We start from the raw sequence: 56,819 nt of genomic DNA, 5'->3' as shown, positions 1-56,819 counted from the left end.
GCCCAGGTTCGGGTCGTCGAGCCCGGAGAGGGGTTTGAAGCCGTCCTCGCCGTCGTCGTACTCCTGCTCGGAGACGCGGCGGAAGTCGTCCGCCTCGTCCACCTTGGGGCGGACGCCGTCATAGGAGTCGGAGGCGTCGTTGGCGGGCTCCTCGTCCGGGTAGGCGTAGGGGTCGTCCTCGTCCTGGGCCAGGGCGGGGGCGGACAGGGCGAGGCTGCCCAGGGCGCAACGCAAGAGCCACGTCTTCACGGAAGCAGTCCTCATGCTCACAGGTCCAGGCGGGGGCAGGTGGTGCCACCCGCGGTGCTGGGCGGGCACATGTTGGGGTCGTTGCCGACGAGCTGCTCACGCGGAATCTGGAGGTGGTCCATCAGCTCGTTGCAGACGGCCTCCTTCAAGCGCAGGTCGGTGATGTGGGTGATGATGGCGCTGGCGGCCACGGCCAGGGTGAAGCGGGACTGGTCCGCCAGCGTGGCGCGCGCCAGCTGGTAGAGGCCGGGCGTCGTCGTGCTCTCGTCGTTGTACGAGGCGACGATGGCGCGCAGCAGCACGTCGCGCTGACCGGTGGCCTCGCCGGCCTGGTAGAGCGCGCTGGCGAGCAGCGTGCCCACCCGGTACTCGTTGCCGCTGAACGCGCTCAGGTTCTGGTTGTACAGCTGGTTCAGCAGGGACGCGTCCATGCAGCGGTCCACGCGGGCCAGGTCCCGGTCCTCGGTGACTTGCCCGTACAGGTTGCCGTGGAAGGACGTGGAGAAGAAGCGCGTGTCACAGCCCTTGCCGCCCTGGGTCGTCTGGCAGGTGGCGCCGTACGCGTGGTAGTCCGCGAGCCCCTCGTCGAAGGACTTGAGGATGTTGGCGCCCGGGCTGGCGCCGGCTTGCTGCCACAGCGTGAGCGCCTCCGGGAACTGCTGGCCGTTGTAGGCCTTCAGGTTGAAGACGCGGTGCGCGTATTCGTGGGCGATGACGCCGGCGTTGATGGCCAGCGGGGCGCGCTGGAGCTTGTCGAAGGGCAGCACCAGGAACGACTCCAGCACGGAGAAGTACATGGCGTTGTCGCTCATCGGGTCCTTGTCCACGTCCGCGAGCACGAACTCCGGGAAGTAGTACGTGGTGACGGGGTCCTTGAAGTCCGCAGCGGGGATGTTGCCCACGACGCGGAAGTAATCGTAGGCGCGCTCCATGCTGTAGTACGCCGTCACCATGTTCCAGGTGTGGAAGTCCGCCGGCCAGAGGACGCCGCCCTGGGAGATGTAGTTGGCGCTGACGTCACGGCCGGCGTTCTTGAGCAGCGCGTTGGCGTAGCCTTCCGGCGTGGTGGCGTTGTTCAGGTCCGGGTCCTGGGAGTCGATGACGATGCGTGCGCCTCCCTGGAGGTCGGCCACCGTGCCCTTGAGGCCGACGATGTCGGAGATGGTCTTCAGCTCCACCTCCTGGGGGACGTACTGGCCATTGCTGGAGAGCACCAGGGCGCTGACCTTGACGGGCGCGGTCGAATCGGGCGCACAGCCGGCGGCCAGTCCGAGCGCGGCGGTCGAGGCGATGACTGTTCGGAGCATGCCGCCGTTTTACTCCGGACCGCCCGGAACGTGTATTCCCCCCGGCCGTCACATTCGCGAGCACGGCGGCCGGCCAGCCGGTGCGCCTGGGGCCCCGCGGGCGGCCTTGGAACCCGGAATCCGCACTGATTCCGACGGTTTGAGACGTACCCGGGGCGCTCGGACTCCTTGACGCGTCGTTTCCGCGATCCGTATGGTGCTTCGCCTTCTCCCCCCCTTCGAATCCAGCAGGCGGTGCCATGGCAGTCCCGTTCATCTCCGAGGTCAAGCGTACCCACACTTGCGGTCAGCTCACCGCGACCAACGTCGGCGAGGAAGTCGTCCTCTTCGGCTGGGTGCACAACCGCCGGGACCACGGCGGCGCGGTGTTCATCGACCTGCGAGATCGGGATGGCCTCACGCAGGTGGTGTTCGAGCCGGACCACGCGGAGGCGCACGCGCTCGCCGGCAGCCTCCGGCTGGAGTACTGCGTGGGCGTGCGCGGCAAGGTCGTCTCGCGCGGGAAGAACGTGAACCCGAAGATGAAGACGGGTGAAATCGAGGTCCGGGCCAGCGACCTCACCATCTTCAACCGTTCGGAGCCGACGCCGTTCCCCGTCGAGGACAGCATCGACACGTCCGAGGAGAAGCGCCTGGCCCACCGCTTCCTGGACCTGCGCCGCGCGCCGCTCCAGCACTCGCTGATGACGCGCTCGAAGATGAACGCGCTGACGCGCTCGTACATGGTGGACAACGGGTTCCTGGAGCTGGAGACGCCCTTCATGGGCAAGTACACGCCGGGCGGCGCGCGCAACTTCCTGGTCCCCAGCCGCCTCAACGCGGGCAAGTTCTACGCGCTGGCGGAGAGCCCGCAGCTCTACAAGCAGCTGTTCATGGTGGCGGGCTTCGACCGGTACTTCCAGATCGTCAAGTGCTTCCGCGACGAGGACCTGCGCGTGGACCGGCAGCCGGAGTTCACGCAGATCGACGTGGAGATGAGCTTCGTCACCCAGGACGACATCTTCACGATGATTGAGGGCCTGCTGAAGAAGCTGTGGGGCGAGGTGCTGGGCATCGACATCCCCACGCCCTTCATGCGGATGGACTTCTATGAGTCCATGGCGAAGTACGGCAACGACAAGCCGGACCTGCGCTTCGGGCTGGAGCACGTGGTGCTCACCGACCTGATTCGCGAGCACGGCGAGGGCGGCGGCGTCCCGATGATTTGGGAGGCGGTGCAGAACAAGGGCATCGTCAAGGCCATGGTCGTCCCCGCGGAGAAGGCGATGAGCCGCGCGGAGAGCGACAAGCTGGAGGAGTTCGCCAAGCAGGCGGGCGCCAAGGGCCTGGCCCGCGCGAAGGTGGCGGAGGGGGGCGAGTGGACGCAGTCCCCGCTGTCCAAGACGATCAGCCCCGCGCTGCGGCAGGCCATCAACCAGGCCGTGGGCGCGAAGACGGGCGACCTCCTCCTGTTCCAGTTCGGCAAGGAGGCGCTGGTCCACACGGTGATGGCCAACCTGCGCGTGCACGTGGCCAAGAAGCTGGGCCTGATTCCGGAGTACGGCAGCGGCGGCCAGTGGAAGTTCCTGTGGGTCGTGAACCCGCCGCTGTTCGAGTACGACGACGAGACGAACACCTGGGCGGCGGCGCACCACGCCTTCACGCGTCCGCACGACGAGGACGTGGCCTACCTGCTCACGGACCCGGGCCGGGTGAAGTGCCACCGCTATGACGTGGTGCTCAACGGCTTCGAGATTGGCGGCGGCTCCATCCGTCTGCATGACCCGAAGGTGCAGGCGGAGGTGTTCAAGGCGCTGGGCATCGGCGACGAGGACGCGCGCGCCAAGTTCGGCTTCCTGCTGGACGCGCTGAAGTTCGGCGCTCCGCCGCACGGCGGCATCGCGCTGGGCATGGACCGGCTGGCCATGCTGCTCACGGGCGCCGAGTCCCTGCGTGACGTGATTCCGTTCCCAAAGTCGAAGACGGGCACCGACCTGATGACGGGCGCCCCTGGCGACGTGGATGACCGGCAGCTGCGTGAGATTCACGTGCGGCCGGTGCCCGTGGCGCCCAAGGCCTAGTCCGTCAGACGCGAGCCCTCGCTCGCGCGGTCCCGCCACCCCTATTGACGCGGGGTGGCGGCGGGCCCGCCGTGCCCTGAACATGGCCACGGAGTGGAGTGCCGGTGCGCAACCGCGTAAACAGGGAGGGCCAAGGGAGGGGTAGGGCCAGATGAAGACGTTCCTCGTGGTCAATCCGCGCAGCGCCAACGGGCAGACGGGAAAGCGCTGGGCGGAGATTTCCGCGCAGGTCGGCAGGGCGCTGGGCGACTTCGGCCACGGCTTCACCCAGGGTGGCATGGACGCGGCGCGCATCACCCGCCAGGCGCTCCTGGACGGGTACGAGTGCATCGTCGCGGTGGGCGGGGACGGCACGCTCAACGAAGTCACCAACGGCTTCTTCGAGGACGGGAAGGCGCTGAATCCGAACGCGGCGCTGGGGCTGATTCCTCGGGGCACGGGTGGCGACTTCCGGCGCACCTTCGGGTGGGACCTGGAGCTGGCCTCGTCGTTGGAGCGGCTGCGCTCCGGGACGACAGAGCCGTTCGACGTGGGTCAGCTGGAGTTCATCGACCACGCGGGCCAGCCCGCCACGCGCTACTTCGCCAACATCGCCTCGTTCGGAGTGAGCGCGGTGGTGGCCCAGGAGGTCAACCAGAGCAGCAAGGCCCTGGGCGGCCACCTGAGCTTCATGTGGGGCACGCTGAAGGGGCTGGTGAAGTACTCGGAGCGGCAGGTGCGGCTGTCGGTGGACGGGGGCCCGGAAGAGGTGGTGAGTGTCACCGCGGTGGCCGTGGCCAACGGCCGCTACTTCGGCAGCGGCATGTTCGTCGCGCCGGACGCCGTCACCCACGACGGCCTCTTCGACGTCACCATCTGGTCCAACTACAGCCTGAGCGACTTCATCCTCAAGTCGAAGGGCGTCTACAACGGCTCGCACGTGAACTGGAAGGGCACCCGGCGCCTGCGCTGCCGCACCCTGCGCGCCGAGCCCGTGGACGGCGGCGACGTGTTCCTGGACGTGGACGGCGAGACGCCGGGCCGCCTCCCGTGCACCATGACGCTGCTGCCCGGGGCCATCCGCCTCAAGGTGCTGTAGCGCTCACGCGCCCCGATTCGTCGCCCGGTCGCCTGTCGAGCGACATGGCACTTGGGACGTGGGGCTGGACTGAGGCAACCTCCTGCATCCAGTGACGTCCGGCGTTAGGTGCGCTGGACGCTCGGCACCGTGCCCGCGGTGCCTGCTGTATTGGCCCAGGAGACGCGCCATGCCTCAAGAGCGAGGACCCGCACAGCTCGACCTCTTCACCGGCGCCGCCGTGGAGCCGCCCGCCAAGGGCCGCAAGGGCGCGCAGCCCGTGGAGCCCGCGGCCGTGCCGGCGTCGCTGGCCACGCTGGGGCGGGAGCTGCCGCAGGGCGTGTTCCTCGGGACGTCCTCGTGGACGTTCCCGGGGTGGTCCGGCATCGTCTATGACCATGAGGCCTCCGCCTCGCAGCTCGCGCGGGAGGGCCGGCCGCCTACGCGCACCATCCGGTGCTGCGCACGGTGGGCATCGACCGGACCTTCTACGGCCCCATCGCCTCCAGCGCCTTCGCCGAGTACGCCGCCCAGGTGCCGGACACCTTCCGCTTCCTGGTGAAGGCCCATGAGGTCTGCACCCTGGCGCGCTTCCCGCTGCACGAGCGCTACGGCGCGCAGCGGGGACAAGCCAACGAGCGCTTCCTCCATGCCGCCTACGCCACGGAGGCCGTCGTCATGCCCTTCGTGGAGGGGCTGGGAGAGAAGGCGGGGCCGCTCGTCTTCCAGTTCCCGCCGCAGGACCCGCAGGCGCTCGGCGGGCCCGCGCGCTTCGTGGAGCGGCTGCATGCCTTCTTCGCCGCGCTGCCGAAGGGGCCGCTGTACGCGGTGGAGCTGCGCAACGAGGAGCTGCTCACGGAGGGGCTGGCCCAGGCGCTGGCGGACGTGGGCGTCAGTCCGGTGCTGGCGGTGTGGGCGCACATGCCGCCCGTGGGCCGGCAGGCGAAGCTCACTCGCGCCTTCGAAGCCCGCGCGCTGGTGGTGCGGTGGATGCTCCCGCCGGACCTCGGCTACGAGGAGGCGCGCGCGCGTTACGCGCCATTCAACCAGTTGGTGGACGAGGACGTCCCCACGCGTGATGTCCTGGCCCGGGTGTGCCTGGCGGCGCTGCGCCGGGACAAGCCCACCTTCATCACCATCAACAACAAGGCCGAGGGCAGCGCGCCACTGTCCGCTATCAAACTGGCCGAGCGCGTCGTCCTGGGCAGGCGAGAAGAGGCCGAGCGTCAGGCCGCCCCCCGTTGAGTGTCACTTGCCACTGAGCACGCATCTTGCTTACCTGTGGGGCCATGACAGTCATGACGGTTGCGGCACTGGTGGTCCAGCTGATGTCCGCAGGGGGCGCAGGCGCCCAGGGCGAGCAGGCAGCCGGCCACCAGCAAGGCGACCCGGGCAGCATCTCCACGAACCTCTCCGCGCTGAAGGGCGAAGTCTCATCACTGTCCGAGCGCTTCAAGGCCGCCCGCGAGCGGCGCCGCTTGCAGGCGGAGAAGGAGAAGCAGGAGTGGGAGCGTGAGCCGAAGGCGCCTGCCGGTCCTCGACGCGAATGAGCCGCCGCTCCCGCCCGAAGGGCCGGAGCCGCCGCCTCCCGAGGACGAAGCTGTAGAAATTCCCATCGATGGGAACCTGGACCTGCACCTCTTCCACCCGCGCGACGTGAAGGACCTGGTGGTGGAGTACCTCTGGGCGTGCCGGCAGAAGGGCGTCCTGGATGTGCGCATCATCCACGGCAAGGGCACCGGTGCGCTGAGGCGCACCGTGCAGTCGCTGCTCCCCAGACTGCCAGAGGTGGAGTCGTTCCGTTCCGCGCGCGAAGGGGACGGAGGTTGGGGCGCGACGTGGGTGCGCCTGCGCCCAGCGGACTACGACAGCCAGAAGTAGGCGGAGGCGATGAGGGCGCGCTTCTCCGTCACCTTCGCCTTGTTGGCCAGATCCGCCAACTGCCGGTCCTTGGAGGCGTACCGCTTCTCCTCCTCGTTGCGGAGCGAGGACAACTTGCGGCGGTACTCGCGCTCCATCCGGTCGGAGTTCGCGCGGGCCTTGGCCTTGTCGGCGATGTCCTCGGCCAGCCCGACCTGCTTGCGCGCTTCAATCCACGTCTGCCGCGCGGCTTCCACGGCCTCACGCGACTCCATGAGGCAGTCCTCGACGTAGCGGTCCGCGCGCTCCTTGGCCTTGTCCAGCTCCAGGGCGTTGCGCCGCTCCGCGGCCCGGACGATTTCGTCCTTCGCCGCCATCAGCGCCTGCTCCTGCATCAGTTGCACGGACACCGGCGCGGGCTGACGCCGCCGCTCCGGCTTCGCCGCCAGCTTCACGAAGTGCGCGCCGTCCGCCATGGGCAGGGCGCGGAAGCCGTCCCTGTCGCGCACGAGCACCAGGTGGGCCAGCTTCTCCTCGGGCTTGAGGCCGGTCGTCTCGAACTTGTACGCGAACCACCAGCCCTCGCTGCCCGCGAGCCGCGCCAGCCGTGACGGCAGTCCCGCCGCGTCCAGTTGCAGGTAGCTCACCGCGTCCTGGGTGCGCTCCTTGACGGCATAGGCGGCCTTGGCCACCTCCAGCCGCCCCGAGTTGCGGCTGCCCAGCACGGACGCGGTGAGGGCACGGGCCTCCTGCTGACGCTTGGCCAGGGCCTCCTTCGTCTGCTCGTTCTGTCCGCGCAGCCGGCGCCGCACGTCGCCGTCGAAGCGCTCCAGCACCACCGAGCGCATCTCCGTCATGCGCTTGCTGATGCGGCCTTCCAACTCCTCACGGAGCTTGTCGAAGGCGATGTTGATGTCCTCGGGCTTCCGGCAGGACTGGTAGATGTCCAGGACGCGCCGCTCGAAGTCGACGCCGCTCTCCAGCGCACCCAGGATTTCGTCGGACGCGCCGAACACGCCGTCGAAGAGGTTCAGCTTCTTCTCCAGCAGCTCGAAGAGGCGGGCGTCCGCCGCGTTCATCCGGTTGAGGAAGTTGATGACCAGCACGTCCCGCTGCTGGCCGTACCGGTGGCAGCGGCCGATGCGCTGCTCCACGCGCTGCGGGTTCCAGGGCAGGTCGTAGTTCACCACCAGGTTGCAGAACTGGAGGTTGAGGCCCTCGGCGCCCGCCTCGGTGCAGATGAGGATCTGCGTGCGGTGGCGGAACTCCTCCACCAGCGCGCGCCGGTCCTCGGGCGTGCCCGCGTCTCCGGACAGCAGGGAGATCTTCCCCTGGTAGCCGCTCTCCGACAGGAGGTTGAAGAGGTACTGCTGCGTGCGCTTGGACTCGGTGAAGATGAGCGCCTTCTCCGGCCAGCCGTGCGACTTCATCACGGCGAAGGTCCGGTCCAGGCCGCGCTTGAGCGCCTCGCCCTTGGCGTTGACCTTGATGGAGTCCGCCAGGTCCGCGTACTGGCGCAGCTCCCAGACCTCCTGCTCCAGCGCGCGGACGTTGGGCGCCTTGGCGGGGTCGTCCGACCACTCTTCGCCCTCCTCGACGAACTGCTTGGCCTCCTCGGGCTCGAACATCGCCAGGGCCTGCTGGCCCAGCTTCGCCGCCTGGAGCCGCTTCTCCAGGTTGTCCGACAGCCGGCGGAGCGTGGGGGCGATGGCGTAGGTGGAGGACGCCAGCAGCTTGCGGTAGCAGAGCGTCAGCAGCGTCTTCTTGCCGGGCTCAATCGCCGCGGCCTCGGAGCGCTGGAGGTACTCGCTGACCTTCTCGTAGAGGTCGTGCTCCTCCGGGGAGGGGGTGAAGTCCTCCACGATGGAGCGGCGGTTGGTGTAGCGGACGTATTCGCGCACCTGCCGGCGCAGGGTGCGCTGCACCACGGGGGCCAGCCGCTCCTTCAGCTCGATGGCGGCGGCCTCCGGCATGCCACCGGCCTCGTCCGTCCGGTAACGGCTGCGGAAGGCGTGCTCGGGCCCGAGGATCTGCTCGTCCAGCAGGGACATCAGCCCGAACAGCTCCATCAAGTCATTCTGGAGCGGGGTGGCGGTGAGCAGCAGCTTGGGCTTGCCGGCCAGGGACGCCTTCAGGGCCTGGCCCATCTTGTTGTTGGCCCGGTGCGCGTTGCGCAGGCGGTGGGCCTCGTCGATGACCACCAGGTCCCACGGAATCTCTGCCGTCAGGTGCGCCTTGTTCGCCGCGAAGGGGTGTGAGCAGATGACGGGGAAGGGCTGGTCGAAGCAGTTCCCGGTGGCGCGCACGGTGCGGCCGTCCACCAGGACGCTGTCCAGGTCGAACTTCTCCCGCAATTCGCTGTTCCACTGCGCGCGCAGCGTGGCGGGCGCCAGGATGAGGATGCGCGACTTCCCCTCGGCCATCAGCTGGGCGATGACGAGCCCTGCTTCAATGGTCTTCCCCAGGCCCACCTCGTCGCCCAGCATGCAGCCGCCGCGCGACAGCGAGTCGAGCGCGAACATGGCGCCTTCGACCTGGTGCGGGTTGAGGTCCACCTTCGCTTCCGACAGCGCTCCCGCCAGCCGTTGCTGCGTGTCACCGCTGCGGGCCAGCAGTTCCTCTGCCAGCAGCCGCTCATGGAAGGGCGTCAACGCCGTGGGGGCCGCCGCCGACTCGGACTCCATCCGTGCCGCCACCGCCGCCGCCGCCGCGTCCGCCTCAACCTCCACCCTGAATCCCCTCGCGACCTCCGCCAAGACCGTCTCCATCCGTGGTGTTTTCGAGGTCGCCCACCGTCACGGCGGGCGAGGACCGGCCATTTTGTTGACGCGCGCCTATCTGTAAAGGGGGTCGTGTCCGAGGCCGAAAAATCGGCCTCCGCGCGATTGGCATGCTTCTTTGCGAGCGGCGTCGATACACGTTGACTGCACACTGCGTACAAAACTTTCGCTGGACTTGACGCAGAGGCCTAGAGCAGTCCGCGCGCCTTCACGTCCAGGTAGGCGTTGAGCGTGGCCGCGCCGAAGCCGCGCGCGGGGCTCGGATCACCAGCGCGCCCGCGTCCCGCAGGGTGGTGGCCGTCCGCCGGTACTCCGTCTCCAGCCGTGCCGCGGCCTGGCGCGCGTAGGCATCCTGCGTCTGTGTGGGCACACCGTGGGCCGCCGCCTGGACGTCCTCGTCCAACAGTGAGGCGACGACGGGCAGGTGCCGGGGGCGCAGCGCCAGCGTGCGCGTGAGGAGGCTGGCGGAGGCGTCCGGGTCCACCAGGTCCGTGAACAGCACCACCAGGGCGCGCCGCGTCTGGCGTGCAAAGGCGAAGTCGAAGGCGCGGCCGTAGTCGCTCTCCTCGAGCGCGGCCTCGGTGCGGTAGAGCGATTCGGTGATGAGCCGCAGGTGCTCGCGGCCCTTGCGTGGCGGCAGGTAGGCCCGCACGCCGCTGGCGAACGCCAGCACGCCGACCACGTCACCGGCCTCCAGGCCCACGCGCGCCAGCCGCAGCGCCGCGTCCACCGCATGGTCCAGCTTGCGCCGCTCCTGGATGCGGCCCGCCATGTGCCGGCCGCAGTCGAGCAGCAGGAGCACCGGCTGGTGCTGCTCCGGTTGCCACGTGCGCACCAGGGTGTGGGCGTGGCGCGCGGACGCCTTCCAGTCGATGTGGCGGTAGTCGTCGCCGGGGCGGTACTCGCGCAGCGACTCGAACTCCCGGCCCTCCGAGGCGCGCCGCCGCTGCGTGCGCGCGGAAGGGGCGTCCGAGGCGTGGGCCAGCGCCAGTGCTTCGCGGGTGAGCGCGGTGAGGTCCGGGTACACCTTGACGTCCATCGTCGCGGGGACGCGGACCTGTCGCGCGCACAGGCCCAGAGGGCCTCGCAGCCGCAGGTGCACGTCCCCGAAGCGGGCGTCACCCCGCGAAGGCGGCGTGACGAAGTAGGTGAGCTCTTGGGGCGTGGTCCGTGCCGCGGGCAGGGTGAGGGATTGCCGGTGCCCGCTGCTGGCCATGTCCTCGGGCGGCTCGTCGCGGACCTCCACGTGCAGCGGCGCGGTGCCGGCGTCCTGGCGCTCCAGCGCCACGTGCACGGCGTTGCGCGTGCCGGAGGAGAGGACGGGCTCCACGCGCCGCCAGACGCGGACGCTCTGGGCGCGCGGGGCCCGGAGGAAGTCCACGGCGCAGAGGGCCAGCACGGCCACGTCCGTCGCCAGCGCGAGCCAGCCGAACGCGGGGCTGGCCACCGCGAGCGCCGCCGGGAGGAGTCCCGCCGCCAGCAGGGCCACGGCGAGGCCGGTGGGGACGGGGCGCCCGGCGCTCACCGGGGCACTCGGACCCGCTCGAGCGTCTGCTTCAGCACGTCGTCCGCGGTGATGCCTTCCACCTCGGCCTCGGCCTTGAGGAGCAGCCGGTGGTTGAGGACGCTGAAGGTGACGGCCTTGACGTCATCCGGGGTGACGAAGTCCGTGCCCATCAGCGCGGCGCGGGCCTTGGAGGCCGCGAGCAGCGCCTGGGCCGAGCGGGGGCTGGCGCCCAGGCGCACGCGCGGGTTGGTGCGCGTCTCCCGGACGATGGCCACCACGTACTGGATGATGGAGTCGTCACACGACACGCGGGCGGCGTGCGACTGCAGCTCCAGCAGCGTGGGCGCATCCAGCACCTGGCGGGTGGTGGCCGGCTTGCCTTCGCGCTGGTGGAAGGCGCGGAGCATCGTCGTCTCCGCCGAGGCCTCCGGGTAGCCCACGCGCACGCGCATGAGGAAGCGGTCCAGCTGGGCCTCCGGCAGCGGGTAGGTGCCCTCCAGCTCCAGGGGGTTCTGCGTGGCCACCACGAAGAAGTGGGGCGGCAGCGCGTGGGACACGCCGTCGATGGTGACCTGCCGCTCCTCCATGGCCTCCAGGAGCGCGGCCTGCGTCTTGGGCGGGGTGCGGTTGATTTCGTCCGCGACCACCACCTCCGTGAAGATGGGGCCCTTCACGAGGCGGAAGGCGTGGTCCTGGGGCTGGAAGACGTTGGTGCCCAGGATGTCCGCCGGCATCAGGTCCGGGGTGAACTGGATGCGCGTGAAGAGCAGCCCCAGCGCGCCGGCCATGCTGCGCGCGGTGAGCGTCTTGGCCACGCCGGGCACGCCCTCCAGCAGCACGTGGCCGCGCGCGAGGAAGGCCGTCACCAGGTCCTCCAGCACGCGCTGCTGTCCGAAGACGGCCGCGTCGAGCGCGGCGGTGAGACGGGAGAGGGGAGAGGCGTCGGACATGGTGGCCGGTGACGCTAGCCCGCTGCCGCGGAGGGCGGCAGCGCTTTTTCATTCGAGGCGCGGAGGCTCAGTGCGAGGACTGGCCCTTGAGCCCCAGCAGCGTGCCGCCCAGCGTGGCGACCGCGCCCAGGACGGCCACGTAGACGCCGAAGCTGGGCGACGAGTTCATCATCTCCGAGTTGCCGATGGGCGTGGGCACCATCGTCGTGTCGGACGACACCTTGATGAACACGACGCACCAGATGAGGCACACGATGCTGATGATGAGCTGGCCCATCCACGGCACCACCGGGTTCACGTTCGGGAGCGAGCCCTTGACGCGCACCGTGACGGCCGTGAGCAGGAGGATGGACATGATGAAGGCGCCCGCGCCCAGGCTCATCAAGCCGAGCACGTCCCCATCCACCGCCGTCTCCTTCCACGGCATGAAGCAGGACATCAGCACCACCGCCGCGCCCCAGAACGCGACCTTGTCGCCACCCTGGAGCTGAGCGAACAGCTCCTTCGCGTCACGGATGAGCTCATCCGGGTCGGTGACGGCGCTGCCCCGGTCGTACGAGTCCGAGCGGTCCCACGGGTCCACCGAGGCCGCGGGCTCGGGAGCGGGCGCCTTGCGAGGCGCGGGCCGAGGCGCCGCTGCACGCGCCGCACGCTGCTGCGGCGCACTGCGGGCGACGTCCTCCATGCTCCGGATGTTGGTGGAGTCCGAGTCGGGCGGCGGCGCGGCGGCGGGCCTACTCCCCGACTTGCCTGAGGCCGGACGTGGGCGCCGCGGGGAGGCGGCCGGCGGCTCGGCGGGGGTCCTCCGCCGCGTCCGTGGACTCCTCAGACTCTTCGGCCGGCGGCTCCCCCGAGAGGAACGAGCCATCGATGATGTAATCGCAGACGGAACAGATGGACGTGTTGGCGGCTACCTTCGAGCCGCAGCCAGGGCAGTTCAGGACCAACGCTCCCGCGGAGAGAATCCACGTGTCATCTTCGGAGCGCCGGCCTTGCGTGTCAAACCCCTCGCGGCCTAACCCCTGGATTTTCGCGGGGAATTGACCTAGGCCCGCGCCATGCGCCGCTCGCACTCCGTCCGTACCCTGTCGACATGTGTCGTCGCTTTCTCGCTGCTGTCCGGATGCGTCCGTTCCGTGCCGCCGGTGAAGCCGCCTCCCGTGGACGCGCAGACGCTCGAGCGCATCCTGGCGTGGGAGGACGCGCGCTCGCTGGGAAATGGGGCCCTGGTGTCGCTGGCGGCCCGTGCACCGGATGCCCGGGTGCGTGCTCGGGCCCTGCGGGCGTTGGCGCGAATCCAGGACCCGGCCACCCTGGAGACCGTCATCGCGGGGCTGAAGGATGAGGACGCGGCGGTACGTGGCGAGGCGGTCTTCGCCGCGGGCGTGCTCGCCCTGTCCTGGGAGCCCCTGGTGGATGCCGAGCTTGCGGCGTTGGAGAAGGCGCTGCTCGAAGCCGGCGGACGGAGCGCGACGCGGACGTGCGGCGGGCGGTGGTGGAGGCCATGGGCCGGCTGGGGACGCCCAGGGCCGTGGCGTGGCTGTCCGAGCGGATGCGCGAAGCGGATGGGGCGGAGGCGGCCTGGGCCACGCAGGCGTTGGGCGTCCTCGCACGCACCCGCGGCGCGGCGGTGGTTGCCCAGGTGCCACTGGCGCCAGCGGAGGCGCTGCTCGCGGCCGAGCGGCCGGTGGAGGCGCGTCAGGCAGGGGCTCAATTCCTGGCCACCGTGAAGCGGCCCGAGGCCTTGCCCGCGCTGCGCCGCTGCCTGGGGGACGCGGACGCGGACGTGCGGGCCTCGTGCGCGAAGGGCTTCGGGGACGTGGGTGGTCCCGAGGATGCCGTGGTCCTCGGGCGGCTCTTGGAGGACACGGTTCCGCGTGTGGCGGCGGAGGCGGCGCGCTCGCTGGCGAAGCTGGCGGCGGCTTGCAGTGGACCGTGCACCGCGGTGGATGCGCTGGAGGCCTTGGCAGCGCGAGCCAGACGCGTGGCTCGGGGCATGGCGCCTCCGGCGGCGGCGGGGGCATCGGCGCCGGAGGGCGCGAAGGCGCCGGTGGAGACATTGGCGCGGTCGGCGGAGGGACACGCGCTGCTGGCGCTGGCGCAGCAGGGCCTGCCCGCCTTTGGGCGTCCCGTCCTGGAGTCGCTGCGGCTCGCGCTGGCGGACGCGGAGCGGGGCGCGGCCTCGGATGTCGCGCGAGCGGACCTGGCCTGGCTGGACTGCCGGCTGGCGGCGGCGGTGGACCGGCAGGAGGGCGCGCTGAAGGAAGTCCTGGGCTGTGGCTATGGGCGCGTGCCCGAGGCGCGCCGGTTGGCGCTGGGGCTGCGCGAGGTGGCTCAGGCGAAGGGGCAGGGAGGGGCGGGCTTCGCGGTGAAGTACCTGCGTCACCCCGAGGCGCGCGTGCGCCTGACGGCGCTGGAAGCCGTGTCCGCGCGGCCCGTGCCCGAGGCGGCGGCGCCGGTGCGTGAGCTCATCGAAGGCGAGGATGAAGTGGTGGCGGGCGCGGCGGCGGCGACCGCGGGTGTGCTCAAGGACGCGGCCGCGCTACCTGCCGTGGAGGCGCTGGCGGCACGTGTGCCGCAGACGCCGGGAGACCTGGCCGAGCCGGTGGCGGGCGCGCTGGTGGCGCTGCAGGGCCCGGCCGCCGAGCCCCGACTGCGTGAATGGCTGATGCACCCGCACGCCAACGTGCGGCGCGTGGCGGCGCAGGCCCTCACGCAGTTGACGGGGCAGCGGGTGCGCTCGGCGCGCGTGGAGCTGCCCGCGAACACCTTCCGGCCCGTGGCCGCTCCGGCGCGCGCGGGGCTCGTGCTGCGCACCGACAAGGGGGACATCACCGTGCGGCTGGACGTGGACGAGGCGCCCCTCACGTCGGGCAACCTCCACGCGCTGGCGCGCAAGGGCTATTTCAACGGCGTCACCTTCCACCGCGTGGTGCCGGACTTCGTCGCGCAGGGGGGAGACCCGCGCGGGGACGGTGAGGGCGGGCCGGGGTACTCCATTCGCTGCGAGATGACGCGTCGGCCCTACGGCCGGGGCACCCTGGGCATGGCCCTGGCCGGGAAGGACACCGGCGGCAGCCAGTTCTTCTTCACCCACGCCCCGCAGCCGCACCTGGATGGCCGCTACACGGCCTTTGGCGAGGTGGTGTCCGGCATGGACGTGGTCGACGCCCTCCTGGAAGGGGACGTCATCCGCGAAGTGCGCGCGGTGGAGCTGGCGCCCTGAAGCGTTGACTCAGGCGCCGCTGGCACGGGCCAGGGGCGCGGGAGGACCGAGCGGGTCGTTGTTCCAGCGCTCGTTCTCCGCCGCTTCCAAGGCCTCGACTTCCTGGCGGATGCGCTGCCACTCCGTCTCCGGAATGTTGAGGAAGGCCTCCGCCAGCGCCGGGTCGAACTGGGTGCCCGCGCAGCGGCGGATTTCATCCCGCGCCACGCTCATGGGCCGGCCCTTGCGGTAGGGCCGGTCGGACGTGATCGCGTCCACCGTGTCCGCGAGGCAGAAGATGCGCGCGCCCAGGACGATGTCCTCGCCCGCCAGGTTCTGCGGGTAGCCCTTGCCGTCCCAGCGCTCCTGGTGCTGGAGCACGATGAGCGCCGCTTCGTGCAGGTAGGGCATCTTCGCCAGCATCCGGTAGCCGAACTCCGGGTGCTTGCGCATCTCCACCCATTCCTCCGGCGTGAGCGGACCGGGCTTGAGCAGGATGGAGTCGCGCACGCCAATCTTCCCGATGTCGTGCAGCAGCGCGCCTTGCTCCACCACGTCCAGCGCTCCGCCCGTCATCCCCACCTCCTGGGCCAGCCGGCGGGAGTAGAGCGACACGCGGCGCGAGTGCCACTGCGTCTCCGTATCGCGGTAGTCCAGGGCGCTGATGAGCCCGTCGAGCAGCCCCGCGGTGCGCTCCACCACCCGCCGCTCCAGGTCGCGGTTGATGGCCACCAGCTCCGCGTTCTTCTCCGCGACCTCGCGCGACAGCCGCTCGTTGGCGTCCACCAGGCGGTAGTGCGCGAAGGCCTGCCGGACGCTGCTCGTCAGGTCGCTGAGTGACCAGGGCTTGCCCAGCAGCCGGAAGACCTCTCCGCGGTTGACCGCTTCGGAGGCGGTGCGGAAGTCCGCCGCCGCCGTCAGCATCAGCCGCACCGCCTTGGGGTTCTTCTCCCGAAGGGCGCCGAGCAGTTCGATGCCGTTGAGGTACGGCATCATGAAGTCCGTCAGCACGACCTGGAAGCCGACCTCCCGGGCGGCCGCCGCCGGGTTGCTGTGGGTGACGACGTCGTACCCCTCTGCCTGGAGGATGCGTGAGAGGGCGGCCAGGATGAGGACGTCGTCGTCCACGACGAGGATGCGATCCATGCCCGAGGTGCCTCCAGGACAGCGTGCTTGTACAGCTTTATACACGCCGCTACGCGCCCCCAAAAGGCCCCCCAGGCCGGTGATGGGCTTCTAAGCCATGGAAATCCTTGGAGGTTCTGCCATTCAGGAAGAGAGGCAGAACCACGTCACGCTTGCCTGGTCGCCAAGGTGTGATTTATGGTGCGCTGCAACGCTGGACTGTATCGCTAACCCCTTGGAATCGTGGAGCAATCTCCGATGGCAAAAGCCCCGGAAGGGCCCGTGCCGGTGGTGGTGATGGGGCTGGGGTTCATCGGTCAGGAAATTGCCCGGGCTGCGATGTCTTCACCTGAGGTGGAGCTCATCGGGGCCGTGGACGTGCAATCCGGCCTGGTGGGCCGCCCCTTGGGTGATGTCCTGGGAGGTCCCGCCCCTCGTGTGAAGGTCTCCGCCTCGCTGGCGCAGGCCGTGGGCAAGCGCAAGGGCGTGGTGGTGCTGCATGCCACCGGCTCGCGGCTGCCCAAGGTGTTCGACCAGGTGATGGAGGCGGTGAAGCTGGGACTGCCCGTGGCCAGCACCTGTGAGGAGCTGGCCTTCCCGTATCTGAAGTATCCGGAGCTGGCGGACGAACTGGACCAGGCGGCGCAGGAGGCGGGCGTTGCCGTGGTGGGGACCGGCGTCAATCCGGGCTTCGTGCTGGACCGGCTGGTGGCGGTTGCCGGTCAGGTGTGCGGTCCCGTCCGTCGTGCCACCGTCACCCGCGTGGTGGATGCGCGGACCCGCCGCCCGTCCTTGCAGCGGATTGTGGGCGCGGGGCTGACGGAGGAGGAGTTCTTCGAGCTGGTGGACAGTGAGCAACTGGGCCACGTTGGCCTTGTTGAGTCCGCGGCGCTCGCGGCCCTCGGCCTGGGGCTGGATTGCGACGACTTCGAAGAAGAAGTAGCCCCCGTGTTCGCCGAGGAGGACATCTCCGGCGGCGCGTTTCCCGTCAGGAAGGGAAGGGTGGCTGGCATGTTCCAGTCCGTGGTGGGGTTGGAGGACGGACAGGAGCGGGTGCGACTGGAGCTGACCATCGCGATGGGGGCGGATGACCCCAAGGACCGTATCGAAATCGACGCTGACCCGAAGCTGGTGTTGGAAATCCCGGGGGGAGTGGCGGGCGACCGGGCCACCGCGAATGCGCTGGTGAATGCCGCGCCACGCTTGACGGCCGCCGAAGCTGGGCTCCTCACGGTGCTCGAGCTTCCGGCCGGACGCTAGAGTCAGGAGAGGAAATGCTGGACAAGAACGCGATCGGCCGCGCCTCGCCGCCGACGCTGAACGAGGTCGAAAAGGGCGCCATCCGTCGGTTCGCGGAGGCCATCGGGGACTACAACCCCATCTACTACGATGAGGAGTACGCCCGGGCGTCGGGGTACCCCACCATCATCGCGCCCCCCACGTTCCCCGCGTCCTTCCACTCGGCGGCGGACCTGCGGGAGCTGCTGGGCGTGGGCATCAAGAGCCTGCTCCACGCGGAGCAGGGCTTCGACTACGAGCGGCCCATCTTCGCCGGGGACCGCATCTACGTCTCCACGCGCGTCTCCGACGTCTTCGAGCGGCCGGGCATGTCCGGGAAGATGGACATCGCGGTCATCGAGGATGAAGGCCGTGACGAGGAAGGCAACCTCGTGTTCCGCGCCCGCCGGACGCTGGTGGTCCGCGCCGCCAAGGAGACCCCGTGATGCCCGCGCGCAAGTTGTACTTCGAAGCCATCCGCGTCGGGGACGAGCTGCCCGCGCTGGCCAAGGCGCCCGTCGACCGCGTCCAGCTGTCGCGCTACGCCGGGGCGTCCGGAGACTTCAACCCGGTCCACGTGGACGAGCTCTACGCCAAGAGCGTGGGCATGCCGAGCGTCTACGCGCCCGGCATGCTCGTCATGGGCATGCTCGGCCAGCTCATCAGTGACTGGGCCCGGGGCGGGCAGATGCGGCGCTACAACGTGCGCTTCATCAAGATGGTGTGGCCGGGTGACACCGTCGTCTGCAAGGGCCGCGTGAGCGACCGGCACGGCTCCGGGGGCCGCTACTTCGTCGAAATCGACCTCTGGGCGGAGAACCAGAAGGGCGAACTGCTGATGAAGGGCTCCTCGCAGATCCAGCTCTTCTATTCGCTGGAGGACGAGAACCGGCAGCGCTCCGGCCAGTCCCCCATCGTGGTGGAGGTGCCTCGGGAGAGCCTGAGCAGCGCCAACGCCGCCGCGCCCGCCTCCGCCACCAGCGCCTCCGGTTCCAGCGAGGAGGGCGACGAGGCGGACGAGCGCCGCGAGGGCGTCACCTCCAAGAAGACGGTTCCCAGGGAAAAGCCGGCGGCCAAGACAGCCACGCTTCCCTCCGCCAAGAAGGCGAAGAAGTAGGCAGGCGCACCGCGTCTCGAGGGGCGGTTCTGACCGCCCCTCAACGCGAGGTGTCATTCGGGGTTGACTCAAAAATCAGTCGCCGCCACACTTCCTGCGTCTCAACGCGCCGCTGACCTCATCCTTTTTCACTGAGGGCGGGCAGCGAGCCGTCACGCAGGAGTGGCCATGTCCGCCGGGATCAACACCTACAAGACCGACCTTCGAGAGATCTTCTTCACGCTGTTCGAGCAGTTCGGCTTCGGCCAGGTGGCCGGCCAGGCGCCGTTCGATGCCTGGGGTCCGGACGAAGCGAAGGCGGTGCTGTCGGAGACCTACCGCTTCGCGCGCGAGGTGCTCGGGCCCCTCAACTCGGTGGGTGACCGGGAGGGCTGCCGGGTGGAGAACGGCGCCGTCTTCACGCCGACGGGCTTCAAGGACGCGTGGAAGAAGCTCTACGAGCAGGGCTTCAAGACGGTGGGCGTGAGCCCGGAGCACGGCGGCCAGGGCTCGCCGATGATGCTCCAGGTGACGGTGGAGGAGCTGCTGTCGGGCGCCAACTCGGCGTTCAACATGTACCCTGGCCTGGCCTTTGGCGCGGCGGAAGTTGTCGCGGAGTGCGGCACGCCCGCGCAGCAGAAACAGTTCGTGGAGCGCATGCTCAACGGCACGTGGGGCGGCACCATGTGCCTCACCGAGCCGCACGCCGGCTCCGACGTGGGCGCGGCCAAGTCGACGGCCCGCCGCAACGGCGACGGCACCTACAACATCCGCGGGACGAAGATCTTCATCTCCGGCGGCGACCACGACATGGCGGAGAACATCATCCACCTCGTGCTCGCGCGCATCGACGGCGCGTCGCCGGGCACCAAGGGCCTGTCGCTGTTCATCGTCCCCAAGCTGCGCATCAACGCGGACGGCAGCTCGGGCCAGCCCAACGACGTGGGCGTGGGCTCCATCGAGCACAAGATGGGCATCAACGGCTCGGCCACCTGTGTCATCAACTTTGGTGAGAACGACAACTGTGTCGGCGAGCTCGTGGGCACCGTCGAGCACGTCGGCATGAGCCAGATGTTCAAGATGATGAACGGCGCGCGCATCGCCGTGGGCATCCAGGGTATCGGTCTGGCGTCCGCCGCGTACTACAACGCGCTGGACTACGCGAAGGACCGCAAGCAGGGCTCCCACTTCACCAAGTGGAAGGACCCCACCGCGCCCCGCGCCGCCATCATCGAGCACCCGGACGTCCGCCGCATGCTGCTGGACATCAAGGCGCACGTGGAGGGCATCCGCTCGCTGATCATCAAGCTGGCCATGCACCTGGACAAGGCGCGCCAGCTGGCCGGCAAGGACGACGACGCGGCCACCTACCACAAGGGCCAGGTGGAGCTGCTCACCCCGCTGGTGAAGGCCTACAGCTCCGAGCAGGCGTTCCGCCTGTGCGCGCAGGCCATCCAGATCTACGGCGGCGCCGGCTACATCCAGGACTACCCGGTGGAGCAGTACACCCGCGACTCGAAGATCTTCTCCATCTACGAGGGCACCACCCACATCCAGGCCATGGACCTGGTGGGCCGGAAGATGGGCCAGGCGGGCGGCATGCACTTCCAGCAGTTCATGGGCGACGTGGGCTCCTTCATCGAGGCCCACCGCGAGCACGCCGTCTACGGCGAGGCCGTGAAGTCCCTGGCCGCGGCGCAGGAGGCCCTGATGGCCAGCGCCATGGTGGTGTTCGGCTGGTCGCAGGACGGCAGCAAGTTCCCGCTGATTCCGCTGTCCGCCAACCGCTTCCTCAACATGATGTCCGAGGTCGCCGTGGGCTGGCTGCTGCTGGACGCGGCGCTCATCGCGGAGAAGGCGAAGGCCTCCGTCTCCGCGGACCACCCGGACCACGCCTTCTACGAGGGCAAGAAGTACAGCGCCCTCTGGTACGCGCGGAACGTGCTGCCCAACGTGGAGCAGGCGGCGAAGATGCTCACCATGGAGGACACCTCGCCCATGGACATCTCGGACGCCGCCTTCGCGTCCGTCTGAGCCCGCGCCTCGCTGAATGGCGGGGCGCCTGAAGCATCAAAGGCCACCCGGGCTCGCTGCCCTGGGTGGCCTTGGTGTTTCCAGCGGGGAGGTGTTGCTTATTCGCCTTCGCGCACGCCGATGGCCAGCTGCGCGAGCCCGGCCTTCTTGGCCAGCTCCATCACCTGCACCACGGTGCCGTGGGGCACGCCCTCGTCGGCCTGGACGATGACCACCGTCTCTTCGTCCTTCTGCCTGGCGTCATCGAAGGCCTGCTGCAGCTCGTCCTGGGAGACGACGTTGCCGGCCAGCATGAAGCGCCCGTCCGCGAGCACCGCCACCGACAGGTCCGTGGTGCGCGCGGTGACGTCCGCGGCGCCGCCCTTGGGCAGGTTCACCTTGAGGCCGGCCTTGGCGCCGCCGCCCGGCCCCTGCTGCACGATGACGGAGCTGGTCACCATGAAGATGATGAGCAGCACCAGGAAGATGTCGGTGAGCGGGGTGATGTTGATTTCAGCGAAGACGCCATCCTCGGAGCCGTCGTCGCTGCCCGGAGTCTTTCCCATGCCCATGGTGCGTTCTCCTCCGGCCTAGGCGGGCTGGGCGTCCGTGCGCGTGGCGGGGGCGGCCTGCGGCTCGGGAGACATGGGCTCGGACGGCGGCAGGCCGGCGGCCCGCTCCTTGAGCAGCTCGACGAACTCATCGCCAATCAGGCGCAGCTCCACCAGCACGCGGGACAGGCGGGCCTGGAAGTAGTTGTAGAAGACCATCGCCTGCACGGCGACCAGGATGCCCACCGCGGTGGCGACCAGGGCCTCGGAGATACCCGTCATCACGGCCACGCTGCCGCCCGTGCCGCCCGCTTCCACGTCCAGGCCCAGGTCCTTGAAGGAGCGCATGATGCCGGCCACGGTGCCGAAGAGGCCCACGAAGGGCGTAATCGAGCCGATGGTGGCCAGGATCCACAGGTAGCGGCGCAGCTTGAGGGCCACCTGGGCACGCTCGCGCTCCACCGCGGCCTCGATGCCAGCGCCCCCGGCGGTGCGGCTGCGCTCCATCCGGTCGAACCCGGCCAGGAAGATGTCAGCGGCCACCGCGTCGGAGCGCTCGGCGGCGGTGCGGGCCGCGGCGACATCCCCGCGCAGCAGGTGTTTGTTCACTGTCTCACCCAAGGCACGTGAACGCTCGCCCACGCCCCAGAGCGCGATGATGCGCTCGACGGCGACAATCAGCGCCGCGACCGAGGCGAAGATGAGCATGGCGAGGGTGACGCCACCCAGGCGGAGGTAATGGAGGATGTCGTTCAGGCTCATTGGTGGGTGACCGGGCAGGGCGGCTTGGCCCAGACTAGGACATATGAACCGCGCAGCCGTCGCAATCTTCCTGGTAGTGCTCTGTTCTGGCTGTCCCAAGCGAATCGAGTTCGGCCCTGAAGGCGAGCTCACGGATGCGGACACCGTCTATCAGCGCGTCGTGAAGAACCAGGAGAACGTCGTCACGCTGGAGGGGGACGCGAAGCTGCGCGCCGAGCTGCCCGACCAGAGCGGCACGCTGAGCATGTTCATCGCCGTCACCCGGCCGGCTATGCTGCACCTGGAGACGTTCGACTTCTTCAACAGGCCGCTCGCCTCCCTGGTGTCCGACGGACAGCGCTTCGGGCTGTATCAGGCGGATACGAACACCTGGTACCAAGGCCCCGCCAGCCCCGCCAACGTGTCCCGCTTCCTGCCGGTCATGCTGCCGGGCGAGGAACTGGTGCCCATCATGCTCGGGCAGGTGCCGCTCATCCCCCCGGAGCGGATGACGCTGGAGCTGGACCGCAAGAAGGGCGTCTACGTGCTGACGCTCTTCCGGGGCCCGGCGACCCAGGTGCTCGACGTCCACACCAAGTACCTGCGCGTCATGAAGAGCCAGGTGCGGGGCATCCCAGGGTACGACCTGGGCTTCGAGGACTTCCTGGAGCAGGGCGGGCTCATCTTCCCGGGCCGGGTGTCGCTGGAGGCGAAGCAGGCGAAGACGAAGCTCCAGGTCCGCTACCAGCAGATCAAACTCAACGCGCGACCGGACCTCACACTCTACGAGTTGGTCCCCCCGAGGGAGCCCGGGTGGTGGAGGTGGATGAGGCCGGCCGGGAGCTGCCCGCCGGGGCGCCCGCCTCCGGGTCGTCCGCGCCCCTGGCACCGGGTTCCTGACCGAGCAGGCGCGGAAGAAGGGGCGCACGCTGCCGAGACAGTCTAGAGTGCGCGCCACGACATGGCACAGATCAAGCTTGGTGAATTGCTGATCAAGGCGAACGTGCTTCAGGAGAGCCAGCTGAAGGCCGCGCTCGCCGAACAGGCGAAGTGGGGCGGCAAGCTGGGCGAAATCCTGGTCAGGATGAGCCTCGTCTCCGAGGACATCCTGGTGCGCGCCCTGTCCAAGCAACTGGGAATGCCGGCGGTGAACCTGGATGCGGTGCAGATGGTGCAGCCGCACGTGAAGGCGAAGATCCCGGCCCAGACGGCGCGGGACTTCTCCGTGCTGCCGCTGCAGGTGAGGGATGACGGCAAGTCGCTGGTGGTGGCGATGTCGGATCCGCTCAACGTGCGCATGCTGGACGAACTGCGCGCCATCACCAAGTGCCGCATCATCCCCAACGTGGCGGGCCGGACCTCCATTGCCCGGGCCTTCGCGCGCATCTACGAGCAGAACCACGAGCTGGAGGACGCGGACACCAACTTCAAGGTGGTGGACGCCCAGGGCCGCACGGTGGTGAAGAACCTCAAGGACCTGGACCCGGCGGCCGTGGCGACCGCGCCGCGCGCCGCTCCGGCCTCGGCCCGTTCCGCTCCAGCGCCCGAGGCTCCCGCCGCCCGTCCCGCGGCGGCCTCCGGCAGCCCGGCGGAGCTGCTTCGCAGCGTGGAAGAAGTGCAGCGCAAGGAAGTCGCCGCCCTCAAGGCGATGGTGGAGTTGCTCATCGAGAAGGGCGTGTTCAGCCGCGAGGAGTACCTCGCGAAGGTCAAGCGGTAGTCCCCCATGCGCAAGAAGATTGGTGAGCTGCTCGTCGAGGCCGGCGTCGTGACGGAGGAGCAGGTCCGCGTGGCATTGGGACGCCGGGGCGCCTTCGGGAGTCAGCGCCTGGGTGAGGTGCTGGTGGCGCAGGGGCTGTGTACGCCCACGCACATCGCGCAGGCCCTGTCCGCCCAGCACGCGCTTCCCTTCGTGGAGCTGCCGGAGGAGATTCCGGCGAACGTCGCGAGTCTGGTGTCCTTGGACTTCCAGTCCGAGCACCGCATCGTGCCGTTCCGGATGGAAGTGGAAGGCCGCAGCGAGCGCATCCTCGTCGCGGTGGATGACCCGGCGGACGTGACGCTCGTGGACGAGCTGCGCTTCCAGCTCCGCAAGCAGATGCGCGTCTTCGTGGCGGCTTCGGACGACCTGGACGCCGCGCTGGCGCGGGCCCGGGGCGAGCCGCTGGACATCGTGGAAGCCGTGGCCCTGGAGGACGAGGACGGTGCGCCGCCTCCGCCCGTGGCCGCTGGCGCGCCGCTCGAATGGGATTTCCCGGAGGCTCCGAAGCCCGTGCCCAAGTCCGTACCGCCGTCTCCGCCCCCCGCTGCGCATCCCCCTCGCTCCGAGGCTCGGCTTCGCCCCCGCCGCCGCCGCCGGAAGCCACCGACGGCGACGCCGGCGCGGACGCGCTGGATGACCTGCTGGGCCGGAAGGCCTCGCCCCCGGTGCGGCCCCCGCCGCCTCCGCCTCCCGACGCGGAGGGAGACGGAGCGGAGGGCCGGCCGCGCGTGCCGGTGGTGATGTTCGGAGGGGCGGCGCAGGGCTCGCGGCCGTCGGTGCCGCTCACGCCCACGCCTCAGTTCTCCGACGAGGACCTGGCCATCCTGGACGACATCGAGCGCATCTCCCGCGGCGAGGATGCCTCGCTGGACACGGAGAAGGTGAAGCCGGCCCGCATGGTGGCCAGCCTCATCCGCCTGCTCATCCGCAAGGGCGTCATCCAGGAAGGGGAGTTCCTGGAGGAACTGGCCCAGAAGTGACCGCCGCCGTGACGCCCGCGGGCCAGGAGCTGTTGCTCGACGTCCGAGGGCTGACCACGGAGCTGGCGCTGGAGGCGGGGCCGGTGCGCGCGGTGGACGACGTGTCCTTCGCGCTGCCCCCGGTGGAACGCTGGGCGTGGTGGGGGAGAGCGGGTGTGGCAAGAGCCTCACGGCGCTGTCCCTGCTGCGGCTGGCGCCCGAGCCGCCGGTGCGCGTGGTGGGCGGAGAGGTGCGCTTCCAGGGCCGGGACTTGCTGGCGCTGCCGGAGGCCGAGCTGCGCCGGGTGCGCGGCCGGCACGCGGCGATGATCTTCCAGGAGCCGATGACGTCGCTCAACCCGGTGTTCACCGTGGGCGAGCAGATTGCCGAGGGCGTCCGGCTGCACCTGGGCGCTTCGCGCGCGCAGTCCCGGGACAAGGCCGTGGAGATGCTGCGGCAGGTGGGCATCCCCGCGCCGGCCGAGCGCGTGGACGCGTATCCACACCAGCTCTCCGGAGGCATGCGGCAGCGGGTGATGATGGCGATGGCGCTGGCGTGTGACCCGGCCTTGCTCATCGCGGACGAGCCCACCACCGCGCTGGACGTCACCATCCAGGCGCAGATTCTGGACCTGCTCGCGCGGCTTCAGGCCGAGCGGGGCATGGCGGTGCTGCTGATTACGCACGACCTGGGCGTGGTGGCGGAGAGCTGCGACGCGGTGGTGGTGATGTACGCGGGCCGGGTGGTGGAGCGCGCCCCGGTGCGAGCGCTGTTTTCCCAGCCCGCGCACCCGTACACCGCGGGCCTGCTGCGCTCGATTCCGTCCAGGCGCGACGTGGGCGGCGCTCGCGCCACCCGGGCGCGGCTACGGGCGATTCCCGGCAGGGTGCCACCGCTGCGGCAGTTGCCTGTCGGCTGTGCGTTCCGGGAGCGCTGTGAGCGCGCGCTGGACATCTGTGCGCACGCGAAGCCCGCGCTGACCTCGCCGCGAGAGGGGCAGTGGGCGGCCTGCCACAACCCGGTGCCCGCGCCATGAGCTCCACACCGCTGCTCCAGGTCCGCGACCTCCAGGTGCACTTCCCGGTGCGAGGCGGCGTGCTCGGCCGGGTGCGCGGCGCGGTGAAGGCCGTGGACGGCGTGGGTTTCGACGTCAGGCGCGGGGAGACGCTGGGGGTGGTGGGGGAGAGTGGCTGTGGGAAGAGCACCCTGGGGCGCGCGGTGCTGCGGCTGGTGGAGCCCACGGCGGGCTCCGTTCGTTTCGACGGGCAGGAACTCACCGGACTGTCCCAGCGCCAACTGCGGCCGCTGCGCCAGCGGATGCAGTTCGTCTTCCAGGACCCGTATGCCTCGCTCAATCCCCGGATGACGGTCCGGGAGATTCTGGAGGAGCCCTTCGCCATCCACGGGCTGGCCCGAGAGCCGGGGAGCGGGAGCGCGAGGTGGCGGAGTTGGTGGACGCCATGGGGCTGCCGCGCGAGGCGCTGGCGCGTTACCCCCATGAGTTCTCCGGCGGGCAGCGGCAGCGCATCGGCATCGCGCGAGCGCTGGCGCTGCGGCCCGACCTGGTGGTGGCCGACGAGCCCATCAGCGCGCTGGACGTGTCCGTGCAGGCGCAAATCGTCAACCTCCTGGTGGACCTGCAACAGGCGCGGGGCCTCACCTACGTCTTCATCGCCCACGACCTGAACATCGTCGAGTACGTGTCCACCCGGGTGGCCGTCATGTACCTGGGCCGCATCGTGGAGCTGGCCCCGGCCGCGTCGCTGTACCGTCAGCCGCGCCACCCGTACACCCAGGCGCTGCTGTCCGCGGTGCCCGTCCCGGACCCGGGCCACGCCCGGACGCGCCTGCTGGTGCCGGGCGAGCCGCCATCACCCCTGGCGCCGCCCCCGGTTGCACCTTCCATCCGCGCTGTCCGCATGCCATGGAGCGGTGCCGGCGCGAGTCGCCCCCGTCCTATGCGCTGGGCGGTGGCCACTTCGCCGCGTGTTTCCTGGCGGAGGCCGATGCGCGCGAGGCCCCGGCCGCAGCCCCTTCTGGAGGAAGTCCCGGTGTTCTGGCTCAGCCATCATCATCCGGATGAGTACAACCGCACCTACCTGTTCGGCGGCGTGCGCGTGTGCGCGCGCTGCCTGGGGACCTATCCGGTGCTGCTGGCCGTGATGGTGGGCCTGTTCGCCGTGCGCGCCCCGCTGCGGTGGGCGCTGGACGTGCCCGCCGTCCTGGCGCTCACCGTTCCCGCGCTGGCGGACTGGGCGGTGGGCCGCTTCCGGCCGGCGTCGGGGAGCAACGCGGTGCGCACCCTGACGGGCGTGCTGCTGGGAGCCGCGCTCGGCCGCTCCCTGTACGTGCACCTGCAGCAGCCACTGCCGGCGGTGCTCCTGGCGCAAGGCGCGCTCGTGACAGCGGTGGCCGTCCCTGTCATTCTCGCCACTTACCAGAGACCTCGCCGGGGATAGACCCTGGCGGCCCGTCGCACGTTCACTGTGCACGGGTGGCGGAGTGGGCCGGGTGAGGGTGGCTCCAAGGAGAGTTGGGGGAGTGTTGGGACCGGAAACCTCAGACGAGCGGCTGATGCTCGCCTTCCAGGCGGGGGACGCGCGCGCGTTCGAGGCGCTGGTGCGCAAGCACCGGACGCCGGTGTTCAACTTCATCCTCCGTTTCACGGGGCACCGGGCACGGGCGGAGGACGTGCTGCAGGAGACGTGGCTGAAGGTGGTTCGGAGCGCCGGCGACTACACGCCCAAGGCGAAGTTCACGACCTGGCTCTACACGATTGCGAGGAACCTCTGCGTGGACAGCGCGCGCAAAGAGAGCTACCGCCAGGCGTCTTCCCTGGAAGCACCCGCCCCGGGAGCGGAGCGGGACGAGTCGCGCCCCCTGGGGGAAGGCCTGCCGGACGCGGGGGCCAGCCCGGAGCGCGGTGCCTACAACGCCCGGTTGCGTCCCCTGTTGGAGCGAGCCCTGGCGACGCTCCCGGACGAGCAGCGTGAGGTCTTCACCCTGCGCGAGTACAGCGGCATCCCCTTCAAGGACATCGCGGAGGTGACGGGAGTGTCCGAGAACACGGTGAAGAGCCGCATGCGCTACGCGCTCGACGGGCTTCGCCGCCGGCTGGCGGAGATGGGCGTCGACGGCGACCTCGCCGAGGACGGAAGGACGGTGGTGGGATGAAGCCGCAGAATCCGCACGCGCAGGAGGACCGGCTGCTCGACTTCGCCTATGGCGAACTGCCGGTGCCAGAGGCCCGCCTCGTGGAAGCCCACCTGGAGAGCTGCGCCCGCTGCACCCAGGCCCTCGACGACATTCGCGGGGTGCGCGCCACCATGTCCCAGCTGTCGGTGGAGCCCGCTCCGGACGCGGGGCTGGAGTCGCTGATGGCCTATGCCCAGCAGGCCGCGCGCCGCGCCGCCGCGGGTCCCGCGCCGAAGCCGTCCCGCTGGCGCCGGTGGTTGTTGCCCGTGGTGGGCCGGCCTCCGTGAGCACCTTGGGCCTTCTGACGCTCGAGGCCCGGTCGCCCGACCTCACGCGGCCTGACTTGAGCGAGGCGAAGGTCGCGGTCGCGAAGGAGGAGCTGGTGGCTTCTCCGTCCGCCGATGGTTTCGCGCCGGCCGCGGCCGCGCCGGCCCCTCGGCGGCGCCCACTCTTCCCGCCGAGGCGGAAGCGGCGGGTTACACCGCCCGGGACATGGCCGCGCCGGCGAAGTCGAAGGGGGCCGAGCGCTCACGGGAGCAGCGGCTGCTCGCGGAGGACTGGGCCAACGCTGGGAGTGGCGGCGGGCTCGACATGCGGAATCGCCGTGAAAGCGAGAGCAAGGCGAAGCGTGGGCCGCCCGCCGCTGCTCGCGCACCCAAGGCCGATATGCAGGCCGCGCTGGAGCCCGCGCCCATGGCGCAGGAAGGGGCGCCGACGTCGCTGGACGAGGAGTCCAAAGTCGCGAGCGAATCCATGGACCTGCAGACGTCGCCGGCGGACTCGGACGACGCCTTCGCTGGTCGGTTGGAGCGGCGCGTCGCGGACTCGCAGGCACCTCGGTCCGTCCCCCGCGCGACTCGCTGCGCCTGGGAGCCAAGTCGCCAGCGGCGCGGGGCGCTGCCTACGACGAGGAGCTGGACGCGTCGGAATCCAAGGACACCCTGGGCGGCGTCGCCGCCCCGGCCAAGGCCGAGCCTCAGCGCCCAGCGCCGGCACCGGCCACGAAGAAAGTAGCACCCACCGCCGCGCCGCCACCGCCCCCGTGGAGCGCGCCACCGTCGCGGACCTGTCGCGCCAGGCGCGGGCGGCATTCGACGCGGGGGAGGGGGCCCGGGCGGCTGGGCTGATCCGCTCGGCCCTGGCCTCAGGGGCGACTGGGCAGGAGCGCTGGACGCTTTTGAACCAGTTGTGCGAGTTTGAGTTCGCGCTGGGTAGGCGTGCCGAAGGACTCGAGGCTTGCAACCTCGTGATACAAGAGGCGCCGGCCTCGGAGGCTGCCAGATCGGCGCGCCGGCGGGTGGCTCGCGAGTCATCGGCGAACGAGCTGCCCTCTAAACCCGCGAAATAGCGGGACAAGTTTTCTCATCAAATGGGAGGGAAACGTAGGCGCAGGTCTGTCCATTTGACCGATGCGCTTCTGACACCAGTCCCCGGATAATGGTTTCATGGGACAGGAAGCACAGGAACCGCGGGCGCAGGGGGCGTCTCGTCGGCAGTCGGGTCAGGCCGCGGTGGAAGCGGCGATGATCATGCCGCTCGCCGTCTTCATGACGCTGGGGATCATCCAGCTCACGATGATGCAGCACGCGAAGCTGATGACGGAGTACGCCGCCTACCAGGCCGCGCGTGCCGGCATCGTGTGGAACGGCAACAACGAGCGCATGCATGACGCGGCCATCGTGGCGTTGCTTCCCACCATGGGGCGTACCGACGACATCGTCGAGTTGGGGAAGACGTTCGTCCTCCACCAGCTCTACGACTCCGGCATGCGCATGCTGAACTTCGGTGGCGGCCGCGTGCCCCGGACGGTGAACGGCTCCAACCTGTTCGGCGTCATCCGCGTGGACACCATCAGTCCCGCGTACTTCACGCCCATCGATTCGATGTGGAAGCTGCGCAGCGGCTACAACTGGCAGGAGCTGGACTTCGACGGCGCGGACTCCTTCCCGGAGGTGCCCTCGTTGGAGAACCACATCCGAAAGTTCTTCAACCTGCCGGAGCCTGACGACGCGGAGCTGGTGTTCCGCAAGTCCACGCGACTGACCATCCGCCTGCGCTACTGGTACCAACTGCGCGTGCCGTTCGCGAACTCCATCATCTTCTACTCCTGGTTCGCCTCGAACGCGGGCATGGCGCTGCGAGGCGCCATTGACCGCGGCACCGTGGACCCGCGCGCGAACATGATGAACCGGCGTGGCAACCTCAACCCGCTGCTCGCCGGCGCCCGCGGTATCGAGCACGAGATGGGGTACGACTCCGTCTATCCGCTCGAGATGACCGTGCTCTGGATGCTGGCCAACGGCAGCATCCCGCTCGTTTCCGACCTGGCTGGCAAGCGGTACTTCATGCCGCTGACGGCCACGTACAGCATGCGCATGCAGTCCAACTTCCACCGCAAGTGGATCATGCACCTGAACCCCGACTGGGGTCTGTAAGAGGAAGAGGACTCCCGACCCATGTTCACCCGGACCCTCCGACAGAGTTTCCGCCGCCAGGAAGGCCAGGCCTTGGTGCTGGCCGCCCTGATGGTGTTGATCATGTCCATCGCCGTGTTGACCACGGTCAACATCGGCCACACGGTGCATGAACGCATCCGCCTGCAGAACACGGCGGACTCCGCGTCGTACTCCATGGCCGCCATGGAGGCGCGCGCGTTCAACTTCTACGCGTACGCCAACCGCACGCAGGTGTCGCATTACGTGTCGGCGATGATGTGGCAGTCGCTGCTGTCACTCATCTATTCCGCCGAGGCGTTCCTCACGGACATCTACGGCTTCATGCGCACGTTGAATCCATGCGCGGGCAAGACGAACAACCTCTTCTGGAAGATCGCTTGTCCCATCCTGGAAAACGTCATCCCGTATGTAAGCGCGGTCATCAAGGCCATTGGCCGGATCATGACCGCATACCGGAACTACTTCCTCAGACCCATCCAACAGGTCATCACGCGGCTGAATCCGGACCGGATCATCGGTGAGTGGATCATCCCCGCGCACCGGGTGATGAACGGCGTGATGTACTTCGCGTCGCAGGCGGTGATGATGTCCGCGTCCACGCACGTGACGCAGACCACGCAGACGGTCATCGACGACAACGACAGCAACATCTCCTCGCTGGCCAGCCAGTTGGCGACGGGTCTCTACAGCCAGTGTCTCTTCAGCCAGGCGCACAGCCCGCACGCGGGTGGCAAGCCGCTGGCGCCGAACACGTGGAAGAACCCGTTCGGCGCGCTGGACGTGACGAAGAAGGCCGCCAACGACCCCATCGCCCGCGCCAAGCGCTCCATGGGTGGCATCACGAACGCCACGCGCTACGCGTGTGACGCCAACGGCGGCGCGTGCCCCCAGGGCTTCATCACCAGCCGCCGCATGGGTGACCTGCTGCCGCTGCCGGACATGCTCAGCTTCATGCGGGACTTCTTCAATGGCGGCGTGGACATCCCGGGCATCTTCGAGTTCGGCAAGATTGGTCAGACGCGCATGCTCTCCACGGGCTTCCCCAACGCCAACGCGGTCCGCGCTGGCCGCGGTCCCGGTCAGGAAGGCCGCAACTACATCCGCGACTGGAACGACAACCTGAATCCCTGGGGCATGACGGCCCAGGGCGACAACATCGGTTCGGACGACCCGTACTGGCTCAAGTTCGGCCCGCCGGAGATCGATGTGGGTGTGGGCAAGGCGGACAACCCGGTGTCGTGCACCAAGAAAGACGACTACTGGAAGTGCTTCGGCGACAACCGCAAGGGCAAGGGGGACAACGGCACCTCCAAGCTGCCGTACAAGCACATGACGAAGACGAGCATCTGGGCGCTCAACGACACCGACAGCGGCCGTCACCGGGGCGGCGTGCACTGGCGCGTCAACTACCCGAGCAACCCGGAGCACTGGTCCGGCCACATGCGGCCGGGTGGCCCCGAGCGCGACGTGGGGCTGCACCGCTCGAAAATCTGCGTGTTGGAGCTCGCGTTCGTGTGCTGGGCCCGTACGGACGTCTTCGCGGCCAACGTGCGGCCGGTGCAGGATGGTCACCACCGCTGGGGCGGCTTGACGCCGTTCATGCACTTCGAGCCCGGCCAGCTCGGCTCGGTGTGCAACCCCACCGCCAACGCGTCCATGAGCGACGCGTCCAAGCGTCAGGCGGACTTCAACCAGCCCACCGCCTGGGTCGCGTTGAACAAGGATCCGGAGCAGGTCGTGAACCGGGAGAACAAGGACGGTACCGGCACCAACGCGCCCGCCCTGTTGAACGATGAGGGCAAGGTGAAGTTCGCCTTCACTCCGGACACGGACGGCCTGGAGATGCTGAACAACCGGAAGAAGTTCCTGGGCCTGGTCGAAGGCCTCAACGTCATCTCCCGCGGCCAGGCCTACTACCACCGTCCCGGCAACTGGGCGGAGCAGCCCAACTTCTTCAACCCCTACTGGCGCCCGCGTCTGGCGTCCGTGTTCCAGGGCCGTCACTCGCTGCCGAAGATTGGTGAGATGATGGACGCGCTGCCCGGACCGCTTCAGGGCATTGCCCCGAAGATCATTACGCACTGAGGACTGCCATGCGTGCCCGTCTCCAAATGCGCTCGCGCTCAAGAGGTGCCGCTACGGTCGAGTTCGCGCTCTCCGTGCCGCTCCTCGTGATGATTCTGATGTTCAGCATGTACCTCACGGAGTTGGTGAGGGCGAAGCTCAAGCTCCAGGAGGCGGCGCGCTACGCCGTCTGGGAGATGACGAGCTACGCGCTCTCCGACTTCGCGAACGGCAAGCACGATGACGCCTTCGAGGACGCCCGCCGGGAGGCGCACAAGGAGTTCGTCGAGCGCTACAAGGACATGGACTCGGTGGAGCCCAACGGCACTGGCGGCAATTTCATTGCCCGCTACACGGACGTGACGGCGACCATCTCCAACAAGGAGATCGCGCTCCTCGAGAGTGGGATGCTCAGCCGCCCGAGTACCAGCGAAGGAGGCGGCCTGGCGGGCGCCATCCTCAGCCCGTTGAACAACGGCATGGGATGGGTTTTGAACCAGTGGGGTTTCAACAACAAGGGCTGGGTCGAATCCGAAGTCGAGATGAACTACGAGAACGTCATCCTGCCGACGCGGTACCTCGACAAGAGCGGTGGCAACGGCGGCTTCTTCAAAGAGAACATGATGGGCGGGCGCGACTTGGGCAGCCTGCGGCTCAAGTCGAAGTACTCCATGTACGCCAACGGCTGGCACATGCCGGACGGCGGTGACGCCATCATCCGTGGCCGCCGCGCCGGTCAGCACACCGGTGGTTCCCTCAGCCAGCCCCACGGCCTCTACCGCCAGGTGGATCGGATGGTGTTCCTGGGCTTCGCCTCCACGTTGGACAGCCTGGGCATTGGCGCCATCCTCGATGTGGTCGCCTCGGTGCTCCCCAACTTCCTGGGGACCTTCGTGGTGTCCCGGAACTACGGCGTGGGCGCCTCGCAGAAGGGCGACTGCACCGGCCTTGCCCAGTATGATGCGAAGGCCAGCAGCGGCCTCCACGTCATGCACAAGCGCCGCTTCGAGCTGACCGACCACGAACGGCCCAACTGCTTTGACACCGCGCCATTCCGCGACGAGATGACGTACGCGAACAGCAACTACATCAAGGTCTTCAACGCCCGTGGCGAGTTCTACATGGGATGCAAGCGGGCCATGGCGGACGACCCGACTGACCCGGATGCCCGCCCGGAGTCCACGCAGAATGACGAGCAAGACCTCAAGATCCCCTGCGAGTAGGGGAGGGGCCCTCCGGTCGGTGCTCCTGTTCGCGTTGTTGGCCTCCGCGCCAGCAGCCGCGGAACAGGAGCTCCCCGTCTATCCGGGCACCATCCACACGCGCATCGGCAACGACCTGGTCATTGGCGGGGAGTACTACCGCCTCGCGTACTTCACGACGCCGGACCCCATGGAGAAGGTGGCCGCCTACTTCGCCCGGAAGTGGCAGGAAGAGGGCTACCCCACCGTGGTGGAAGGGGACATGCAGGACGAGGGCGTGGTGTCGGCGCTCTATACCCGCGAGGGGCTCCAGCGCGGCGTCGTGCTGCGCAAGCACCTGGGCAAGACGGTGGGCTTCACCGCGCTGCGGGACTTGTGGGTGCGTCCCCCCAAGAAGCCGGCGCCCGGGCTGGTGGCGCTGGAAGGCGCGCTCTACAGCCAGGACCTGGCCACGCGAGATGACCCGGGTGGCTCGCAGAGCCGTACCACGCTGGTGACGGGAGAGCTGACGAAGGTGCAGCAGCAGGTGAACGCGGAGTTGGAGCGCCGCGGCTACGCGCCCGTGCGGCAGTCCGCGCTCAAGATGGGCGGCGGCACGCAGTTGACCATGGAGCACGCCCGCAAGGGTGAGCAGGTGGTGACGACACTGTCGCCCGCGGAGGAGGGTGTCACCGCCGTGGTCCAGATGTGGATTGGCTCGGACCGGCCGGACGCGGTGCCCAACGACGATGCCGTGCGCCAGAGCCGCGAGGCCTACGAGCGGGAACAGGCCCAGAAGAAGGAGGGCGCGAAGTGAGGGCCCTGCTCGTGGTGGCCGCGGTCGTGCTGGCGTTCCCGGTCCGCGTGGAGGCGAATCCCGCGCGGGAGCTGGTGCAGCACATGTCCCGCGGCGCCCGCCCGGCCCGGCTGGGCGACTGGGTGACGTACCGCTTCAACGGCGGCGGCCTGCGCGTCTACTACTGGCGCCTGGCGGTGGTGGGGGAGGAGAAGGACAAGGAGGGCCGGGACGCGGTGTGGGTGGAGATGGAGGCGGGGACCCATCCGGCCATGAAGTCGCCGCTCGCGCAGATGCGCATGCTGGTGGCTCGGGAGGGCGACGAGATTCGCTATGACGCCATCTCCCGCCTCTACATCGGCACGGGCTTCGGCCAACCCCAGGAGTATTCGGACGAGGCTCTCCAGCACGTGCTCAAGCAGGAGGAGGCGGACGCGAAGAAGGCTCAGTCCGCACCGCCGGAGAAGCAAGCGCCGCTGCCCAAGGGCGTGAAGCCCACGACGCGCTCGGGCAAGGAGTCCCGGTTGATGACGCTGGCAGGCACCGTGGCGGCCGTCCCCGTCGAGGTCGTCCTGAAGAACACCGTCATCAAGCGGATGTGGCTCAGCCGTGAGATTCCGCTGCTGAACCTGGCCAAGATTGAGATTCCCGGCATCGGTCACGCCATGGAAGTGGCGGAGTACGGAATCGACGCCAAACCCCGCATGCGCATCCCCGCTCCAGACGCGCCGAAGATCAAGCTGGAGTACGCGGATGCTATACTCGATGACCTGCCCGGCGACGCGGACGACGGGCACGGACACGACACCTCTGAGGACACGCCGTGAACCACCCGAAGACGCTGCGTTCCCGCGCCCGTAACCGTCGCGGGCAGGCCATGCTGGAGTACTCGCTGTTGAACTGGATTCTCGTCGTCGCGCTCATTATCGGCGCGTCGGTGAAGGTCCGCTGGTCGGAGGACCGGCAGTCCAACGTCATCGACCTGTTCATGGAGGCGTACCAGATTTATTACGACTCCTTCTACTTCGTGCTGAACCTGCCGTTCCCGTGACGGCAAGCAGTGAGGTGGGGCAGCCGTCCCCGCTGGGGCTGCGGCTGGTGCACGCCGTCTTGTTCGTCGCCTTCGCCGCGGGCGTGGGCGTGGCGTCCGTGCCCGAGTGGACGCACCTGACGCAGGCCTTGAGTCAGCCCTTCCACGCGGGCGCGGCACCGCGCTGGCTGGTGCTGGCCGGTTCGTTGCTGGCTGCGGTGGGCACGGCACGCCTGGGCTGGGAGCTGGTGCGCGGCCGGTCCGCGCCGTTGTGGGCCTCCGGCGTCATCCTCCTCGGCGTCATGGCCACGCTCGCCGGCGGTCGTCCGCAAGGGCTGGAGCAGTCCCGCTCCGACGTGGCGGCCAACCTGGAGCTGCTCCGCGTGGCCCGGCGCGTCCACCTGCTGATGGTGCACGAGCTCCAGTCGCATGGAGAGACGCCTCGGTCGCAGGACGCGTGGCGCGCCGCGCTCCAGAAGTCCGGCGCCAGCGAGGTGCGGGTGTACACGCGCGCCTTCCTCCCCGTTCATCCCCAGGTCGCCTGGCTGCCCTCCGAGAGCGCGGTGCCGGACCCGCTCGTGCCGGGGCAGCTCGCGGTGCACGTGACGCCGGATGGCGTGGGCTTCTCGGTGCGGCTGGTGGGGCTCCACCAGGGCCAGCCGGCGCTCCTCAAGGATGACCAGGGGGCAACGCTGGTGCTGCGAGGCCTGTACAACCCGGACCTTCCGCCGCCTGCGCAGCCCACGTTTCCGCCCACTCCCTGACACCTCGCGCGCTCAGCAAGGTTGCGGGTTCCTAGAGACTCGGCCAGTCTCGCCAGACCTCATGACGCGGCGGTCCCGGCCGGTGGGTCGTCCTGGATTGACGGAAGGAGCGCGCAATGGCGCAGGCGGCATGGAAGTGGTTGGTCGTCGCGGCGGCAGTCGGGGCAGGGGTACTGGCATGCGACGGCGGTGACGGAAACAAACCGCCGCCCCCCACCGGATTCGACGCGGGCGTGAATGTGTTCCGCCCCGGCCTGGGCGAGGACGACGGCGTGCCGCAGGGTACGCCCCTTTCCCTCCCCGAAGGCGTCAGCTTCGCCGGCACCCTTCGCGGCGCCGCCGAGGTCTCCGGCGAGTGCGAAAACGCCAGTGTGGAGTCACAGGGCTCGGGCGCCTTGGTCCGCGTCTGCGTGCCTCTCCGCAATAACACCGGGTCGCCTGTCGAAGTGGAGTTCCCCCCGGGGCTCGTCGTCGTGTCCACCTCCGAGGGACGCGGCCAGAACGGGTTGCTCATCGAGCGCACCATCCTCGTCGTTCCGCCCACCCCCCCGGGGCCCGGCGGGCGGGACGATGCCGGTACCCCGGACGGCGGGGTGGAGGAGAACGCCTATATCGTCCCCCTCTACATGTACTGCCTGAACAAGGAGCGGGACCCCTCCAACGAATTCATGACCTACGCGGTCGGCCCCATCACGTCGGATGACGCGCTGCAGGAACTGCTACGGCTCCTCGAGGGGAAGGTCATCGACAGCGCCGAGGACGTGGGCGTGGTGCAGAACGCCCTCTATAGCATCACCGAGGGCCGCGGCCTGACGACGCCGGACCGCGACGCCATCAACGACCTCTGACGCGGTACGATGTCAGGTCCCGGATTGCGCGCGATACAGAGCTGTCGCGAGAGGTGGTTTTGACACCCGGTGTATCGCACGGCTAACATCGCGCGCCATCCGCTGATTGCACTGCACTGTATTCCAACACCTGCTCTGGACTCCACTTCGGACTCCATCATCGCCGCCGAACGGCTCCCCCCCGTTCTGGAGGTTTCTGAACCATGCTGAAGGGCAAGACTCCGCTCGTCGTCGCGCTTGTGCTGGGCCTGTTGGCCGGCGTCATCGCGTATTCCGCCATCAAGAAGAAGGAGGCGGATGTCCGCCGCGGATGGAACCTGGTGCCCGTCGTCGTGGCGGCGCAGGACGTCCCTGAAGGCACGGTCATCACCTTCGAGATGATCTCTCAGCGCTCCGTGCCGGAGCAGTTCGTGACGTCCTCCGTGGTGCGTCCGGACTCCGCGTCCTACATCGTGAACCAGAAGGTGCTGGTCGCGCTGCAGGCGGGTGATCCGCTGCTGTGGAGCCAGTTCGAGACGACCAAGGCCGCCGAGCGGCTGTCGTCGAAGGTGCAGAAGAAGGCGCGCGCCCTCACCATCGAGGCGAAGCACACCACGTCGGTGGGCGGTTGGATTCGCCCCAATGACCACGTGGACGTGATTGGAACCTTCCGCGACCCGCAGACGGACGAGAACGTCGCCGTGACGCTGCTCCAGAACGTCATCGTGGTGGCCACGGGCAAGATCACCGGTACCACCAACGTGAACCTCATCCCGGAGAACCAGCGCGAGTACAACAACATCTCGCTGATGGTGCTGCCGGAAGAGGCCGAAATCCTGGTGCTCGCGGTGGAGCTCGGCCAGCTGACGCTCAGCCTCCGCAACGAGGACGACGTGGACCTCATCGAGGAGCGTGGCCGCGCGACCATCAGCACGCTGCTGTCGGGTGAGCGCACCCGCGTGCTGGAGCAGAAGCGCCGCGAAATCATCCAGATCATCAAGGGCGGTGCCGAGCGGGCCGCGGGCGCTGGCGCGCCGTGATGGCGTGCGTCGTCCACCCTCGCTCTTAGGGAAGCGCGCACATGCTTGCTGGAATCGTCCTCCTCCTCGTCACCGGCTCGGTCTTCTTCTTCAGCCTGGTGATCTTCAGCGTCCTGTCGAAGGCGTATGAGCAGTACCAGGAGCGCTACGTCGCCAAGTCGATGAACGACTTGAGCGACATGTTCCTCTTCATCGATCCACGCCAGATGTTGATCCTCAACATCGCGTGCATGTGCTTGTTGGGGATCCTGTCGTACATCATCTTCAACCCCATCCTGGCGGTGGTGGCCACGGTGTTCGGCTTCTTCCTGCCGATGCTGATGGTCAAGCACTACCGGAAGCGGCGCATCAAGAAGTTCAACGTGCAGCTGGTGGACGCGCTGCAGGCCATGGCCAACGCCTTCAAGGCCGGTCTCACGTTCCCCCAGGCCATCGAGCACGTGGCGCGCGAGGCGATGCCGCCGCTGTCGCAGGAGTTCGGGCTCTTCGTGAAGGAAGTGAAGCTGGGTGTTCCGCTGGAGGAGGCGCTCATCAACATGGGCCGCCGCGTGGGCAGTGACGACCTGGAGCTGGTCGTCGTGTCCACGAACATCGCCCGTCAGCTCGGCGGCAACATGGCCGAGATGTTCGAGACGATCTCCACGGTGATCCGCGAGCGCTTCCGTCTGGAGGGCAAGATCGACGCGCTCACCTCGCAGGGCAAGCTGCAGGGGTGGATCGTCGCGGCGATGCCCGGTGTGCTCGGCATGGTGCTCAACTACATGCGGCCCGACCTGATGGAGCCGATGATGGACCACATCTTCGGTTGGATCCTCGTGATCATCATCGCCATCATGGAAGTGATGGGCATCCTCATCATCCGGCGCATCGTCAACATCGATATCTGAGAGGTGCACCGTGGACGATGTCCTGACGCCAATCTTGATCGGCAGCTCGGCGCTCCTCTTCGCGGGCGCCGTGGGCTTCCTGGGCCTGGGGCTGTACCAGACGATGCTGGAGCGCTTCCTGTCGGAGGTCCGTGACGAGTCCACGGGCGGCATGAAGGGCTTTGGCTCGGTGGCCATCCGCCGCCTGGGCGCGATGAACCGCCGCTTCATGTGGCCCGGCTATGAGGCCAAGGCGCGCCGCAACCTCATCAAGGCGGGTGAGCCTCAGGCGTACAAGCCCGAGGACATCATGGCGCTGCAGGAAGTCAGCGCGGTGGTGGGCCTCATCATGGGCCTCATCCTGCTCAACGGCTTCGGCGTGAGCCTGGTGTGGGCGCCGCTGTTCCTGCTCTTCGGCATGTACTACCCGCTGATGTGGCTGAACGACCAGGTGAAGAAGCGCCACCTGCTCATCAGCCGCGCGCTGCCCTACAGCCTGGACCTGCTGACGCTGTCGGTGGAAGCCGGCCTGGACTTCACCGCGGCGCTGGCCAAGGTGGTGGAGAAGGGCAAGCCGGGGCCGCTGCGCGAGGAGCTGCAGCTGGTGCTCAAGCAGCTGAAGATGGGCAAGACGCGTGAAGAAGGCCTCAAGAGCATGATTGTCCGCGTGGACCTGCCGCCGCTGACCACCTTCGTCACCGCGCTCATCCAGGCGGACAAGATGGGGACCAGCTTGGGCAAGGTGCTGCGCATCCAGTCCACGCAGATGCGCATCGACCGCACGCAGCGCGCGGAGAAGCTGGCCGGCGAGGCGCCGGTGAAGATGCTCTTTCCGCTCATCGCGTGCATCTTCCCCACGGTGTTCATGGTGCTGTTCGGGCCCATCGTGTTCCAGTTCATGTTCGGAAACGTCGCGGGGTAGCGCCCCGTGCCCATCCTCCTGACCATCACGCAGGGGCTCCAGCAGGGACGGGAGCTCACCTTCGAGGCGGCCGAGGTCAACATCGGCCGCACCTCGGAGAACGACCTGGTGCTGCACGACCACGGCGTGTCGCGCAGGCATGCGCGCATCGTGCTCCGCGGCGACAAGTACTTCGTCGCGGACATGGGCAGCTCGAATGGCACCGTTCTCAACGGTGGGCTGCTGTCGGGTGAGCAGCAGCTTCGGGATGGGGACAAGATTGGCGTGGGCCCCGTCGAGTTCACCTTCGTCTGGGTGCCGCCGGAGGGGGACGAGGACGCCACGCGGCCCATCCGCCGGGGCGACCCGGTCCCCGCGCTGGACCCGGACGCCACCCGTCCCATCCGCCTCAACGACCCCATTCCCGCCGAGAGCGGCATCGTGCTGCCGGAGGGCCATCCCACCGCGCAGCGGCCCGCGGTGGTTCCGGTGCGTCCGGGCACCGCCGCCGTGGCGAAGGCCGAGCCCGGCGCGGGGCAGACGGCGGCGGAGCGCGCACGCCGTCGCCGGGAGCTCGCGGGCAGTCAGGCGGGCAGGTTGCTCCTGTGGTGGGGGCAGCTGTCGAAGCCGGCGCGTCTGGGCGTGGGCGCGGTCGGAGGCGGCCTGGTGCTGGCGCTGGTGGGCGTGCTGGCCGTCTTCTTCATGCCCAAGGGCGAAGGCCGGGCGTCTGGCGTGGAGCCGGAGGACCTGGGCTTCGAGGTGATTTCAGACTCGTTCGGGGTGGGCGAGGGCGTGACGTGGGAGAACCCGGAGCACAAGTCGTTCGCCTTCCAGTTCGTCACCCCGACGCGGGCGGTGGCCGTGGTCCACTACATGGCCAGTGGCATCTCCAAGGAGGAGGTGGCGCTGGTCGTCAACGGCGTGGACGTGGGCTGGGTGCCGCCGGACGTGAACGCGGTGGCGGAGCGCGGGCTGGAGCAGATTCTCCCGCCCTCCGCGCTGAAGCGGGGTGAGCTCAACTCCATCGTCTTCGACAATGTCCGCAACCCGCCGGGGCGGGACACCTGGCGTGTGTGGAACCTGCGCCTGGAAATCATCCCGGTGCCGGAGTTGCCGCAAGACGAGCTCCTGGCCAAGGCGCGTCAGTACGTCACCGCGGGCGCCCGGTTCTATGAGTCGCGCGACGTCGGCGCGGAGAACCTCTTCAAGGCGTGGCAGCAGTACCGCTTCGCCTGGGTGACGCTGGAGGCGCTGGACACCAAGCCTGACATCTATCAGGACGTGCGTTTCCAGCTCGGCGAGGTGGCAACCGAGCTGGACCACAAGTGCAGCCAGCTGCTGCTCGATTTCCAACGCAGCGTACAGTACCGGAATGCGCGGACGGCTCGGGCCGCGTTGCAGGAAATGGGTCGACGCTTCCCTACGGCCGAGCATCGCTGCCACAATCTAGGTTTGCAGTTGGCTTACGAGCACGAGCTGTAGGCGCGTGCTCACTTCGACAGGAAGTCGGTGATTCGCATGTCCAACGGTTCCCCTCCGGCACGCCGCCGGCCCCCTTCCGGGGCGCCCTCGGGTGGGACCGGGTCCCGTCCCGCCGTGCGCAGGACGTCCGCCCGGCCCGCGCCTGCCCCCGTCTCCGCCGCAGCCCGGCTCATTTGCATCGCGGGCCCCAAGGACGGTGAGGAGTTTGCCCTGTCCGAGGAGGAGTACGTCATCGGTCGAGCGACCGATAACGCCATCTGCATCCCGGACACCTCCGTGTCCCGCAAGCACGTCATGGTGCGGAAGTCGGGAGCGGGCTGGGCGGTGAGCGACCTGGGCTCCGGCAACGGAACGCTCATCAATGGCGACGCCATCAACGAAGAGACGCCGCTGGCCAACGGTGACGTCATCACGTTGGGCGACACGGAGCTGCGCTTCGAGGACGTGGCCAACTCCACGATGATGGTCGGCGCGCCGGCCCCTGGTCCGCGTCCTCGTCCGGCGGCCTCGGGCAGCCGCGGCGCGGTGCCGCCCCGTCCGGGGCCTCGCGTCGAAGGTGGTCGCGTGCGCAGCGCGCGCGCGACGGCGGCCACGGCGCCGACCCCCGAGGAGCTGAAGAAGAAGAAGCTCATCAAGCTGGGGGTGGCGGGCGCGGTGGTGGTGCTGTTCGCGGGCCTGGGCGTGGTGCGGATGAACGTCCAGAAGCAGCAGGCGGTCGCCGCGGAAGAAGCCCGTCAGGGCAAGAACCACCGGGAGCGGCTGGGCAGCCTGTTCCAGGACGCCAAGAACCTGGTGCGCGAGGGCAAGTGGGTCGAAGCGAAGGCGAAGCTGGAGGAGCTCCAGTCCGAGGCGCCGGAGTACCCGGGCGTGGCGGACTACCTCGGGCACGCCGCGCGCGAGATTCCCGTCCAGGAGAAGCTGACGGCGGCCAAGGAGGCCCTGGCGAAGAAGGAGCTGGGCAAGGCCGGTACGCTGCTGGCCAGCGCGGGTGAGAGCCAGTTCCTCTACGAGCAGGTGAACTCGACGAAGCGCGCGCTGTCGGAGGCCGCGGACACGCGCACGCGCGAGGCGCGCAAGCTGCTGGATGAGAACCAGCTCGACATGGCCAAGGCCATCACCGAAGACATCCTGGTGGCCTTCCCGGAGCACCGCGACGCCAAGCTCATCAACGAGCAGGCGGCGCAGGCCATCATCGTCCGTGACACGCCCAGGCCCGTGGTCCAGGGGCCGGCCCCCAAGCCGTGGGAGCCCGCCGTTGACCGCTTCCGCGACGGCGACATGTCCGGCGCGGTGGCCATCCTCAACGCGTGCATGGCGCGCACGCCGCAGTGCAAGAAGGTGCTCGGGCAGGTGACGGAGTTCGGCAACCTCTACAAGCGGCTGGAGGACCTGGACGCTCGGGGCCTGTCGAAGCTGATGTCGCTGGACAAGGACATCACCGGCGGCCGTCCCAGCAAGATGGCGCGCAACGCGGGGACGCGGGCGGCCACCATCTTCTACAAGGGCGCCACCGCCGCGAAGGCGGCGGGGCAGTGGAGCCGCGCCATGGACTACTCGCGCAAGGCGTTGCAGGCAGACCCCGGGCACGCGGGCGCCACCAACATCATCAGTGAGCTGAAGGCGAAGGCGAAGGACGTCTACCTCCAGGCCTACTCCCTGAAGGACGGGAGCCCCGAGGAGGCACTGCCCAAGTTCAAGGACGTGGTGGCGATGACGCCGCCGGATGACGAGTACCACGAGAAGGCGAAGACCTGGGTCGAGAAGCTGTCCCGATGACCCGGCGCAAGGTGGGAGGCGGCACGCTGCCGCCAGTGGGCCAGCAGGGAGACCTGTTTGGCAGTGGCGCCTCCACGCCTCGTGCGGCTGGCGCGGCGCGGAAGGCCGCGGCGCCGCCGAAGCCTCCGCCGCCTCCGGTGGACGAGGACGGCACCTCGTTGCTGGGGCCGATGGAGGGCGCGCCGCCTCCGCCGCCCAAGCCCGAGCGCGTGGTGCTGTCGGTGGGCGAGCTGACCCGCCAGCTGAAGCAGACGCTGGAGTCGCGCTTCGCCCGCGTCATCGTGCGCGGCGAGGTGACGGGCTTTCGCGGGCCCAACGCGCGCGGCCACTGGTACTTCTCGCTGAAGGACGCGGGCGCGGCCATCGACACGAAGGTGTGGGCCTCCATGGCGGCCCGCCTGCGCTTCGCGCTGCGCGACGGCATGGAGGTGATTGCCGAAGGCAGCGTGGACCTGTACGAGCCGCAGGGCCGCTACAGCCTCATCGTCCAGCGGTTGGAGCCGGTGGGCGAGGGCGCGCTGGCGCTGGCCTTCGAGCAGCTCAAGGAGCGACTGGCCCAGGAGGGACTCATTGGTCCCGGGCGTGTGCGGCCCCCAGGCCGTTGCCCTACCTGCCTCGGCGGATTGGCGTGGTGACGAGCCGGACCGGCGCGGCGCTCCAGGACTTCCTGCGCGTGCTGCATTCGCGCAACCCGCGGCAGAGCGTCCTGGTAGCAGATGCGCGCGTGCAGGGCGAAGGCTCCGCCGTGGAGGTGGCTCGCGCCATCGAGCGGCTGGCTCGCACGGACGTGGACGTCATCGTGGTGACGCGCGGCGGTGGCTCGGTGGAGGACCTCTGGACCTTCAACGAGGAGCGGGTGGCGCGCGCCATCTTCGCCTCGCCGGTGCCGGTGGTGTCCGCCATTGGCCACGAAATCGACTTCACCATCTCCGACTTCGTGGCGGACCTGCGCGCGCCCACGCCCAGCGCCGCGGCGGAGCGCCTGGCGCCGGTGCTGGCCGACCTGGAGCTGACGCTGGCCACGCAGGCGGGCCGTCTGCGGCGTGCCATGGAGCGCCGGGTGTTGGAGCTGCGCGAGGAGCAAGGACAGCTCGCGTCGCGGCTGGAGGACCCTCGGCGGGCCATCAACCACCAGCGGCTGCACCTGTCCGAGCAGGTGGAGTCGATGATGCGCGTGCTGCGGCCCGCCGTGCGGGGGCACCGCGAGGAGCTGCGGTCGCTGACCGAGAGGCTGCAGCGGGCGCGCCCCCAGGCACGGCTGGGTGAGCAGCGGGCGCACCTGCTGAAGCTGGCCATGCGGCTGTCGGAGGCGGTGCGCGCAGGTGTGGCGACGCGGCACGGGGCGCTGGCGACGGCACGGCTGGGGCTCGAGAGGGCGTCACCGGCGGCCCAGGTGTCCCGCGAGCGCGCCCGGCTGGCCGCGCACCGGGCGCGGCTGCTGGCGCTCCAGCAGGGGGCCCTGGCGGATGCGCAGAAGCGTTTCCAGCGTCTGGAGGGACGACTGGACGCCATGAGTCCGTTGAAGGTGATGTCCCGTGGTTATTCGGTGGTGTTCCGCCAGCGCGATGGCGCGGTGGTCCGCACGGGCGCGGATGTCCAGGTGGGAGAGCGCCTGGGGCTGAAGCTCGCGTCGAACGGGGCGAAGTCGCTCGGGGGATGTGAAGAAATCGAAGCCACCGTCACGGCGGTGAAAGGGCCGGTGGACTGCTGACGGGCCACCCTCTAGAGTCCCGCGCCCCATGCGGGGAGGTGGATGGAAGTGGCGAAGTCGGACAAGGCGCCCAAGGCGGACAAGGTAGCGGAGGCCGAGGTCCCCGAGCAGTACGGGGACGTGGTCTCCCGGCTCGAGGAGACGGTGGGCCGGCTGGAGAGCGGCAATCTCTCCCTGGAGGACTCGCTCAAGGCCTTCGAGGAAGGCATCCGGCTGGTGCGCCGGGGTGAGAAGCTGCTCACCGAGGCGGAGCAGCGCATCGAACAGCTCCTGCTGGACGAGGACGGAAACGACGTGGTGGCGCCCCTGGCGGTCGCCGCGCGTCCGGCGGCACCCGCGCCCGCGAGCCCTCGGGCCCCCGCTCCCCGCCCGCCCCCGGAGGATGACGTCCCGTTCTAGGTGCTCGGGCGCGTCCATTCCGGCATGTCGAAGCTGAAAATCACCATTGTCGATGATGACCGCGACACGCGGGAGCTGCTGGCGGCGGCCCTGGAGTACGAGGGCTTCGCCGTCACCATGGCGGCCAACGGCCTGCGGCTCATCGCGTCGCTCCAGCTTCACCGGCCGCATGCCATCCTCCTGGACGTCAACATGTCCTGGATTGACGGCTTCGAGCTGTGCCGGGCGGTGAAGAAGAACGAGCAGTTCCGGGACATCCCCGTCATCTTCATCAGTGGCCGCGGGGAGCCCGAGGACAAGCGGCACGGCATGGCGGTGGGCGCCGCGGACTACTTCGTCAAGCCGCTGGACATGGACAAGCTCGTCAGCCGCATTCGCGAGCTCGTGCCCGCGCAGATTCCATAAGAGGAGCACGGACGCTCGTGGCAACGTTTCAACTGAATTCCTTCCTGGCCGCTCAGCAGGCGCGCGTCGAGGCCCTGCTGAACGAGCGCGTGGCGCGGCTCGGGCCTTCCGGGACGCCGCCGCAGCTCGCGGAGGCCATGCGCTACTCCCTGCTGGCCGGCGGCAAGCGCCTGCGCCCGGTGCTCTGCACGGCCTTCGCGGACCTCGTGGCGCGCGGAAGCGCCGTGTCCGCGGTGGCGGGCGACGCGGCGTGCGCGCTGGAGTACGTGCACACGTACTCGCTGGTGCATGACGACCTGCCGGCGATGGACAACGACGACTACCGCCGGGGCCGGCTCACCAACCACAAGGTGTACGGTGAGTCCATGGCCATCCTCGCGGGGGACGCGCTGTTGACGGAGGCCTTCACGCTGGTGGCCAGTGGGCCCGAGAGCATGCGCGCCGCGCTGTGCCGGGAGCTGGCGGTGGCCTCGGGCGCGGCGGGCATGGTGGGCGGGCAGGTGCTGGACACCGCCGAGGACCGGCCGTCCGCGCTGGACTACCTCATCCGGATGCACCGCATGAAGACGGGCGCCCTCATCCGGGCCGCGTGCCGCATGGGCGTGCTGGCCAGCGGTGGAGACGCGGACGCATTGGCGCGCGCGGACACCTACGGTGACGCGGTGGGGCTGGCCTTCCAGATTGCCGATGACGTGCTGGACGTGACGGCCACGGCGGCGGAGCTGGGCAAGCCCGCGGGCGCGGACGCCGCGGCCGGGCGCTTCACCTTTCCGGCGGTGGTGGGCCTGGAGGCGTCGCGGAAGCTGGCTGACCAGAAGGTGGCCGAGGCCATCGCGGCCGTGCGCCCCCTGGAGGGCGAGGACGGGCCGCTGGCGGCGTTGGCGCGCTACACGGTGGAGCGGAAGTCCTAATGTCGGAGTTGCTGTCACGCATCGGCTCGCCTTCGGACGTCCGCGCACTTCCCGAGGAGGCACTGCCGCTCCTGTGCCAGGAACTGCGCGAGGACATCATCTCCATCTGCGGCCGCGTGGGAGGCCACCTGGGGGCCTCCCTGGGCGCGGTGGAGCTCATCGTCGCGCTGCACCGCGTGTTCCATTCGCCCCAAGACGCGCTGCTGTTCGACGTGGGGCACCAGACGTACGCGCACAAGCTCCTCACGGGGCGGCGTGACCGCATGCACACGCTGCGGCACGCGGGCGGCATCGCGCCGTTCCTGGACCCGCGGGAGAGTCCTCACGACGCGCTGCTCGCGGGGCATTCATGCACGGCGGTGTCCGCGGCGCTGGGCGTGCTGGAGGGCCGGCGGCAGCAGGGGCACCGGGGCCACGTGGTGGCGGTGTTGGGCGACGGCGGCCTCACGGGGGCCTTACATTTGAAGGGCTCAACAACGCGGGGGAGCTCCCTGCCGTTGGTCGTCGTCCTCAACGACAACCAGATGTCCATCAGCGCCAACGTGGGGGCCATCCCCGCGCTGCTGCGCACCCGCGAGGCGCGCGACTTCTTCGAAGGCCTGGGCTTCACCTACCTGGGCCCGGTGGATGGGCACGACCTGCCTGCGCTGATTCGCGCGCTGCGCGAGGCCCGTGCCTCGTCGCGGCCGGTGGTGGTGCACGCGCTGACGCTGAAGGGGAAGGGCTTTCCGCCAGCGGAGGCCGACGCGCAGACGCGTGGACATGCCATGGGCCCGTATGAGTGGCGGGACGGCAAGCTGGTGCGCTCGCGCGGTGGCCAGCGGACCTTCAGCGAGGCCTTCGCGGCGGTGCTGGAAGACGCCATGGCCCGGGACCCACGGGTGGTTGCGGTGACTCCCGCGATGTTGGAGGGCTCGGCGCTCAACGCGCTCAAGGCGCGCTTCCCGGACCGGGTGCACGACGTGGGCATCGCGGAACAGCACGCCGTCACCTTCAGCGCGGGGCTGGCCATGGCCGGCGCGCGGCCGGTGTGCTGCATCTATTCGACCTTCCTCCAGCGCGCGTACGACCAGATCATCCACGACGTGTGCCTGCCGGGCCTGCCCGTCGTCTTCGCCGTGGACCGCGCGGGGCTGGTGGGCGCGGATGGGGCGACGCACCAGGGCACCTACGACGTGGCGTCCCTGCGCCCGCTGCCGGACCTGCACCTGTGGTCGCCCATGGTGGGGGAGGACCGGCGCCCATGCTGGACACCGCCCTGGCGGCGCCGCACGCCTCCGTCATCCGCTTCCCACGCGGCACGCTGCCGCCCCTGCCCGAAGGACTGGGCGCGGGTGAGGTGCCGCTGCGGGGGCTCGCTGGCTGCTTCGCGCGGAGCAGCCCCGGCTCACGTTGGTGACGTTGGGGCCTTTGGGCATCGCCGCGCTGGAGGCCGCGCGGGGCGAGCCCGGCTGGAGCGTGTTGGATGCGCGCTGCGCTTCGCCTCTGGATGAGGCCGCCTTGCTGGAGGCCGGCCGGTCCGGTCATGTCGTGGTGGCCGAGGAGGGCACCACGCGCGGCGGGCTGGGCAGCGCGGTGCTGGAGCTCTTCGCGGCGCACGGGCTGATGGCCCGCGTCCGGTTGATGGGCATGCCCGATGCGTTCGTTCCCCATGGGGACGCGCGGGTCCAGCGCGCGGAGCAGGGGCTGGACGCGGCGGGCCTGCGGCGCGCGGGCCTGGCGCTGCTGGCAGGGGACGGACGGTGAAGCCTCGAAAGGAGCGGTTGGACGTGCTGGTGGTGGAGCGCGGACTGGCCGAGTCGCGCACCAAGGCCCAGGCGCTCATCCTGGCCGGCCAGGTGGTGGTGGGCGACCAGCGCGTGGACAAGCCCGGCACGCTGATTCCGCAGGAGGCGGAGCTGCGCCTCAAGGGCGAGGTGCTTCCCTACGTGTCGCGCGGCGGGCTGAAGCTGAAGGGCGCCATCGACCGCTTCGGGCTCGACGTTCGAGGCAAGGTGGCCGCGGACATCGGCGCGAGCACCGGCGGCTTCACGGATTGCCTGCTCCAGCACGGCGCCACGCGCGTCCACGCGATTGACGTGGGCTACGGGCAGCTCCACGAGAAGCTGCGCACGGACCCGCGGGTGCGCTCGCGCGAGCGTGTCAACGCGCGCTACCTCACGGAAGAGGACCTGCCGGAGAAGGTCGGCGTGGTCGTCATCGACGTGAGCTTCATCTCCCTCACGCAGGTGCTGCCGTCGGTGCTGACGTACCTGGAGCCGGGCGGGCTGTTGGTCGCGCTGGTGAAGCCTCAGTTCGAGGTGGGGCCAGACCGGGTAGGGAAGGGCGGCGTGGTGCGGGATGTCGCTGCCAGGCAGGACGCCATCGACACGGTGACAGCGTTCGTCCGCGAGCAGGGCCTGGAGGTCCTCGGGTTGATGGACTCCACGGTGCCCGGGCCCGCTGGCAACGTGGAGGCACTCCTCGTCGCCAGCAGGCCCTGAGTCCGCGCGCTACGGCCGGTAGCGGCGGTAGTCGGACAGAGGCAGCGTCTGCACCACGTCGAAGCCCGTGCGGACCCACAGCCGGCCTTCAGGGTCGATTGCTCCGCCCAGGCTGTCGACCACCTGGTGGCGGAACAGCTCGCGGGCCTCGCCGCCGGACGTCTGGTCCACGGCAACGATTTCGTTGGGCAGCGTCGGCGCGCCATCCAGTCCGCGGGCCGGCGCGTTGAGCAGGAAGAGCTCCGGCGACCCCGGCCGGCGGAGCACCTGGAGCACGTTCAGCGCGCCATTCGCGTCGATGGAGCGGTTGTCCCGGTTGCGAATCTGCCCCGACGCGTCCAGGAACCACACGCGCTGCTTGCCCACCGCGACGAGGCGCGAGGCACCCGGGTGATAGACGATGTGCGCCAGCGGCACCGGGAGCGCGGGGCTGGTCCACTGGAGCCGAGCGCCCTCGCACTCGTCCTGGTTCGCGGCGCAGGCGATGACCTGCGACTGCTCCGAGCCGAGCTGGAGGCCCAGGAAGAGCGTGTTGCCCGTGTCGTTGAAGGCGCCCAGGGGCAGGCGCTCGTTGCGCGCGAAGGTCCGCAGCTTGTACGCGGCCCGGGCCGTTCCGCCCGCGCCCTGCTCACCCGTCTCGCCCGCGTACAGCTCGGTGACGGTGACGTCCGTGCGCGAAGCATCCGGGCCCGTGCCCAGTGAGGCGATGAGAATCATCCCGTCCGCGCGAACCAGGGGCGGAGCGATGACGCTCTCCAGCGTCGTGGGCGCGTAGAGCCACTTGACCTCGGCCACGCTCTCCGACGTGCCGTTGGGGTTGTGGGAGAGCCGGCGCACCTCGTCGATGCGGTTGACGATGATGGCGTCACCGCCCGGCAGCACGGTGAGCTGCGTGGGGCCGATGTCCGTCGTCGTGCGCGCGGTGATGCGCAGCTCGGCGTCCACGGCGAAGGCGCCCACGTTCGGGGTCCACACCCAGCGCTTGCCGCTGATGGGGTTGCGCTCGGTGATGACCGTCTCGGGGGTGCAGGCGATGGGCATCCCGACAGTGCCCGTCACCTTGCCGCTGAGGTTCACGCGGTACAGCGTGGAAATCTCCGTCGGCGGGACGCCGCAGCCCAAGAAGGTGGGATTGGCGCTGGTGCCGTCGATGACGAAGTGGTCGGTGACGACCTGTCCGGCGTTCTGCGGCTCCACGATGCGGCGCTGCACCGGGAAGTAGGAGACAGGGGCGGGCTGCGAGCGATTCGTACGCCCGTCGGAGCACGTGGCCACCGCGTTCAACGACAGGTTCGCGGCCAGGCCCGCCGTGGCGTAGGGAATGTCGTTGCGCTCCAGCGTCAGCGTCATGGTGCCGCCGCTGTGCGGGAAGGTCCGGAGCAGGGTCTCCCGGTCATTGACGTTGAGCGTCGAGCCGCCCTCGCAGCCGGACACCGTGACGATGACCTGGAGCTTGTCGTCGGAGATGATGCTCGCGGGCACCGTCAGGGCGACCTGGGGAGGATCCGGCGTGGGAGGGGGCGGTTCACTGCCGCCACAGCCGGCAGCCAGGCTGCCGGCGACGATGAGTGCGGAGCGCCGCGCGCGCCGCGTCAGGGAGGGGTGGGCCATGGCGGCGACTCTAGCCGGTACGCGGCGTCCCAGGCATCCAGGCCCGTTTGTCGGGGAGGCCCGAACCGATTCTCTCTCCCACCTGGGTACGGAACGTCCCCCAACGTCCGCGGGCTGTGGTAGTTCCGCCAGCGCCGTTGGGACCCTGTGCGGTGGGCGGCGTCACAGCGCCAGGGATGCGCCAGGAAGTTGCATGTGCAGCCCCACTGGCGCCTGATGGGCGGTAGGCAGGGCGGGCGGCCGTGCGCGGTCCGCGGGTGATTGGGAAGTGACGTCCATCGTGTACGCTCGACTCCCGGAGGGCTTGGGGGCGGCGGGGACCGACGTGGCCACATCCTCCCACCCATGCCCGCCGTTCTGGCTCCAGGGCGTGTTCAGCGGCATGATCGGGATCCGAACCATGAACTCTTTCGCACGCAGCGGGTTTTTGCAGCCTCTCTACCCGGCGCAATGTCGCCGGGGCTGGGGTTCACCGTGAGAGTCGAGATGCAGGCTGATCAGCGGGGACGCGTGCTGGTGGTGGCCGCCAAGGAGGCGGGCGATGCGCTCATGGAGCGGCTCACGTCGAGCGGCTACCAGTGTGCGTCGGCGGAGAAGGAGAGCGGCCTGGCCCAGGTCGCGGACACATTGCAGCCAGAGGTCGTCCTGCTGGCGGTGACGGCGAAGCGGGCCGCGGAGATGCTGGAGTCGCTGCGCAAGGTGGACCGGCTCCAGCGCCTGCCGGTGCTGGTGGACCTGGGCCGCGCGCGCTCGGCGGAAGCTTTCAAGCGGCTGGCCGTGGACGATTGGATCCGCAGCGCCGACGAGGTGGTGCCCCGTCTGGAGGCCGCCCTGCGCGCAGGCCGGCTGCGTGACCGGGAAGAGCGGATCCGCCTGCGCATGGGGATGCTGCTGGAAATCACCCAGGCGGCCACCAGTTCGCTCGAGTTGGAGGAGATACTCCGCATCGCCGTGGACAAGGTGGGCCGTGTCACCGGGACGGACCGTTGCTCCGTGGTGCTGGTGGAGGGCAGCCATGCCCGCACCGCGAAGGTGGTGGCCACGCAGGAAGACCCGAGCCTCGTCCAGTTGGACATCGAGGTGATGCGCTACCCGGAGCTGCGCCGCGCGCTGGAGACGCGGGAATCGGTGGTCATCGAGGAGGCACAGCGCGACCCGCTGATGGCGGAGGTCCGCACCAACATCCTGCCGCTGGGCGTGAAGTCCATCCTGGTGCAGCCCCTCATCTGTCAGGGCGACCTGCTGGGGGCGTTGTTCCTACGGGTATCGCGCGCTGACGCGTCGTTCGGCCGGGACGAGCAGGAGTTCGCCCAGGCAGTGGCCGGCGTGCTGGCCAACTCCATCCGCAACGCGCGCCTGCACACGGCGGTGAAGAAGAAGCGCGAGGACCTGGAGGAAGCCTACGTCCAGCGCTACCAGGAGCTGAACGAGGCCAACCGCCGGCTGAAGGAGCTCAACCGGCTCAAGGACGAAATCATCGCGGTGTGCAGCCACGACCTGCGCGCGCCGCTCCAGGTGCTCCTGGGGCACGGCCGGCTGTTGCAGGAAGGGCCGCTGGAGCCGCAGCAGCGCCAGTCCTCCGAGGCGATGATTCGCCAGGGCAAGAAGATCCTCGGCCTGGTGGAGTCGCTGCTGGAGAAGGGCAAGGGCGAGGCGGCGCGGCTGTCCATCGAGCCCCGCGTCCTGGACGTGGCACAGCTCTGCCGCGACGCCGTCAACGAGTTGGAGATTCTCGCCGCGGACCGGGGCGTGTCGCTGCGCGCCGACTGTCCCGACAGCCTGATGCTCATTGGTGACGAGGTGAAGCTGCACGAGGTGCTGCAGAACCTCATCACCAACGCCATCCACCACGCGCGCCAGGACGGCGAGGTGGTGGTGAGCACCCAGCGGCTGGGGCGTCCCGACGGAGACGCCGCCAAGGTGTGCGTGCAGGACGACGGCGTGGGCATTCCGCCGGACGAGCTGCACCTCGTCTTCGACCGCTACCGCCACGGCGGCAAAGGCGGGACCGGCCTGGGGCTGGCCATCTGCAAGGAGTTCGTGGAGCTGCACGGCGGTGAAATCTGGGCGGAGAGCCCTCCGGACACCGGCTGCATCTTCGTCTTCACGCTGCCGCTGGCGCAGGAAGCGCCGCGCAACCCGCGCCCGCCGCCCGCCGCCGCGTCCACGCCGCAGGAGCAGCCGCGCGTGCTGGTGGTGGAGGACGAGCCGGAGATCGCCGCGGTGCTGTCGGAGGTGCTGCGCTCCAAGTACCGCGTGGAGGTGGCGCGCGACGGCGCGGAGGGCCTGGCCCGGGCGAAGGCCCAGCGGCCGGACCTGGTGGTCATGGACGTGTTCCTGCCCAAGCTGGACGGCCTGGACGCAGCCATGGCGCTCAAGTCCTCGACGGACACCGCGCGCATCCCCGTCATCCTGCTGTCCGCCCACCAGGGCGTGGCGGAGAAGGTCCGCTCGCTGAACCTGGGCGCGGTGGACTACATGAGCAAGCCGTTCAACGCGGTGGAGCTCCTCAACCGCACCGAGCGCGCCCTCAAGCTGCGCCAGGGTGAGCGCGAGCAGCAGGAGAAGGAGAAGTCCAGCGCCTTGCAGCGGCGCACCGGCAGCGACCCCGCCACGGGCCTGCACGACCGGCGCGGGCTGCTGCTGCGGCTGGAGCAGGAGGTGGCGCGCAGCCGGCGTTACCACCGCGCGCTCAGCCTCGCCGTGCTCCGGCCCGACCGGCCGGTGGATCCGGTGCCGTCCAGCATCGCCGATGTCATGCGCAAGCGGGTGCGCCACCCGGATGCCATCTCCCACCTGGGCGGAGGTGTGTTCGCCGTCGTCCTGCCGGAGTGCCAGGCGGAGGCGGCGCGCGCCGTCATCAGCCGCATGTTGCCGGATGTGGAGAAGGCGACGGACACGGAGTACCGGTCGGCGGTGGCGGATGTGAGCCAGGACAGCGACTCGGTCGAGAAGCTGCTGGAGAAGCTGGGCGCGCCGGCCCCTGAAGAGAGCTGAGGCGACTGCGCGCGGGACGGGCTCACGCTAGACTCATGCTCGCGTGCGCCCCTCTCGCCTCCTCGTGTCCGCCCTGCTGGCCGTCCTCGTGGCGCCGGGTGTGTCCGCGGCCGCCCCGTCACGGCGGCCGCGCGTGGACCCGGAGGCCATGCGGGAGGCCATCGACGCGGGCTCCACGGACGAAGGCCGCTACGCCTCCTCCGCCAGCTACACGAACTATCTCCAGTCCCGGCTGAAGCACCATGCCGGGGACCACCGGGGCGCGGTGGACGCGCTGCGGCTGGCCCTGGCCACGGATGATGGAAACCCGCTGCTGCTCACCCGGCTGGGGGAGGAGTACGCCCGTCTGGGCGATTTGACGCGCGCGGAGCGCGAGCTGCGCCGGGCCGTGCTGCGCGCCCCCGCCTACTACCCCGCGCACGTGCTCCTGGGCCGCGTTCTCACGGAGTCGAAGCGGTTCGCCCGGGCCCGCCTGCACCTGCGGCGCGCGGTGACCCTCAAGCCTCGCGAACCGGAGGCGTATCTCGTCCTGACCCAGCTCCACCTGGAGATGGGGGCCCCGGACGAAGCGGTGAAGGTGGTGGACGCGCTGGCGCTGGCGCTGCCGGGGGAGGCCTCGGGGTACCAGCGCCTGGGGTTGGCGCTGGCGGAGCGGGGCGACACGGCGCGCGCCGAGCGCCTGCTGGTCGAGGCCGCCACCCGAGCCCCGGGTGACGTGGAGGTGCTGACGGCGCTGGCGCAGCTGTACGAAGACACCGGCCGGCCCGTGCAGGCGGAGGAGTCCCTGGCTCGGGCGCTGGAGCGGGACCCGGACAGCCGCGAGGTGCTGCTGGGCGCCGGCCGCGCGGCGCTGAAGGCGGGCTCCGCCGTCCGGGCGCGGGCGTACTTCGACCGGCTGTTGTCCCTCTCCTCCGAGCCGGAGATGCCGGTACGGGTGGCCTTCAGCTACCTCGCCGCGCGCGAGCCCAGGGCGGCCGCGGAGGTGCTGGAGGCGGCGCGCCGGGGGACCATGCGGACCCTCGGCTGGCCTACTACGCGGGGCTCGTCCATGAGCGGATGCGCCGCTTCGCCGACGCGGCGGAAGCCTTCGCTGGGGTGCCCGCTGAGGCGGATGTCTACGCTGACGCGCGCCTGCGCCGAGCCCGCAGCCTGTCGCTCCTGGGCGAGCACTCCCGGGCCCTCACGCTCTTCCGGGCCGCGATGCAGGAGTCGCCAGAGGACGTGGAAGTCCGGATGCAGTTCGCCCGGGCCCTGGAGCGCGGCGGCACGCCGAACCGCGCGGAGCTGCTCCTTCGCGAGGGCCTGTCCGCCGGTCCCTCCGCGGCGCTGTATGACGCCCTGGCCGCCACACTCCACCGGCAGGGCCGGGGGCGCGAAGCACTGACACTGCTTCGCGAGGCGGTGGCCCGCTTCCCCCGGGACGAAGACTTGCTGTACGTGCTGGGCGCGGCGCATGAGCGGCAGGGCGACGTGACGGGCGCGCTGGCCCGCATGCGGGCGGTGCTGGCTGTGTCACCGGACCACGCCGCCGCGTTGAACTTCCTGGGATACCTGCTGGCGCAGGCGGGGCAGAACCTGGACGAGGCCGAGCGGCGCGTGCGGCGGGCTCTGGAGCTACGGCCGGACACCGGGGCCTACCTGGACTCACTGGGCTGGGTGTACTTCCGCAGAGGGGACTACGCCCGGGCCGTGGACGCGCTGGAGCGGGCCTCCATGCTGGCTCCGGACGAGCCCGTCATCCTCGAACACCTGGGAGACGCCTATCAGCGGGTGGCGAGGACGGACGACGCCGCGGCCGTCTGGCGGCGCGCCCTGGAAGTGCTGACGCTGGACCCCGAGTCCGCCGAGCCTCCCAGCCAGCGCGCCGCGTTGGAGCGCAAGCTCAATGCGCTACCCACGCGTGCGCCAGACCGCTAAGTTGGTGGGCCTATGGCGCGTAGCGACGAGGGCTTCTTTCCCGGCAGGGACGGGACACGACTGTACTGGAAGTCCATCCTTCCAGACGCCGAGCCCCGCGCGCATGTCGCGGTGGTGCATGGGTATGGTGACCACTTCGGGCGCTATGGCTTCGTGACGGACGCGCTGCTGGCGGACGGCTTCGCGGTCCACGGCTTCGACTACCGGGGCCATGGCAAGGCCGACGGGCGCCGGGCCTACTGCGAGAAGTGGCCGGACTACCTGGAGGACCTGGAGGTCTTCTGGGCGCGGGTGCGCGCGGTGTCGGAGGGCAAGAAGGCCTTCGTGTTGGCGCACAGCCACGGTGGCCTGATGTCGGCGACGTGGGCTTCCAGCCGGCAGGTGGAGGGGTTGACGGGGCTGGTGCTGTCGGCGCCGTACCTCAAGCTGGCCATCACTCCTCCGGCCTCGAAGCTGATGGCCGCGCGCGCGGTGGGCAAGCTGGTGCCATGGCTGAGCATCTCCTCCGGGCTGAAGGTGGAGGACCTCACCCATGACACCGACGTGCAGCGGGCCACCCGGGAGGACCCGCTCCACCAGGCCATCGCCACGCCCCGGTGGTTCGTCGAATCCACCCGGGCGCAGGGCGAGGCCGTGCTGCTGGCGCCGAAGATTCAAGTGCCGCTGTTCGTCCTGTGTGGCGCGGAGGATGGGGTGGCTGCTCCGGCGGCGGCGCGGGAGTACTTCGAGCGGGCGGGGTCGCCGGACAAGAAGTTCAAGGAGTACCCCGGAATGCGGCATGAGCCGCTCAACGAGGTGGGCCGTGCGGAGGTATTCCGGGATATCTCCGGCTGGATCTCCGCGCATCTCTGACATAATCAGGTCGCCCGGCTCCTAGGGAGGAGCTGGCGCTGGGTGAGGTCACCGCATGGCAACGGGTGAAACGGGCATCATCGGCAAGGGCATCGTCATCAAGGGCAACCTCACGGGAGGTGGGGACCTGGTGATCGAGGGACGTGTGGAGGGGCAGATTGCCCTGAAGAACCACCTCACCATCGAGAGCACCGGCAAGGTGCAGGCGGACATCCGCGCCGAGGAGTTGACCATCAACGGCGAGGCCAGCGGCAACATCGACGCCTCGTCGCGCGTGGCCATCAACGCCTCGGCCAAGGTGGCCGGCGACATCAAGGCACCTCGCGTCGTCATCGAGGACGGGGCTGTGTTCAACGGCTCCATCGAGATGGACGTACGGCTTCCTGACGACATTTGAGCTTCACGCCGCGCACGGCACGGCACACACCTTTCGAGAGGCGGACAACACTCATGGCGAATACGGTCATTGGCTCGAGCATCGTCATCGACGGGGAGATCTCCGGCGACGAGGACCTGGTCATCCAGGGCACCGTGAAGGGGAAGATTTCCCTCAAGGAAAGCCTCTACGTGGAGGGCAGCGGCGTCGTCGAGGCCGACATCGAGACGCAGAACGTGGAGATCGCCGGCCGCGTCACGGGCAACATCGTCGCCAGCGACA

General features: G+C 69.5%; 48 protein-coding genes and 8 pseudogenes (2 of these 56 running past the window's edge). 46 read left to right on the top strand and 10 right to left on the bottom strand.

Going from position 1 to position 56,819, the window contains the following annotated elements; translation table 11 throughout:
* Both QEG98_RS24985 and QEG98_RS24980 read right to left on the bottom strand, forming a co-directional pair.
* Window positions 1-249, bottom strand: the 5' portion of a protein-coding gene (locus tag QEG98_RS24985; RefSeq protein ID WP_090494333.1) for a hypothetical protein. The gene continues 510 nt to the left of window position 1, outside the view; the window shows 249 of its 759 coding nt (coding positions 1-249); its start codon is at window positions 247-249; its stop codon lies off the left edge, out of view.
* A 17-nt stretch (window positions 250-266) separates the two neighbouring features.
* Complete coding sequence (locus QEG98_RS24980) at window positions 267-1,556, bottom strand: hypothetical protein (protein WP_090494331.1); 1,290 nt, start codon at window positions 1,554-1,556, stop codon at window positions 267-269.
* 239 nt (window positions 1,557-1,795) lie between these two features.
* Here QEG98_RS24980 and aspS point away from each other — a divergent pair, with 239 nt between their 5' ends.
* The 5 genes and pseudogenes from aspS to QEG98_RS24955 all read left to right on the top strand — a co-directional run bounded on the left by aspS (window position 1,796) and on the right by QEG98_RS24955 (window position 6,554).
* Window positions 1,796-3,616 carry an aspartate--tRNA ligase gene (aspS, locus tag QEG98_RS24975; RefSeq protein ID WP_316563090.1) on the top strand — a complete coding sequence of 607 codons (1,821 nt, stop codon included), beginning with the start codon at window positions 1,796-1,798 and terminating at the stop codon, window positions 3,614-3,616.
* A 151-nt stretch (window positions 3,617-3,767) separates the two neighbouring features.
* On the top strand, window positions 3,768-4,694 hold the full coding sequence (locus QEG98_RS24970) for a diacylglycerol/lipid kinase family protein (protein ID WP_141593630.1): 927 nt from the start codon (window positions 3,768-3,770) through the stop codon (window positions 4,692-4,694).
* 169 nt (window positions 4,695-4,863) lie between these two features.
* Window positions 4,864-5,918 (top strand): annotated as a pseudogene (locus tag QEG98_RS24965) (DUF72 domain-containing protein).
* A gap of 53 nt (window positions 5,919-5,971) precedes the next feature.
* Entirely contained in the window at window positions 5,972-6,223 is a 252-nt protein-coding gene (locus QEG98_RS24960) for a hypothetical protein (protein ID WP_316563089.1), read from the top strand.
* A complete protein-coding gene (locus QEG98_RS24955) occupies window positions 6,186-6,554 on the top strand; it encodes a Smr/MutS family protein (RefSeq protein ID WP_316563088.1) in 369 nt (122 codons plus the stop codon). The genes QEG98_RS24960 and QEG98_RS24955 overlap by 38 nt, the downstream gene beginning before the upstream one ends.
* Here QEG98_RS24955 and QEG98_RS24950 read toward each other — a convergent pair.
* The 4 genes and pseudogenes from QEG98_RS24950 to QEG98_RS24935 form a co-directional block, all read right to left on the bottom strand.
* Complete coding sequence (locus tag QEG98_RS24950; RefSeq protein ID WP_316563087.1) at window positions 6,536-9,301, bottom strand: SNF2-related protein; 2,766 nt, start codon at window positions 9,299-9,301, stop codon at window positions 6,536-6,538. The two genes, QEG98_RS24955 and QEG98_RS24950, sit on opposite strands and share 19 nt — an antisense overlap.
* 200 nt (window positions 9,302-9,501) lie before the next feature.
* Window positions 9,502-10,838: pseudogene (locus QEG98_RS24945) on the bottom strand (DUF58 domain-containing protein).
* Complete coding sequence (locus tag QEG98_RS24940) at window positions 10,835-11,770, bottom strand: AAA family ATPase (RefSeq protein ID WP_090494318.1); 936 nt, start codon at window positions 11,768-11,770, stop codon at window positions 10,835-10,837. The pseudogene QEG98_RS24945 and the gene QEG98_RS24940 overlap by 4 nt, the downstream one beginning before the upstream one ends.
* 67 nt (window positions 11,771-11,837) lie before the next feature.
* Complete coding sequence (locus tag QEG98_RS24935; protein ID WP_316563086.1) at window positions 11,838-12,455, bottom strand: hypothetical protein; 618 nt, start codon at window positions 12,453-12,455, stop codon at window positions 11,838-11,840.
* Window positions 12,456-12,828: 373 nt separating this feature from the next.
* Here QEG98_RS24935 and QEG98_RS24930 point away from each other — a divergent pair.
* Together QEG98_RS24930 and QEG98_RS24925 are read left to right on the top strand one after the other, a co-directional pair.
* Window positions 12,829-13,158, top strand: a pseudogene (locus QEG98_RS24930) (HEAT repeat domain-containing protein); the annotation flags it as partial.
* Between the two features lie 92 nt (window positions 13,159-13,250).
* Window positions 13,251-14,996 carry a peptidylprolyl isomerase gene (locus QEG98_RS24925; RefSeq protein WP_316563085.1) on the top strand — a complete coding sequence of 582 codons (1,746 nt, stop codon included), beginning with the start codon at window positions 13,251-13,253 and terminating at the stop codon, window positions 14,994-14,996.
* Between the two features lie 9 nt (window positions 14,997-15,005).
* Here QEG98_RS24925 and QEG98_RS24920 read toward each other — a convergent pair whose 3' ends face one another.
* Window positions 15,006-16,121 (bottom strand): HD domain-containing phosphohydrolase, encoded by a 1,116-nt coding sequence (locus tag QEG98_RS24920; RefSeq protein ID WP_090494314.1) that lies wholly within the window; start codon window positions 16,119-16,121, stop codon window positions 15,006-15,008.
* A 237-nt stretch (window positions 16,122-16,358) separates the two neighbouring features.
* Between QEG98_RS24920 and QEG98_RS24915 the strand changes: the two genes are divergently transcribed.
* From QEG98_RS24915 to QEG98_RS24900, 4 genes are all read left to right on the top strand, one after another.
* Complete coding sequence (locus QEG98_RS24915) at window positions 16,359-17,360, top strand: dihydrodipicolinate reductase (RefSeq protein WP_090494312.1); 1,002 nt, start codon at window positions 16,359-16,361, stop codon at window positions 17,358-17,360.
* 14 nt (window positions 17,361-17,374) lie between these two features.
* Window positions 17,375-17,824 (top strand): MaoC family dehydratase N-terminal domain-containing protein, encoded by a 450-nt coding sequence (locus QEG98_RS24910; RefSeq protein WP_002636736.1) that lies wholly within the window; start codon window positions 17,375-17,377, stop codon window positions 17,822-17,824.
* A complete protein-coding gene (locus tag QEG98_RS24905) occupies window positions 17,824-18,495 on the top strand; it encodes a MaoC family dehydratase (protein ID WP_316563084.1) in 672 nt (223 codons plus the stop codon). The genes QEG98_RS24910 and QEG98_RS24905 overlap by 1 nt, the downstream gene beginning before the upstream one ends.
* 168 nt (window positions 18,496-18,663) lie before the next feature.
* Entirely contained in the window at window positions 18,664-20,508 is a 1,845-nt protein-coding gene (locus QEG98_RS24900) for an acyl-CoA dehydrogenase (RefSeq protein WP_090494308.1), read from the top strand.
* A gap of 98 nt (window positions 20,509-20,606) precedes the next feature.
* Here QEG98_RS24900 and QEG98_RS24895 read toward each other — a convergent pair whose 3' ends face one another.
* Window positions 20,607-21,059, bottom strand: coding sequence for an ExbD/TolR family protein (locus tag QEG98_RS24895; protein WP_011554662.1), 453 nt, complete (start codon window positions 21,057-21,059; stop codon window positions 20,607-20,609).
* An 18-nt stretch (window positions 21,060-21,077) separates the two neighbouring features.
* Window positions 21,078-21,800 carry a MotA/TolQ/ExbB proton channel family protein gene (locus tag QEG98_RS24890; RefSeq protein ID WP_090494307.1) on the bottom strand — a complete coding sequence of 241 codons (723 nt, stop codon included), beginning with the start codon at window positions 21,798-21,800 and terminating at the stop codon, window positions 21,078-21,080.
* A 43-nt stretch (window positions 21,801-21,843) separates the two neighbouring features.
* On the opposite strand from QEG98_RS24890, the pseudogene QEG98_RS24885 reads away from it, so the two are divergent.
* From QEG98_RS24885 to QEG98_RS24745, 30 genes and pseudogenes are all read left to right on the top strand, one after another.
* Window positions 21,844-22,679: pseudogene (locus QEG98_RS24885) on the top strand (DUF4292 domain-containing protein).
* 61 nt (window positions 22,680-22,740) lie between these two features.
* Entirely contained in the window at window positions 22,741-23,496 is a 756-nt protein-coding gene (locus QEG98_RS24880; protein ID WP_090494303.1) for a general secretion pathway protein GspE, read from the top strand.
* A gap of 6 nt (window positions 23,497-23,502) precedes the next feature.
* Entirely contained in the window at window positions 23,503-24,279 is a 777-nt protein-coding gene (locus QEG98_RS24875; RefSeq protein ID WP_316563083.1) for a hypothetical protein, read from the top strand.
* Entirely contained in the window at window positions 24,267-24,518 is a 252-nt protein-coding gene (locus tag QEG98_RS24870) for a hypothetical protein (RefSeq protein ID WP_316563082.1), read from the top strand. The genes QEG98_RS24875 and QEG98_RS24870 overlap by 13 nt, the downstream gene beginning before the upstream one ends.
* Window positions 24,515-25,533: pseudogene (locus tag QEG98_RS24865) on the top strand (ABC transporter ATP-binding protein). Before QEG98_RS24870 ends, QEG98_RS24865 begins: the two are co-directional and overlap by 4 nt.
* Window positions 25,530-26,580 (top strand): annotated as a pseudogene (locus tag QEG98_RS24860) (ABC transporter ATP-binding protein). Before QEG98_RS24865 ends, QEG98_RS24860 begins: the two co-directional pseudogenes overlap by 4 nt.
* A complete protein-coding gene (locus tag QEG98_RS24855) occupies window positions 26,549-26,956 on the top strand; it encodes a DUF2085 domain-containing protein (RefSeq protein WP_011554655.1) in 408 nt (135 codons plus the stop codon). The pseudogene QEG98_RS24860 and the gene QEG98_RS24855 overlap by 32 nt, the downstream one beginning before the upstream one ends.
* Window positions 26,957-27,038: 82 nt before the next feature.
* A complete protein-coding gene (locus tag QEG98_RS24850) occupies window positions 27,039-27,671 on the top strand; it encodes an RNA polymerase sigma factor (RefSeq protein ID WP_026113989.1) in 633 nt (210 codons plus the stop codon).
* A complete protein-coding gene (locus QEG98_RS24845; RefSeq protein ID WP_316563081.1) occupies window positions 27,668-27,979 on the top strand; it encodes an anti-sigma factor family protein in 312 nt (103 codons plus the stop codon). Before QEG98_RS24850 ends, QEG98_RS24845 begins: the two co-directional genes overlap by 4 nt.
* Window positions 27,980-28,184: 205 nt before the next feature.
* Complete coding sequence (locus tag QEG98_RS24840) at window positions 28,185-28,706, top strand: hypothetical protein (protein WP_316563080.1); 522 nt, start codon at window positions 28,185-28,187, stop codon at window positions 28,704-28,706.
* A gap of 431 nt (window positions 28,707-29,137) precedes the next feature.
* Window positions 29,138-30,127 (top strand): TadE/TadG family type IV pilus assembly protein, encoded by a 990-nt coding sequence (locus tag QEG98_RS24835; protein WP_090494293.1) that lies wholly within the window; start codon window positions 29,138-29,140, stop codon window positions 30,125-30,127.
* A gap of 21 nt (window positions 30,128-30,148) precedes the next feature.
* The gene (locus QEG98_RS24830) at window positions 30,149-32,233 is read left to right on the top strand and encodes a Tad domain-containing protein (RefSeq protein ID WP_316563079.1); all 2,085 of its coding nucleotides are present in this window, start codon (window positions 30,149-30,151) and stop codon (window positions 32,231-32,233) included.
* Window positions 32,234-32,241: 8 nt separating this feature from the next.
* Window positions 32,242-33,435, top strand: a complete 1,194-nt coding sequence (locus QEG98_RS24825; protein ID WP_316563078.1) for a pilus assembly protein — start codon at window positions 32,242-32,244, stop codon at window positions 33,433-33,435.
* Window positions 33,401-34,210 (top strand): hypothetical protein, encoded by an 810-nt coding sequence (locus QEG98_RS24820; protein ID WP_316563077.1) that lies wholly within the window; start codon window positions 33,401-33,403, stop codon window positions 34,208-34,210. Before QEG98_RS24825 ends, QEG98_RS24820 begins: the two co-directional genes overlap by 35 nt.
* On the top strand, window positions 34,207-35,016 hold the full coding sequence (locus tag QEG98_RS24815; RefSeq protein WP_316563076.1) for a hypothetical protein: 810 nt from the start codon (window positions 34,207-34,209) through the stop codon (window positions 35,014-35,016). The genes QEG98_RS24820 and QEG98_RS24815 overlap by 4 nt, the downstream gene beginning before the upstream one ends.
* A complete protein-coding gene (locus QEG98_RS24810; RefSeq protein ID WP_011554647.1) occupies window positions 35,013-35,240 on the top strand; it encodes a hypothetical protein in 228 nt (75 codons plus the stop codon). Before QEG98_RS24815 ends, QEG98_RS24810 begins: the two co-directional genes overlap by 4 nt.
* Entirely contained in the window at window positions 35,237-35,983 is a 747-nt protein-coding gene (locus tag QEG98_RS24805; RefSeq protein WP_316563075.1) for a hypothetical protein, read from the top strand. The genes QEG98_RS24810 and QEG98_RS24805 overlap by 4 nt, the downstream gene beginning before the upstream one ends.
* Before the next feature lie 116 nt (window positions 35,984-36,099).
* Complete coding sequence (locus QEG98_RS24800) at window positions 36,100-36,831, top strand: hypothetical protein (protein ID WP_090494280.1); 732 nt, start codon at window positions 36,100-36,102, stop codon at window positions 36,829-36,831.
* Between the two features lie 203 nt (window positions 36,832-37,034).
* On the top strand, window positions 37,035-37,850 hold the full coding sequence (gene cpaB, locus QEG98_RS24795; protein WP_011554644.1) for a Flp pilus assembly protein CpaB: 816 nt from the start codon (window positions 37,035-37,037) through the stop codon (window positions 37,848-37,850).
* 41 nt (window positions 37,851-37,891) lie between these two features.
* On the top strand, window positions 37,892-38,737 hold the full coding sequence (locus QEG98_RS24790; protein ID WP_140793401.1) for a type II secretion system F family protein: 846 nt from the start codon (window positions 37,892-37,894) through the stop codon (window positions 38,735-38,737).
* Between the two features lie 10 nt (window positions 38,738-38,747).
* Window positions 38,748-39,638 (top strand): type II secretion system F family protein, encoded by an 891-nt coding sequence (locus tag QEG98_RS24785; protein WP_011554642.1) that lies wholly within the window; start codon window positions 38,748-38,750, stop codon window positions 39,636-39,638.
* A gap of 6 nt (window positions 39,639-39,644) precedes the next feature.
* Complete coding sequence (locus tag QEG98_RS24780) at window positions 39,645-41,099, top strand: FHA domain-containing protein (protein WP_316563074.1); 1,455 nt, start codon at window positions 39,645-39,647, stop codon at window positions 41,097-41,099.
* Window positions 41,100-41,126: 27 nt separating this feature from the next.
* Complete coding sequence (locus tag QEG98_RS24775) at window positions 41,127-42,875, top strand: FHA domain-containing protein (RefSeq protein ID WP_090494273.1); 1,749 nt, start codon at window positions 41,127-41,129, stop codon at window positions 42,873-42,875.
* A pseudogene (xseA, locus tag QEG98_RS24770) lies at window positions 42,872-44,586 on the top strand (exodeoxyribonuclease VII large subunit). Before QEG98_RS24775 ends, xseA begins: the two are co-directional and overlap by 4 nt.
* Window positions 44,587-44,628: 42 nt before the next feature.
* On the top strand, window positions 44,629-44,985 hold the full coding sequence (gene xseB / locus QEG98_RS24765; RefSeq protein WP_316563073.1) for an exodeoxyribonuclease VII small subunit: 357 nt from the start codon (window positions 44,629-44,631) through the stop codon (window positions 44,983-44,985).
* 24 nt (window positions 44,986-45,009) lie between these two features.
* Window positions 45,010-45,390 (top strand): PleD family two-component system response regulator, encoded by a 381-nt coding sequence (locus tag QEG98_RS24760; RefSeq protein ID WP_026113988.1) that lies wholly within the window; start codon window positions 45,010-45,012, stop codon window positions 45,388-45,390.
* 17 nt (window positions 45,391-45,407) lie between these two features.
* Window positions 45,408-46,301 (top strand): farnesyl diphosphate synthase, encoded by an 894-nt coding sequence (locus QEG98_RS24755; protein WP_316563072.1) that lies wholly within the window; start codon window positions 45,408-45,410, stop codon window positions 46,299-46,301.
* Window positions 46,301-47,794: a 1-deoxy-D-xylulose-5-phosphate synthase gene (locus QEG98_RS24750; protein WP_410477837.1), complete on the top strand. Its 1,494-nt coding sequence runs from the start codon at window positions 46,301-46,303 to the stop codon at window positions 47,792-47,794. Before QEG98_RS24755 ends, QEG98_RS24750 begins: the two co-directional genes overlap by 1 nt.
* Window positions 47,697-48,047, top strand: coding sequence for a transketolase C-terminal domain-containing protein (locus QEG98_RS42165; RefSeq protein ID WP_410477836.1), 351 nt, complete (start codon window positions 47,697-47,699; stop codon window positions 48,045-48,047). Before QEG98_RS24750 ends, QEG98_RS42165 begins: the two co-directional genes overlap by 98 nt.
* The gene (locus tag QEG98_RS24745) at window positions 48,044-48,784 is read left to right on the top strand and encodes a TlyA family RNA methyltransferase (protein WP_090494263.1); all 741 of its coding nucleotides are present in this window, start codon (window positions 48,044-48,046) and stop codon (window positions 48,782-48,784) included. Before QEG98_RS42165 ends, QEG98_RS24745 begins: the two co-directional genes overlap by 4 nt.
* A 9-nt stretch (window positions 48,785-48,793) precedes the next feature.
* On the opposite strand, the gene QEG98_RS24740 is transcribed toward QEG98_RS24745, so the two are convergent.
* Window positions 48,794-50,395 (bottom strand): hypothetical protein, encoded by a 1,602-nt coding sequence (locus tag QEG98_RS24740; protein WP_316563071.1) that lies wholly within the window; start codon window positions 50,393-50,395, stop codon window positions 48,794-48,796.
* 486 nt (window positions 50,396-50,881) lie between these two features.
* Between QEG98_RS24740 and QEG98_RS24735 the strand changes: the two genes are divergently transcribed.
* The 5 genes and pseudogenes from QEG98_RS24735 to bacO all read left to right on the top strand — a co-directional run.
* Window positions 50,882-53,392, top strand: coding sequence for an ATP-binding protein (locus QEG98_RS24735; RefSeq protein ID WP_090494258.1), 2,511 nt, complete (start codon window positions 50,882-50,884; stop codon window positions 53,390-53,392).
* Between the two features lie 43 nt (window positions 53,393-53,435).
* Window positions 53,436-55,309: pseudogene (locus QEG98_RS24730) on the top strand (tetratricopeptide repeat protein).
* 12 nt (window positions 55,310-55,321) lie between these two features.
* Window positions 55,322-56,161, top strand: coding sequence for an alpha/beta hydrolase (locus QEG98_RS24725; RefSeq protein WP_090494254.1), 840 nt, complete (start codon window positions 55,322-55,324; stop codon window positions 56,159-56,161).
* 55 nt (window positions 56,162-56,216) lie between these two features.
* The gene (bacN, locus tag QEG98_RS24720) at window positions 56,217-56,558 is read left to right on the top strand and encodes a bactofilin BacN (RefSeq protein ID WP_002636699.1); all 342 of its coding nucleotides are present in this window, start codon (window positions 56,217-56,219) and stop codon (window positions 56,556-56,558) included.
* Window positions 56,555-56,819 carry the 5' portion of a bactofilin BacO gene (gene bacO, locus QEG98_RS24715; RefSeq protein WP_011554629.1) on the top strand. The gene runs 116 nt beyond the window's last position, so the window shows 265 of its 381 coding nt (coding positions 1-265); it begins with the start codon at window positions 56,555-56,557; its stop codon lies beyond the right edge, outside the window. Before bacN ends, bacO begins: the two co-directional genes overlap by 4 nt.

Source organism: Myxococcus sp. MxC21-1 (assembly GCF_032612255.1).
GTDB lineage: Bacteria > Myxococcota > Myxococcia > Myxococcales > Myxococcaceae > Myxococcus > Myxococcus virescens.
Note: the sequence above shows the minus strand (reverse complement) of the source record. Positions and strands in the feature narration are given on the sequence as shown.

Bases quoted from the DNA above. Each gene is read 5' to 3' on its own strand.
- QEG98_RS24980 (WP_090494331.1), bottom strand. From the start codon at position 1,556: ATGCTCCGAACAGTCATCGCCTCGACCGCCGCGCTCGGACTGGCCGCC.
- aspS (WP_316563090.1), top strand. From the start codon at position 1,796: ATGGCAGTCCCGTTCATCTCCGAGGTCAAGCGTACCCACACTTGCGGT.
- QEG98_RS24970 (WP_141593630.1), top strand. From the start codon at position 3,768: ATGAAGACGTTCCTCGTGGTCAATCCGCGCAGCGCCAACGGGCAGACG.
- QEG98_RS24960 (WP_316563089.1), top strand. From the start codon at position 5,972: ATGACGGTTGCGGCACTGGTGGTCCAGCTGATGTCCGCAGGGGGCGCA.
- QEG98_RS24950 (WP_316563087.1), bottom strand. From the start codon at position 9,301: ATGGAGACGGTCTTGGCGGAGGTCGCGAGGGGATTCAGGGTGGAGGTT.
- QEG98_RS24940 (WP_090494318.1), bottom strand. From the start codon at position 11,770: ATGTCCGACGCCTCTCCCCTCTCCCGTCTCACCGCCGCGCTCGACGCG.
- QEG98_RS24935 (WP_316563086.1), bottom strand. From the start codon at position 12,455: ATGGAGGACGTCGCCCGCAGTGCGCCGCAGCAGCGTGCGGCGCGTGCA.
- QEG98_RS24920 (WP_090494314.1), bottom strand. From the start codon at position 16,121: ATGGATCGCATCCTCGTCGTGGACGACGACGTCCTCATCCTGGCCGCC.
- QEG98_RS24915 (WP_090494312.1), top strand. From the start codon at position 16,359: ATGGCAAAAGCCCCGGAAGGGCCCGTGCCGGTGGTGGTGATGGGGCTG.
- QEG98_RS24910 (WP_002636736.1), top strand. From the start codon at position 17,375: ATGCTGGACAAGAACGCGATCGGCCGCGCCTCGCCGCCGACGCTGAAC.
- QEG98_RS24905 (WP_316563084.1), top strand. From the start codon at position 17,824: ATGCCCGCGCGCAAGTTGTACTTCGAAGCCATCCGCGTCGGGGACGAG.
- QEG98_RS24900 (WP_090494308.1), top strand. From the start codon at position 18,664: ATGTCCGCCGGGATCAACACCTACAAGACCGACCTTCGAGAGATCTTC.
- QEG98_RS24895 (WP_011554662.1), bottom strand. From the start codon at position 21,059: ATGGGCATGGGAAAGACTCCGGGCAGCGACGACGGCTCCGAGGATGGC.
- QEG98_RS24890 (WP_090494307.1), bottom strand. From the start codon at position 21,800: ATGAGCCTGAACGACATCCTCCATTACCTCCGCCTGGGTGGCGTCACC.
- QEG98_RS24880 (WP_090494303.1), top strand. From the start codon at position 22,741: ATGGCACAGATCAAGCTTGGTGAATTGCTGATCAAGGCGAACGTGCTT.
- QEG98_RS24875 (WP_316563083.1), top strand. From the start codon at position 23,503: ATGCGCAAGAAGATTGGTGAGCTGCTCGTCGAGGCCGGCGTCGTGACG.
- QEG98_RS24845 (WP_316563081.1), top strand. From the start codon at position 27,668: ATGAAGCCGCAGAATCCGCACGCGCAGGAGGACCGGCTGCTCGACTTC.
- QEG98_RS24840 (WP_316563080.1), top strand. From the start codon at position 28,185: ATGGCCGCGCCGGCGAAGTCGAAGGGGGCCGAGCGCTCACGGGAGCAG.
- QEG98_RS24835 (WP_090494293.1), top strand. From the start codon at position 29,138: ATGGGACAGGAAGCACAGGAACCGCGGGCGCAGGGGGCGTCTCGTCGG.
- QEG98_RS24830 (WP_316563079.1), top strand. From the start codon at position 30,149: ATGTTCACCCGGACCCTCCGACAGAGTTTCCGCCGCCAGGAAGGCCAG.
- QEG98_RS24825 (WP_316563078.1), top strand. From the start codon at position 32,242: ATGCGTGCCCGTCTCCAAATGCGCTCGCGCTCAAGAGGTGCCGCTACG.
- QEG98_RS24820 (WP_316563077.1), top strand. From the start codon at position 33,401: ATGACGAGCAAGACCTCAAGATCCCCTGCGAGTAGGGGAGGGGCCCTC.
- QEG98_RS24800 (WP_090494280.1), top strand. From the start codon at position 36,100: ATGGCGCAGGCGGCATGGAAGTGGTTGGTCGTCGCGGCGGCAGTCGGG.
- cpaB (WP_011554644.1), top strand. From the start codon at position 37,035: ATGCTGAAGGGCAAGACTCCGCTCGTCGTCGCGCTTGTGCTGGGCCTG.
- QEG98_RS24790 (WP_140793401.1), top strand. From the start codon at position 37,892: ATGCTTGCTGGAATCGTCCTCCTCCTCGTCACCGGCTCGGTCTTCTTC.
- xseB (WP_316563073.1), top strand. From the start codon at position 44,629: ATGGAAGTGGCGAAGTCGGACAAGGCGCCCAAGGCGGACAAGGTAGCG.
- QEG98_RS24760 (WP_026113988.1), top strand. From the start codon at position 45,010: ATGTCGAAGCTGAAAATCACCATTGTCGATGATGACCGCGACACGCGG.
- QEG98_RS24750 (WP_410477837.1), top strand. From the start codon at position 46,301: ATGTCGGAGTTGCTGTCACGCATCGGCTCGCCTTCGGACGTCCGCGCA.
- QEG98_RS24740 (WP_316563071.1), bottom strand. From the start codon at position 50,395: ATGGCCCACCCCTCCCTGACGCGGCGCGCGCGGCGCTCCGCACTCATC.
- QEG98_RS24735 (WP_090494258.1), top strand. From the start codon at position 50,882: ATGCAGGCTGATCAGCGGGGACGCGTGCTGGTGGTGGCCGCCAAGGAG.
- QEG98_RS24725 (WP_090494254.1), top strand. From the start codon at position 55,322: ATGGCGCGTAGCGACGAGGGCTTCTTTCCCGGCAGGGACGGGACACGA.
- bacN (WP_002636699.1), top strand. From the start codon at position 56,217: ATGGCAACGGGTGAAACGGGCATCATCGGCAAGGGCATCGTCATCAAG.